The organism is Mesorhizobium sp. 1M-11, assembly GCF_001303895.1.
Lineage (GTDB): Bacteria > Pseudomonadota > Alphaproteobacteria > Rhizobiales > Rhizobiaceae > Mesorhizobium.
The window spans coordinates 1-56288 of sequence record NZ_LJSD01000054.1 but is presented as its reverse complement, the minus strand read 5'-3'; the positions used below and the strand labels follow the sequence as shown (position 1 = coordinate 56288).

Below are 56288 nucleotides of genomic sequence, written 5' to 3'. Positions count from 1 at the left end.
GGCACGATCGCATCGGGCTGCTTGGCCGGCGCAGTGGCACCGAATTCACCGGTGGCGAGCGCAACGATCGAACGGCCTTCCGGTGTCTCGTCGCCAAGGCTCGCCAGCATGGCGGCTTCGGCCAGTTCTTCCGCACTGATGCCAGGTACCGGCAGGAATTCGGTCGCCATGCGGTTGCCGAAGGTGATGGTGCCCGTCTTGTCGAGCAGCAGCGTGTCGACGTCGCCGGCTGCCTCCACGGCGCGGCCGGACGTGGCGATGACGTTGAAGCGCACCAGGCGATCCATGCCGGCGATGCCGATGGCCGAGAGCAGGCCACCGATGGTGGTGGGGATCAGCGTTACCAGAAGTGCCGCCAGCACCGTCACCGAAAGCACCGTGCCTGAATAGCTGGCGAGACCCCACAGCGTCGTCACCGCGATCAGGAACACCAGAGTGAGACCCGACAGCAGGATCGACAGCGCGATCTCGTTTGGCGTCTTCTGGCGTTCCGCACCTTCGATCAGGGCGATCATGCGGTCGACGAAGGACGAGCCGGGCGCGGCGGTGATGCGCACCTTGATCCAGTCGGACAGCACCTGGGTGCCGCCGGTGACAGCAGAGCGGTCGCCGCCGGATTCGCGGATGACAGGCGCGGACTCGCCGGTAATGGCGCTTTCGTTGACGGAGGCGATGCCTTCCATCACCTCGCCATCGCCGGGGATCAATTCCCCGGCCTCGACCAGCACCATGTCGCCGACCTTGAGGTCGGTAGCGGGGATGCTGGCGATGTCCAGCCCGTCTTCCGACAGAAGCTTGCGTGCGGTGAGCTGCGACTTGGTGCGGCGCAGGCTGTCGGCCTGCGCCTTGCCGCGGCCTTCGGCCACCGCCTCGGCGAAGTTGGCGAACAGCACGGTGAACCAGAGCCAGGCCGCGATCTGGCCGGAGAACAGCGGCTTGCCGCCGGCGATGACGAGATCGCGCAGGAACATCAGCGTCACCAGCGCCGCCACCACTTCGGTGACGAAGATGACGGGATTGCGCATCAGCTTCTGCGGCGCCAGCTTGGTGAAGGCCTGTCCGAGCGCCGGCCAGAGGATGGCCGGTTCGAAGAGCTTGTGTTGGATAGGAGTAGACATGAGGGCCTCTTAGAAGGTCTGGCCGGCCAGCATCGCGAAATGCTCGACGATGGGGCCGAGGGCGAGGGCCGGGAAATATTGCAGGCCGCCCAGGATGAGGATGATGCCGACGAGCAGGCCGACGAACAGCGGCGTGTGGGTCGGGAAGGTGCCGGCCGAGGCGGTCGTCTTGGTCTTGCCGACCAGCGAGCCGGCGATGGCCAGAACGGGCACGACATAGCCGAAGCGACCAAGCAGCATGGCGATGCCGAGCGTGGTGTTGTACCAGGGCGTGTTCGCCGTCAGGCCGCCGAAGGCCGAGCCGTTGTTGGCCGTCGTCGACGTGTAGGCGTAGAGGATCTCCGACAGACCGTGCGGGCCGCTCATGCTGATCGAGGCGACGGCGAAGGGCAGCATGGCCGAGAGCGCGCTGAAGCCGAGGATCGACAGCGGCAGGATGAGCACCGCCAGCATGGCGTATTTCATCTCGCGGCCTTCGATCTTCTTGCCGAGGAATTCCGGCGTGCGGCCAACCATCAGCCCGGCGACGAAGACGGCGAGGATGGCGAAGACGATCATGCCGTAGAGGCCTGATCCGACACCGCCTGGAAGCACCTCGCCGAGCTGCATCAGGAACATCGGGATGAGGCCGCCAATGCCGGTCAGCGAGCCGTGCATGCCGTTGACGCCGCCATCGGAAATGCCGGTCGTGACGGCGGCATAGGCTGCGGTCATGGCCTGGCCGAAGCGCACTTCCTTGCCTTCCATGTTGCCGAGCGCATTGTCGAGACCGAGCGCGGTCAGGATCGGGTTGCCCTGCGTCTCGGCCCAGTAGATGACGCCGACACCGGTGATCAGGAGGATCGCGATCGTCGCGACGAAAGCCCAGCCCTGACGGCGGTCGCCGACCATCTGGCCGAAGGTGTAGGCAAGCGCGGCCGTCACCATCAGCATGGCGAGGATGTTGAGATAGTTCGACAGCGCCGTCGGGTTCTCGAACGGATGCGCGGCGTTGACGTTGAAGAAGCCGCCGCCATTGGTGCCGAGCTGCTTGATCGCTTCCTGGCTGGCGACGGGTCCAAGCGCGATGGTCTGGTTGGCGCCTTCGAGCGTGGTCGCGGTCACCGAACCGTCGAGCGTCTGCGGCAGGCCCATCGCCACGAAGGCGATTGCTATGACGATGGCGATCGGCAACAGCACGTAGAGCGTGGAGCGGGTCAGGTCGACCCAGAAATTGCCGACGGTCTTGGCGTTGGAGCGGATGAAGGCACGGGTCAGCGCCAGCGCCATGGCGATGCCGCTGGCCGCGGAAACGAAGTTCTGCACGGTCAGCCCGGCCATCTGGGTGAAATGGCTCATCGTGGTTTCGCCACCGTAGGACTGCCAGTTCGTGTTGGTGACGAAGGAGGCGGCGGTGTTGAAGGCGAGGTCGGGCGCCACGCCTGCGAAGCCTTGCGGGTTGTAGGGCAGGTAGGCCTGCAGCCGCTGGATCGCGTAGAGCAGCACCAGGCCGGCGATGGAGAAGGCGATCATCGAGAACGCATAGGCCAGCCAGCCTTGCTCTTTCTTCGGATCGATGCCGGCCAGCGCATAGAAGCTGCGCTCGACAGGGCCAAGCACGGGCGACAGGAAGGTCCGTTCATTGGAAAAGACTTTTGCCATGAACAAGCCAAGCGGCTTGATCAGCAAAAATGTAACGAGAAACAACAGGCCGATCTGCAGCCATCCGATCAAAGACATGGCGGAACTCTTTTGTTCTTATGTTCTTAGAATTTTTCAGGTCGCAGCAGCGTCACCAGCAGGTAGACGCCGAGGGCTGCGGCAACGGCGAGGCCGAGTAAGGCTTCCATCAGGATCACCTCCCTCAAAGCCGCGTCAGCGCACGCGCGTAGAGCGCGAAAATCAGGAAGGATCCTATGCCAAGGGCAAGGTAGGCGAGGTCGAGCACGATGCTTCTCCGCAATTCAAGGAGTGCGGAAAATGCTCCCGATGCCGGTCAAATATCGATTGGGAATAGCTCTGCCGGGTATCAAGAAAAGATAAGGATCGCCTTAGGCTGCGGTTTGCCCGGCAACATGCAGCCGCGTGCCGGTTGCCTCCAGGGCCGCGACGATGTCGGCCGGCGGCGCACTGTCGGTCGCAAGTTCGGAGAAGCCGGCAAAACCGCAGACCCGGACGAGGCCCTGGCGGCCGAACTTGCTCTGGTCGGTGATGACGACGGAGCGCTGGCCGCGCGACAGCACGGTTGCAGCGAATTCCGCCTCTTCGAGATCGAAATCCATGACGCCGCCCGCTGCATCGATCGCGCCGGCGGAAATGATGGCGTGGTCGACGCTGAAACGGCCGACGAAGTCGATCGCCGAGACGCCGAAAGCCGCGCCTGAATCGCTGCGCAGCTCGCCGCCGGCCATGTAGACCCGGTTGCCGTTGGCGGTGGCCAGCGTGCGGGCGATGTCGGAAGAATTGGTCACCACGGTGAGCCGGCGATGGCCGAGCAGTTCCCGGGCGAGGAAGCTGGTGGTGGTGCCGCAGTCCAGCATGATCGACTCGCCGTCACGGATCGTTGCCGCCACCATGCGCGCGATTGCGCGCTTGGCGTCGGCATTGTCGCGCATGCGCCGCTCGAACGGCGCTTCGCCGATGATGCCGGGCAGGCTGATGGCGCCGTGCATCTTCAGCACCGAACCGTCTTCGGTCAGCGGCTTCACATCACGCCGCACGGTCTCCAGCGAGACATCGAGCCGCTCGGCGAGATCGGCGATGGTGACCGTGCCTTCCTCTTTCAGGAGGCGCAGGATTTCACCGTGCCGCTTGGAATGGTTCACTGGGAGTCGCTTGGTCTGGTATGTTAATGACCGATTTGTAGGACTTTGCTGGATTAAAAACAACAGAAGCGGTCAGAAAAACATAAAAAGCCACAGAATAACGTTGACATTACGGACCTGTCGTTCGACGTTGAGGGCGAGGAGATGCGGTGAACCTGGTGAATGAGCCTGCGAGAAGAAGGGCGCTCCAGTCGGAGGGGAGGAGCTGTGACGACGAGCGAAGATCGCATTCGCCGCCTGCCATGCTGGAAGGGAAGCGTTAATGTCGCTCCCTTGTCCGGCGGCCTGAGCAACGAGAACTTCCTGGTGACGGATGCCGCGGGCAAGCATGTTGTCCGGCTGGGGCGCGATTACCCCTTTCACCATGTGCTGCGCGAGCGCGAGTTGATGACGGCGCGGGCTGCTTCAGCAGCCGGTTTCGGGCCAGCGGTCGAATATGCCGAACCCGGCGCCATGGTCACGCAGTTCCTCGGCGCCAGGACCTTTGGCGCGGAAGATGTGCGCGCCAATGCGGAGCGCATCGCGGCGCTGATGCGTAACTTTCACCGGTACATGCCCGAGCATGTCTCCGGCCCCGGTTTCATGTTCTGGGTGTTTCATGTCATCCGCGACTACGCCCGCACGTTGAGTGCCGGAAAAAGCCGCATGATGCCGGTGCTGCCGCTTTACCTTGCGCTGGCAGATCGGCTGGAAAGCGTACAAACGCCGCTGCCGATCGTGTTCGGCCACAACGATCTGCTGCCGGCCAATTTTCTCGACGACGGTGACAAGCTCTGGCTGATCGATTTCGAATATGCCGGCTTCGGCACGGCCATGTTCGACCTCGCCGGTATAGCCTCCAACTCCGGCATGCCGGATGCGGAAGCGGAGCCATTGCTTGCCGCTTACCTTGGCCACAAGCCGGATGAGGCCATGCGCCGTTCCTTCGCGGCCATGCAATGCGCTTCGCTGCTGCGCGAGGCGATGTGGAGCATGGTCTCCGAACTGCATCTCGATGCACCGGGCGTCGACTATGTCGCCTACACCACCGAAAATCTCGCCCGCCTCGACGCGGTGCTCGAAAGCTACAGTTCGAAATACGGAAAAATCCTGTCATGACCCTGCCAAGTCACGCCGAAATAGTCGTCATCGGCGGCGGCATCATCGGCTGTTCCACGGCCTATCATCTGGCGCGCGACCACAAGGCCGATGTGATCCTGCTCGAACAGGGCGCCATCACCTCGGGCTCGACCTGGCATGCCGCCGGCCTGGTCGGGCAGTTGCGGTCGTCGGCCTCGATCACGCGCGTGCTCAAATATTCGGTCGAGCTCTACAAGGGGCTGGAGGCTGAAACCGGGCTCGCCACCGGCTGGAAGATGACCGGCTGCCTGCGCCTTGCCACCAATCAGGACCGCTGGACCGAATTCAAAAGGCTGGCGACGACGGCGCGCAGCTTTGCCATGGACATGCATCTGCTTTCGCCGGCCGAGGTGAAGGCGATGTGGCCGCTGATGGAGACCGGCGATCTCGTCGGCGCCAGCTGGTTGCCGACCGACGGTCAGGCAAGCCCTTCCGACATCACCCAGTCGCTCGCCAAGGGCGCGCGCATGCATGGCGCAAAACTGTTCGAGAAGGTCCGCGTGACCGGTTTCGACATGAAGGACGGCCGCATCGTCGCGGTGAAGACCGACCAGGGCGACATCGCCTGCGAGAAGGTGGTCAATTGCGCCGGCCAATGGGCGAGGCAGGTCGGCGCCATGGCCGGCATCAACGTGCCGCTGCAACCCGTCAAGCATCAATACATCATCACCGAGAAGATCCCGGGTCTCGCGACCGATGCCCCCACCATCCGCGACCCGGACCGCCGCACCTATTTCAAGGAAGAGGTCGGTGGCCTCGTCATGGGCGGCTACGAGCCGAACCCGCAGGCCTGGGAAACCGGCCTTCCCGGCGGCGACGTGCCGAACGAATGGGAGTTCCGCCTGTTCGACGACGACTACGATCATTTCGAACAGCACATGACACAAGCCATAGCGCGCGTGCCGGCGCTCGAAACCGTCGGCGTCAAGCAGATGATCAACGGCCCTGAAAGCTTCACGCCGGACGGCAATTTCATCCTTGGCGTGGCGCCGGAATGCTCGAACATGTTCGTCGGCGCCGGCTTCAACGCCTTCGGCATCGCGTCGGGGGGCGGCGCCGGCTGGGTGTTGGCGAAATGGGTGGTCGACGGCGAGGCGCCGCTCGACCTCTGGGTCGTCGACATCCGCCGCTTCTCCGACCTGCATCGCGACCGGCAATGGGTGTGCGACCGCACGCTCGAAGCCTATGGCAAGCACTACACGGTTGGCTTTCCGCATGAGGAATATGACAGCGGCCGGCCGCGCATCGTCTCGCCGCTCTACCAGCGCCTGCACAAATACGGTGCGGTCTTCGGTTCCAAGCTGGGATGGGAGCGGCCGAACTGGTTCGCGCCTGCCGGGGCCGAGGCGAAGGACGTCTATTCGATGGGCCGGCAGAACTGGTTCGAACCGGTCGGCGACGAACACCGCCATGTGCGCGAGAAGGTCGGCGTCTTCGACCAGTCGTCCTTCGCCAAATACGAGCTGAGCGGCAAGGATGCCGGCAAGGCGCTCGACTGGATCTGCGCCAACGATGTGGCCAAGCCGGTCGGCAGGCTCACCTACACGCAGCTCCTCAACACGCGCGGCGGCATCGAGGCCGATCTCACCGTGGCGCGGCTGGCCGACGACAAGTTCTACATCGTCACCGGCACCGGCTTCCGCACCCATGACCTCGCCTGGATCCGCGATCACATCGGTGCGGGCCTAAACGTCAAAGTCGCCGATGTGACCGAGGCTTTCGGCACGCTATCGTTGATGGGGCCGCAGGCGCGCGCGGTGCTGGAGAAGGTGACAAAGTCGGATGTCTCCAATGCCGCTTTCCCATTCGGTCATGTGCGCGAGATTTCGATCGCGGGGCATACGGTGCGGGCGCTGCGCGTCACCTATGTCGGCGAGCTCGGCTGGGAACTGCACGTCCCCATCGCCGCCACCGGCGACGTGTTCGATGCCCTGATGCAGGCAGGCAAGGCCCAGGACATCCGCCCGGTCGGCTATCGCGCGCTGGAGTCGCTGCGCCTCGAAAAAGGCTACCGCGCCTGGGGTTCCGACATCACGCCGAACGACACGCCATTCGAGGCCGGCCTCGGCTGGGCGGTGAAGCTGAAGAAGGAAACCGATTTCGTCGGCCGCGCGGCGCTTCAAAAACTGGACGGGCAGCCGCTCGCAAAGCGTTTTGCCGGCTTCTCCGTGGATGATCCCGAGATCGTCCTGCTTGGCCGCGAGACGATCCTGCGCAATGGCGAACCGGTCGGCTATCTCACCTCGGGCGGTTACGGCTACACCGTGGCCAGGAACATCGGCTACGGCTATGTGCGTTATGCGGCCGGTGTCGACGATGCGTTCCTGTGCGAAGGCGATTACCAACTGGTCGTCGCGACGCAGAGCGTTCCGGCGCGCCTGCATCTGGAACCGCTCATTGATCCCGGCATGAGCCGCATCAAAGTCTGAAGGACTGGGCGAAGCACCTGTTCTGATGGCCAGTTCAGGGCTTCGACGTGTCTCTGGCCTGGGTAAACGCTTGCACCCGCGATCCGGCTTGCTCTACGGTTCATGCAGGCAAGCTGAGGAGCTACCCAATGGTGCGGAAATTCGTCGAAGGCGAAAACATCGACATCGGTTTCGACGGAAAGCTCTGCATCCACTCGCGCAATTGCGTGCTCGGCCACCCGGAGGTCTTCGTGCCCAACGCGCCCGGCCAATGGATTCATCCGGAAGCCGGAGCGGTCGAAGCAATCGTCGGTGTCGCCCATTCCTGTCCTTCCGGTGCGATCACCTATCGCCGCAAGGATGGTGGGCCGGAGGAAGCAGCACCGGTGGTCAATCTGGTCAGGGTGCGCGAAAACGGGCCGCTCGCCTTCAACGCCGAAATGGACATCAACGGCGAGACGATGCTGCGCGCAACGCTCTGCCGTTGTGGCGCCTCCGAGAACAAGCCTTTCTGCGACGGCAGCCATACCAAGGCTGGTTTCGCCGCCACCGGGGAACCGGAGACAAAGGAGTCCATCGCGCTGGAGGCACGCAATGGCGCGGTCAAGGTAACACCCTTGCCCAACGGATCGCTCAAGGTGGAAGGCAATCTGGAGATCGTCTCGGGCACCGGCCGCACGGTCGACCGCGTCACCAAGGTGTTCCTATGCCGCTGCGGCCACTCGAAGAACAAACCGTTCTGCGACGGCAGCCACAAGGCGGCCGGCTTCGTCGGTTGACTGAACCCGATCTAGTTTAGTTCACGCCCTTCGGCACATTCTCAGGCGGCACGGTGTCGACCACATTCTGCCGGTGGAAGATGAACAGGCCGGCCAGCACGACGATGGCAGCACCCACGAGCACGCGCGGGCCAGGGACGTCGCCAAAGAACACCATGCCGAACACGATGGCCCACAGAAGGAGGCTGTAATGGAGCGGGGCGAGCGTCGAAGCCGGTGCCAGTTTCAGCGCGCGGGTGATCATCAGATGGGCGGCGCAGGAAACGACGCCCAGCAGGAGCATGGGGCCGATATCGACGAGACCTGGCGTTTGCCAGTCGGGAATCGCGAAGATGAGACCTGCCGCCAAAGCCGCGATGGTCTGCCAGGTCACCAGCGTGGTATCGGGCGTTCCCCGCAATTGGCGGCTGTAGACGATCGACAGGGCGAAGGCGACGGAGCCGACAAAGGCAAAGATCGCCGATTGCGAGAAGGCCGCTGCCGAAGGGTTGAGGATGACGAGCACGCCGCAGAAACCGACCAGGATGGCAGCCCAACGACGCCAGCGGATGCGTTCGCCAAGCATGAAATGCGAAAGTGCTGCCACATAGATCGGCCCGGCCATGTAGAAACTCATCACGTCGGCGAGCGGCAGGTGCACGACGGCGGCATAGAAAAGACCGGTATCGATCGTTGTCATGATGGCGCGCATGACCTGCGTGCCGGGTCGCTCGACATGGACGAGTTTCGCGACACCCTGTCGGGCGATCATCGGGCCCAGAATGATGAAGGCGCCGATCGAGCGCACCGCGACCACCAGCCCGACCGAAAAATTGGCGACCAGCCATTTGCCCATCGCGTCGTTGAGCGCGAACATGAAGTCGCCGGCGATCATCAGCAGGATGCCCGCTACGACGAGGTTCTTGGGTGCGAGTGCCCGAAGCGGCGCCATGGGTCGACAATCCTTCACGCCGATCGTTCAGCCGACGGCCCTCTAGCCGTTGGCTGAGATCTTGGCGAGAGGAAAGCAGAACTTTTGGTTACGCCAGCAAGATATTGGCGCTTTCGCTCAATAAAGGCTGAAAAACACCGGCAGGTAGCCTTCGTCCTGCAGGTACTCGACCAGAAACATCGCCGGCACGGCAGCAAGGAAAACAAGGCTGTCGATCAGGGTGCCATAGAGACGCCTGAGGGTGATCTCGATCGTATCGCGGTCGATAAACAGCCGGCAATCCAGGCAAAATGCCGGGACGCGATTGCAATAGTCGGCATACACCTGTCCGAAATGCGCCTGCAGCAGATACTCCTCACGTGTCGCTGTCCTGAGCAGGATCGCATGCACCACGAGGGCGCAGATGAGTGCGGGTCCTGCACTGCCTGTTTGTGCGCCCACGCCTGCCGCCCCTATGATCGAAAACAGGTAGAGCGGATTGCGGCACATCGAATAGGGGCCGTCCTCAACCAGCACCATCGACTTCTTTCCCCCGATATAGAGCGTGCACCAGAGCCGTCCCAGGATCGCCGTGCCGATGAGGCCGATACCGGCGACCCTGATTGTCAGCTGCAGGTCGACGCCGCCCGGCGGATAGAGTTTCCAGGCGGATTGGAACAGCAGCGCAAAGGCGATGAGGAACAAAGTGACGATCCACAAGGCCGCTATGCGAGGACGCTGAACATGTCCGAAGGTCTTTGGTGGCGTTTGCATGATGGTTCCGACGAGGTAACGCCGGCGCGCCATTGGGTTCCGCCCATACCATGACGACGCGCCGACGGACGGACCTTGTTCGAGTTTCATCAAGGTTTGGCGGAGAACCCACCAAGGCTTGCCAAGGAACCTAATAGTTACAGGTGTTTGCGATTGCCTGCCGGTTCATGTTGCGGAATATGGCCCTGCAAACCATTGAAGGGCGGGGCATGGACAAGGGGTTGATCCTTATCGTCGAGGACGAACCGCGCATTGCCGAGATTCTCGAGGCCTATCTGGCGCGGGAAGGCTTTCGTACCGTGACGGCAGCAAGTGGCGATCTGGCGCTTTCCCACCATGCCATGTTGTCGCCCGATCTTGTGCTTCTCGACGTGCACATTCCGCGTCTCGATGGTTTCGAGGTTCTGGCGCGCATTCGCCAGGAGGCGAACACGCCCGTCATTATGGTGACGGCGCTGGCCGAGGATATCGACCGTCTTTCCGGCCTGCGGCTGGGTGCTGACGATTATGTCGTCAAGCCGTTCAACCCGCAGGAGGTCGTTGCCCGCGTCAACGCGGTGTTACGTCGGTCGCGCGCCGCCGGCGCCTCCCGGACGTTGCGATTTGCTCCGGTCGAGGTCGACCTCGATGCGCATGTCGCCTTCGTCGATGCAGGGACAAGTCGCCAGCCCCTTGCGCTGACGCTCAGCGAGTTTCGCATCGTCGCCTATATGATCCGCCGGCCGACCCACGCCTTTGGACGGGCGGATATCCTCGATGCCTGCCTGCCGGAAAACGATGCATTGGCGAAGACTGTCGACACGCATGTCGCCAACCTGCGCCGCAAGTTCGAGACTGCCGGAGTTCCCGGTCTCTTCCAGGCCGTGCGCGGTGTCGGCTACCGCTTTGCGGTGCCGAAATGAAGCTGCGCCGTTTCTCCCTCTCCACCGTCACCGCAGTGACGATTGCGGCAATGCTCGTGCTCAGCATGATCATAGCTTATTCCACCTTCTTCGCGATCATGAAGCAGTTGACGGAGATCGCGCTGCGGACGCTGCCCGCCGATGTGGCTCAGGCCTATCGGGACATCCAGGACGGGGTGATGCCGTCCGTCGACAGCTTCCGGAAACTTATGCTCGTCGTTCCGGAATTCGAGAGAATTGTGGATGCCCAGATGAACTGGGCATTCATCGGTCACATTCTGCTGGCGGCATTCATCTGCGGTTCGATCGGCTATTGGCTTGCCCGACGTATCGCGCGGCCGCTGGAGAAGTTGGTGCTGGCGGCGGAAACGCTGCGAGAAGGCGATTTCGCAATTGGTCTCGGCGATTTTCGCGGCGGTACATCCGAGGTGCAGCGGCTCGGCAAGACCATCGATGCATTGGCCAGCGATCTCGACCATATGGAGAAGCGTCTGCGCTTCAACACCATGGCCGTGGCACATGAACTGCGCACGCCGCTCACTATCCTGCAGGGCAATCTGCAAGGCATGATCGACGGCGTTTTCCCCGTCCACCAGCAGGGGCTTCAGGATCTGCTGAAGCAGGTTCTGGGGCTGTCGCGGCTGGTCGAAGACCTGCGCACGCTGTCGCTCGCCGCAGGTCACAAGCTGATTGCCGCCCGATTACCCACCGACCTTGCGGTTGAGGCCAAGACCGTTCTTGCCGCGGCGCGCCCGATGCTCGAAGAGACAGGAATGCGTGTCGAGACGGATTTCGGTGCGGCCCCGGTCAATGTCGATTCCGAACGCATGCGACAGGCCATGCTGGCGCTGGTTCACAATGCCTGCCGCTATGCCGCAACAGGCGGTGTGCTTCGTTGTGAGACAGGTCTCGACAAGGATGGAAGCGCCTTCGTGCGTTTCCTGGATCGCGGCCCCGGCCTTCTCGAGGAAATCCGCTCGATTTCATTCGATGTCTTCTGGCGCGGCGAAACCTCGCGTTCGCGTACAACTGGAGGAACCGGCCTCGGTCTCTCCATCGTCGAAGCGATCGCCAAGGCGCACGGCGGCAGGCTGGAGGCCGGCAACAGACCAGGCGGAGGCGCTGCCATCACTCTTTTCGCGCCGTCACAGTCGATCTGATCGAGGGCCCGCCGAGGTCCTGCGCTTCAGGCTGGGGTGCACGCCTACTGTTTCACCACGACCGGGCGATAGATCACCACGGGAGGGCGGGCGGTGAAGCGGGCGAACTCCGCATCGCGGGCGCGCATATCGGCCGAACGGTCGAGGTCGATCCGCTGCAGGCATGCGGCGAAGGCGTCGGTATTCCTCTTGAAGCCGTAGGCGCTGCATTTCGCTTCGTCCGCCGCGCGCCGTTCTTCCGGCGTCATCGTCTGGCAACCGGCCAGAAGGGCCGCAACAACCACCGCCGCCAGGACTTTGAGCGACATCGCCGTCTCCTCGGTTCAAAAGGTGAGGGGCATTGTAGACTTCATCCGTGGCGAAAGAAATGGAGGGCCGGACGACGATTTTCCGCCCTGCTGCGTCTGTTTGATCAGGGATATCAATGACGTCCGGGCCATATCATGTGCTCTGATCAGCCATCTTGATCGTTGTGCAGTCTCACTGTACAGTCTGTTCAGTGGAGTTCACGACATGACGATTGTCGCATCTTCGTTGAAGCATGCCTCCGACGAGACCTCGCCTGAACAGGCCGGGCCCGAAACGACATTGCTTGGCCAGCGTCTCAAGGACCTGAGGCTGCGGCGACGGCTCTCGCTCCGCCAGCTCGCAGACAAGACCGGCACCAGCGCGAGCTTTATCAGCCAGCTCGAACGCGGGCTGACAGGTGCCAGCACCGCCTCGCTCAACCAGATCTCGGCAGCACTCGGTGTCACCGTCGCCGCGCTTTTCGAAGAACCGGCCATGCCTTCACCCGAGGGTGTACTGCGTCGCAGTCAGCGGCCTGCCATCCCGACCAGCTACGGCTGCCGCAAAACGCTTCTGTCCCGCCGCCCTGCCACCGAGATGGAAGTCTATGTCGGTGAATTCGAGATTGGCGGTTCCACCGGTCCCGACCTCTACACCCATGGCGATGCCCACGAGATGCTGGTGGTGACGCGTGGCGTTGTCGAGGTCAGCCTCGGCGACAGCCGCCACGTGCTCGAAGAGGGCGACAGCATCGAATACGCGACCTCCACGCCCCATCGAACCGAGAACATCGGCAATGGCCGGGCCGAAGTGATGTGGATCATCGCGCCCCCGACATCCGGAGGCGAGGAGCTCGATCAATACGTCAGCTGGTAACCGCTCGCGGCCAGCGACGCTTCACAGAACGTGAGCCAATGGGAGAATGACGATGACCATCTTACGCTCCAGACTGGAGCAATTCCAGGAAAAGTGTGCAGCGGTTTTCCGTCCGGAATTGCGTAAAAACAAAGAGTTAGAGTGTTCCCGCGTTTCCGTGAAAAACGGAAACGCTCTAGCAACGATCAGCGCTCTTGCAGTGCTGGGTCTTGCCACGACGACAGGTGCCTTTGCGCAGGAGAAACCGGTAGCCGGCGCGGTTGCCGAGGGCTCACTCAAGGACAAGACGCTGACCTTTGCCTCCTTTGGCGGCATCTTCCAGGACGGACAGATCGCGGCCCTTAAGGAATTCGTCGACAAATCAGGCGTGAAGCTGCTGAGCGACGGCCCGACCGAGATCGCCAAGGTGCAGGCGCAGGTCGAATCGAAGAATGTGACCTGGGATGTCGTCGATACCGCCGACTTCCCGCCCTACGTCCATTGCGGGACGCTGTTCCAGAAACTCGACTTCACCAAGATCGACACGTCGAAGATCCCGCAGGGCCAGGTCAGCGACTGCTCCGTGCCGGCGATGAACTACGGTGTCGTGCTGATGTACAACACCGAGAAATACAAGGATAACCCGCCCAAGAACTGGGTCGATTTCTTCGATACGGAAAAGTTCCCGGGTGTGCGCGGCATCGATGGTTCCGGCGACTTCACCGGCGGCCTTCTCGAACAGGCTTTCCGCGCCACAGGCGGCGATCCGAAGGCGATGACAAAGGACGATATCGCCACCGCGATCAAGAAGGTCCACGACCTGGGTGGCGACACCATCTACTGGAAGACCGGTGCCGAATCCCAGCAGCTCGCCGAATCCGGCGAAGCCGACATGCTCATGATGTGGACCGGCCGCGCCATGACAGCGGTGAAGAACGGCGCCAAATACACGCCGGCCTGGCAGGACTGGCTCGTCGTCATGGATCAGTTGACGATCCCCGTCGGCGCCAAGGATCCGGATGCGTCCCACGCGCTGATCAACGCCTATCTCGGCAAGAGCGCGCAGGAGATCCTGACAAAGGAGACTTCCTACACGCCGATCAACAGCGAGGCCAAGCCCGTCGTCGACGACTCGGTAGCCGCCTTCCTGACCAATACGCCGGAGCGCCAGGGCCAGGGCTACCAGCAGAACATCAAGTTCTGGGTCGAGAACTTCAAGGATGCCTCCGAGCAGTGGGCTGCCATGATGGCCGGCGGCTGATCCGATGAGCGCGAGCGACGCCCCGTCCGAAAGGGCAGCTTCATCCCGCCGCTCCTGGGGCCCGCTCGCGCTGGCTTTGCCGGCGCTCGTCCTGCTCGTCGCCGTCATCGGTTATCCGCTGGCGACGATTGTTCTGAGAAGCTTCGCCGAACCCCAATGGGGTTTGCAGAACTACAGCTGGTTCTTCAGCACGCCGGTCAATCTCATCGTGCTGCAGCGCACCTTCACCATCTCGGCCTGGGTCACGGTCGTCTGCATAGTCTGTGCCTACCCTTTCGCCTATGCCATGACCGCTGTCGGTCCCAAGGTCCGATTGCTGCTCACGCTCTGCGTGCTCATCCCGTTCTGGGTCAGTGGCGTGGTGCGCACGCTGTCCTGGGTCATCCTCCTGCAGGATTCCGGGGTCATCAATTCCCTGTTGCGCTCGGTCGGTCTTGATGGCGTCAGATTGATCCGTACCCAGACCGGCGTCATCATCGGCATGGCGCAGGTGCTGCTGCCCTTCATGGTGCTGCCGCTCTATTCGGTCATGAAAGGCATCGACCTGCGCCTCGTCCAGGCGGCACGCAGCCTCGGTGCCGGTCCGGTCCGCGCCTTCTTCACCGTCTACCTGCCGCTGTCGCTGCCCGGCGTCTATGCCGGTGCGATCATCGTCTTCATCCTGGCGCTGGGCTTCTACATCACACCCGCTTTGCTCGGAGGGCCGCGCTCGACCATGCTGTCGACGCTGGTCCAGAACCAGGTGCTCAGCCTGCTGCAATGGGGACGCGGCGGCGCCATGGGCGTGGTGCTGCTCGTTGCCACCTTCATCCTTCTGGCGCTGGCAGGTCCGCTGATGCGCCAGAAGCACAAGCAGGGCGCGCGCTGATGACGATGCATCCACTCACCCGCGTCCTGCTGGGGCTGGCCTGCATCCTCGTCGGCCTCTGGCTGGTCGCGCCGACACTGGTCGTGGTGCCCATGTCCTTCAACGAGAACAAGTCGCTGGCTTTCCCGCCGCAGGGCTTCTCCTGGCAATGGTACCAGAATTTCGCCACCAATCCGGAATGGTCGACGAGCTTCTTCAATTCGCTGAAGGTCGCCACGGTCGTGGCCATCCTCGCCACCGTCCTCGGCACGCTCGCAGCCTTCGGGCTCGACCGTATGCGGGCCCGGCCCGCGGGGCTGCTGCGCATGCTGTTGCTGACGCCCATGGTCGTGCCGGGTGTCGTGCTGGCGATCGGCATCTATGCCGTCTACCTCGATGCGCGGCTTGTCGGCACCATGACCGGCTTCGTGCTCGCTCATACGATCCTGGCTTTGCCTTTTGTGCTGATCGCCGTGCAGGCCAGCCTCGAAGTCTTCGACAAGCGCCTGGAAACCGCCGCCGCAAGCCTCGGCGCCGGCCGTATCGCCACCTTCCGCACGGTGACGCTTCCGCTGATCGCACCCGGTATCCTGTCCGGCCTGCTCTTCGCCTTCGTGACGTCCTTCGACGAGATCATCGTCTCGCTGTTCATCACCAGCCCCTATATGAAGACGCTGCCGGTGCAGATCTTCACTTCGATCACGCGCGATGCGGATCCGACGGTCGCCGCCGTCGGTACGATCCTGCTTTGCGCCACCACCATCCTGATCGGCGGCGGCCTGCTGCTGCTCGGACGCGACAGAAGGAGCAGCCTGTGAGCGAGACCGGCAAACAGCGCGGCGCAGCGATCGACCTGAGCGCGGTCAGCAAGGCCTATGGCAGCTTCCGGGCGCTGGACGACATCTCGCTCCATGTCGAGCCTGGCGAGTTCATGACGCTGCTCGGCCCTTCCGGCTCCGGCAAGACGACGACACTCAACGTGATCGCCGGCTTTACCGAGGTCACCTCAGGCAGCCTGCAGGTGGGTGGCCGCAGCGTGGTCGGCGTGCCGGCGCACAAGCGCAATATCGGCGTCGTCTTCCAGCACTACGCGCTCTTCCCGCACATGACGGTCGGCCGCAATGTCGCCTATCCGCTGAGCCTGCGCGGCATTGCGAAGACCGAGCGTGAAGCCCGCGTGAAGCGGGCGCTCGATATGGTGCGGATGGCGGATTTCGCTCACCGTTACCCCAGCGAACTGTCGGGCGGGCAGCAGCAGCGCGTCGCACTCGCCCGCGCCATCGTCTTCGACCCGCCGCTGCTTCTCATGGACGAGCCGCTCGGCGCGCTCGACAAGAAGCTGCGCGAATGGCTGCAGCTGGAGATCAAGCGTATCCACCGCGAGCTCGGCACCACCTTCGTCTATGTCACGCACGACCAGGAAGAGGCGCTCGTGCTGTCCGATCGCATAGCCGTCTTCAATCGCGGCAAGATCGAGCAGGTGGGCACCGGACGCGACCTCTACGATGCGCCAGCGACGCTTTTCGTCGGCCGTTTCATCGGGGATTCCACCGTGCTGCGCGGCCAGTCGCGCGGCGACGGCTCGAGCACCGCGCTGGATATCGCCGGCGAGACCGTGACGGCACCGCACAAGCATGCGGGCGGCAGTCCGCCGGTCATGCTCCTGCGCCCGGAGAAACTCGCCATCCGCCGGCCCGGCCTCGACCGGCGCGACGGCGACAACCGGCTTTCCGGCACGATATCGGAAGCGATCTATCTCGGTTCCGGCTCGAAATACGAGGTCAGGCTGCGCGACGGCTCGACGGCCATCGTGCGATCGACCTTGACCGACGAGAGCTTCGCGATCGGCGACGCGGTCGATCTCTGCTTCCGTGGCGAGGACGCCAAGCTCCTCGCCGACGACAGCACGGCCGACACCTCTCTCACCTGAACGAACCCTGGAAGACCTTCACCATGCATGCTGAACGCAACGGCGACATCTCGTTCTGGTATGCCGACATAGGCGGCCGGCCAGCGCCGCGGCCGCCCATGCCGGGCAATCTCGAGGTCGACGTCGCGATCGTCGGCGCCGGCTATACCGGGCTCTGGACGGCGTACTATCTCAAGCAGGCGAAGCCCGACCTTTCCATCGCCATCCTGGAACGCGAATTCGCCGGCTTTGGCGCCTCGGGGCGCAACGGCGGCTGGCTTTCCGGCGGCTTCGGCTGGTCGCGGGAGAAATATCTGAAGACATCCACCCGTGAAAGCGTGATCGCCATGCAGAAGGCGATGGCCGGCACCGTCGACGAGGTCATCCGCGTGACGGACAAGGAAGGCATCGACGCCGACATCCGACGCACCGGCAACCTGACCGTCGCAACCAACGGTCCGCAGCTGGAGCGAGCCAAATCCGAATTTGAAGAAACGCGGTCCTGGGACTTCAACCCTTCCAGGCTGGAATGGCTCGATGCGGCCCAGGCGAAAGCACGCATCAACATACACAATGTGCTCGGCGGCTATGTCATCAACGGTCAGGCGCGCGTGCAGCCGGCAAAACTGGTGCGCGGCCTGGCGGAGGCGGTCGAACGGCTGGGTGTCGCGATCTACGAGCAGACCACCGTCACGGACATCGAACCGGGTGTCGTTTCGACCAATCGCGGCACGGTGAAAGCCCGGACCATCATTCGCGCGACCGAAGGGTTCAGCGCCGGCCTGCCTGGGCAGGAGCGCACCTGGCTCGCGCTCAACAGCGCGCAGATCGTCACCGAGCCGGTGCCGGACGAGCTCTGGGAAAAGATCGGCTGGGCCGGCCACGAGCTCCTCGGCGACGCCGCCCACGCCTATTGTTATGCGCAACGCACCCGCGAAGGCCGCATCACTATGGGTGGGCGTGGCGTGCCGTATCGTTATGGTTCTGCAACGGATGTGAATGGACAGACCCAGCAGGCGACCATCGACAAGCTGCACGCCATCCTGAAGCGCCTGCTGCCGCAGGCCGCCCATCTGCGCATCGACCATGCCTGGTGCGGCGTATTGGGCGTCCCGCGCGACTGGTGCACCACGGTCGGCCTCGATCCGAAGACGCGGATCGGCTGGGCTGGCGGCTATGTGGGCCTGGGCGTGTCGAGTTCAAACCTGTCCGGCCGCACGCTGACCGACCTCATCCTCGGTCGCGATACCGAACTTGTGCGTCTGCCCTGGGTCAATCGTCAGGTGCGCAAGTGGGAGCCCGAGCCGTTGCGGTGGCTTGGGGTCCATTCCATGTACCAGCTCTACCGCATCGCCGACGAGCGCGAGGAGCGCGGTTTGCAGCATTCCTCCCGGCTGGCGGCGATCGCCGACCGCATCACGGGACACTGAGTTTTCACGAACGTTGGGAATGAGCATGATCGATCTGGAGACTTTCAAAAGCCTCGCCGGTGTCGAACTGGGTACGCCGGTGCCCAAGCTGACCTCCATCGAGGGCAACCAGATGGAGGCGGCGACGTCGCTGTGGAGTTCGCCGGACGGCAGGCTGGACGTCGGGGTCTGGGAATGCACGCCGGGCCGTTTCACCGCCGACCGCTCGGATTCGACGGAGATCTGTCACATCGTCTCGGGCAAGGCCGAGATGCGGGACCATCAAGGGCAGTCACGCATCCTCGGTCCGGGCGACCTGCTGGTGTTGCCGAAAGGCTGGAAGGGCGAGTGGCGGATCATCGAGACGACCCGCAAGCTTTATCTGATGCAGACATAGAGCCTTTCCGTTTTCACGGAGACGGGAAACGCTCTCTTTGTTTTTACGAAATTCCGGACGGAAAACCGTCCCGGGCGATCGGATCGCCCGGGAAATGCTGTTGGTAGCGCTTATTCCGGCACGTGGCGGACCGCGCCCTTGTCGGCGCTGAGCGCAAAGGCAGCGTAGGCGCGCAGCGCCGGCGTCACATTGCGCTTGCGCTTCTCGGCAGGCTGCCAGCCCTTGGCGTCCTGCTCCTTGCGGCGCGCCGCCAGTTCCTCGTCGCTGACCAGAAGATTGATGGTGCGGCCGGGGATGTCGATGGCGATCTGGTCGCCTTCGCGCACCAGGCCGATGGCGCCGCCGGTCGCCGCTTCCGGCGAGGCGTGCCCGATCGACAGGCCGGACGTGCCGCCGGAGAAGCGCCCGTCGGTTAACAGCGCGCAGGCCTTGCCGAGCCCCTTCGACTTCAGATAGCTGGTCGGATAGAGCATTTCCTGCATGCCGGGCCCGCCCTTCGGGCCTTCATAGCGGATCACCACCACGTCGCCGGCCTGCACCTCGTTGCCGAGGATGGCCTTCACCGCCGCGTCCTGGCTCTCATAGACCTTGGCCGGGCCGGTGAACTTCAGGATCGAATCGTCCACGCCGGCGGTCTTCACCACGCAGCCGTCGAGCGCGATGTTGCCTTTCAGCACGGCGAGGCCGCCATCCTTCGAGAAGGCGTGTTCAGCGGAGCGGATGACACCCTTTTCGCGGTCGAGGTCGAGCTCGTCCCAGCGGCGGTCCTGGCTGAAGGCGACCTGGGTCGGCACTCCCCCGGGCGCGGCCATGTAGAACTTGCGCACGTTTTCGGCGGTGGTGCGGGAGATGTCCCAGCGATCAAGCGCTTCGCCGATCGTTTCTGTATGCACGGTCGGCTGGTTGCGATTGATCAGTCCGGCTTTGTCGAGCTGGCCAAGGATGGCCATGATGCCGCCGGCACGGTGCACGTCTTCCATGTGCACGTCCGCCTTGGCGGGCGCGACCTTGGAAAGCACCGGAACCTTGCGCGACAGCTGGTCGATATCGTCCATGGTGAAGTCGATGCCGCCTTCCAATGCGGCGGCGAGGATGTGCAGCACGGTATTGGTCGAACCGCCCATGGCGATGTCCAGCGCCATCGCATTCTCGAAGGCCGGCTTGGCGGCGATGTTGCGCGGCAGCACGCTTTCGTCGTCCTGCTCGTAGTAGCGTTGGGCAAGATCGACGACGAGATGGCCGGCCTCGACGAACAGCCGCTTGCGGTCGGCATGCGTGGCGAGCGTCGAACCATTGCCCGGCAGCGAAAGGCCGAGCGCTTCGGTCAGGCAGTTCATCGAATTGGCGGTGAACATGCCCGAGCATGAGCCGCAGGTCGGGCAGGCGGAGCGCTCGATGACCTGGACTTCCTCATCGGAAACCTTGTCGTCGGCGGCGGCCACCATGGCGTCGATCAGGTCGACGGCGGTCACCTTGTCCTTCCACACCACCTTGCCGGCTTCCATCGGGCCGCCGGAGACGAACACGGCCGGGATGTTCAGCCGCATCGCCGCCATCAGCATGCCGGGCGTGATCTTGTCGCAATTGGAGATGCAGACCATGGCATCGGCACAGTGCGCATTGACCATGTATTCGACGCTGTCGGCGATGATTTCGCGGCTCGGCAGCGAATAGAGCATGCCGTCATGGCCCATCGCGATACCGTCGTCGACGGCGATCGTGTTGAATTCCTTGGCCACGCCGCCGGCTGCCTCGATTTCGCGGGCGACCAGTTGGCCGAGGTCCTTGAGATGCACATGGCCTGGCACGAACTGGGTGAAGGAGTTCACCACCGCGATAATCGGCTTGCCGAAATCCGAGTCCTTCATGCCGGTGGCGCGCCACAGGCCGCGGGCGCCGGCCATGTTGCGGCCATGAGTGGTGGTTCGGGAGCGATAGGCTGGCATGGGTACTGTCCTTGATGCCTGTACGGCACGTTCCTGTGCGATAAACGTAGATAGGAAGCTGGCGTTATATACGCCATGATCCAGTCTGGCCACGGTTTTGCGACAAAGCCGACTTCACGGAAATGCGACCCCAATAGGGCTGCCCTTTGCAGAAAAGTTCCAGGCGCCTGTCGGATCGCAGCGACCAAGCCCGTCCTTGATGTGACGGTGGCGTATTTCGGCCTTTGAGTCGCACCCAGAGCCGCCGCAAAATATTCGAAACGGGACCTCTCAGGAGAAGATCATGCAGAAGATCACCGCTTGCCTCTGGTTCGAAAACAACGATGCCGAGGACGCGATCAAATTCTATTCGTCCATTTTCAAGAATTCGAAGATCGTCAGCGAAACGCGCTGGGGCAAGGATGGCCATGGCCCCGAGGGCAGCTTGCTGGTCGCCGATTTCGAACTGGACGGCATGCGCTTCCAGGCGCTGAACGGCGGTCCGCACGCGACCTTCAACGATGCGATTTCGCTGAGTATCGACTGCAAGGACCAGGAAGAAGTCGATCACTACTGGAACAGACTGACCGCCGATGGCGGCAAGGAGGTCCAGTGCGGCTGGCTGAAGGACAAGTACGGCATTTCCTGGCAAGTGGTGCCCGACATGCTGCCCAAGCTGCTGAAGGACAAGGATCAGGCGAAGGCAGGCCGCGTGATGCAGGCGATGATGAAGATGGTGAAGATCGACATCGCCGCGCTGGAGGCGGCGGCCAGAGGCTGATGTGTTTTCCCTTCTCCCACAAGGGGAGAAGGGGCGTCGCGCCTGCAGCGATTTCCCCCCAAACAAAAAGGGGCGCCGGATTGCTCCGGCGCCCTGTCTTTTTGTGTTTGCCCGTCGCTTATTCCGCGGGCGCCGGCACTGCCGTCCCCGGCTGTTGCTCGGGAGCGTGGCCCCGATGCGCCAGGAATGTGTAGAACATCGGCACCACGAACAGCGTGAAGCAGGTGCCCACCAGGATACCGGTGAAGATCACCAGACCCATGGAGAAGCGGGCGGCGGCACCCGCACCCTGGGCGGTGATCAGCGGCACCACGCCCAGCGCCATGGCGGCGGTGGTCATCAGGATCGGGCGCAGGCGGACCTTTGCCGAGGCTACGATGGCCTCCCGGATCGACAGGCCGTGTTCTTCGCGCTGCTGATTGGCGAACTCCACCAGGAGAATACCGTGCTTGGTGATGAGGCCGATCAGCGTGATTAGTCCCACCTGTGTGTAGATGTTCAGCGTGGCCCCGGCGATACCGCCGTTGATCAGGTTCAGCGGCAGGATGGCGCCGAAGATCGACAGCGGCACCGACATCATGATGATGAGCGGGTCGCGGAAGCTCTCGAACTGCGCCGCCAGCACCAGGTAGATCACGATGATCGCGGCCACGAAGGCGATGATGATCGTGTTGCCCTGCTCCTTCTCCTGCCGCGACTGGCCGGTGTAGTCGATGAAGAAACCGTCGGGCATGCTCGCCTTGGCGATATCCTCGATCGTCTTCAGGCCGTCGCCGGTGGTCACGCCCGGCATCGGCAGCGCCGTGATCGTCGACGAGTTCAACTGGTTGAACTGCTCGATCGCTGCCGGCGATGCGTTGGTATCGATCTTCACCACCGAGGTCAGCGGCACCATCTCATCCGTCACGCTGCGTACGAAATAGTCGCCGAGCTTTGCCGGGTTGTCGCGATAGATGATCGGCACCTGCGGGATGATCTTGTAGGCGTTGGAGTCGCGGTCGAACTTGGCCACCTCGTTGCCACCGACCAGCAGCGTCAGCGTGCGGCCGATGTCGCTGATCGGGATGTTGAGCGCGGCGGCACGATCGCGATCGATGGTGATCGAGGTCTGTGGCGCGTTGTACGACATCGAGTTCTGCACGACGATGAAGCGGCCGGAAGCCTGCGCCTTCTGCTTGATCTCCTCAGCCACTTCGAACACCTTCGAGGACTCGCCCGTCGAACGGACGACGAGGCCGACCGGCAGGCCGCCACCGGAACCCGGCAATGTCGGCGGCGCGAACACGAAGGCTTCCACGCCGGCAACCTTCTTCAGGCGTTCCGTGATGTCGGCCTGGAGTTCCTTCGACGAGCGTACGCGATCGGCCCAGTCCTTGAAGGCGAAGCCGACGAAGGCGCTGTTGGTGGCGCTGCCGAAGGCAACTGCCGAGAACAGCGCGCGTGTTTCCGGAATGTCCTTAACCAGGTCGAGCATCTGGTTGACGTATTTCTCGGTATAGTCCGAGGTCGCGTATTGCGGACCGGTGACGATCGAGAGCAGGAAGCCCTGATCTTCTTCCGGCGCCAGTTCGCTCGAGGTCTTGGTGAACATGAAACCCGTCACCCCGACCAGGGCGATGACGATCAGCAGCGTCACCCAGCGTGCCTGGAGCGACCGGTGGACCAGCCGCTCATAGACGTTTTCGACACGCGTGAAGGTGCCGTCCACGATCCTCTGGAACCGGCTGTGCGAGCCGGCCGTGAGAAGCCGCGCCGACATCATCGGCGTGATCGTCACGGCGACGAGGCCGGAGATGACCACAGCGCCGGCCAGCGTCACCGCGAATTCGCGGAACAGCGAACCGGTCAGGCCGCCGGTGAAGGCGAGCGGCGCAAACACAGCCGCCAGCGTGATCGTCATGGCCACGACAGCCGAGAAGATTTCGCGCATGCCGGCAAACGCGGCCTGCATCGGCGTCATGCCTTCCTCGATGTGGCGGTGGATGTTCTCCACGACCACGATCGCGTCATCGACCACCAGGCCGATCGCCAGAACCATGGCGAGCAGCGAGAGCAGGTTGATCGAGTAGCCCATGAAATAGAGGATGAAGCAGACGCCGATCAGCGACAGCGGGATCGTGATGATCGGCATCAGCACCGAACGGAACGAACCGAGGAACAGCAGGATGACCACCACGACGATGGCAACGGCCTCGCCGATGGTCTTGAACACTTCCTCGATCGAGGCGCTGATCTGCTCCGTGGAGTCGTAGACGACCTCGATCGTCATGCCTTTCGGCAGCGTGTCCTGGATGACCGGCACCAGCTTCTGGATGGCTTCCGCCGTCGTCAGCGGATTGGCTGCCGGCGTCGGGAAGATGGCCAGGAAGGTGCCCGGCTTGCCGTTGAAGGTCACGCGTGTGTCGGTGTTTTCCGCACCCAGCTCGACGCGCGCCACGTCGCGCAGGCGAACGACATTGCCGTCGACCGACCGGATCGGCAGGGCCGAGAAGGCTTCCGGCGTCTGCAGGGTCGAACGCACGGTGATCGACGAGATCACATATTCGTTCTCGGTCTTGCCCGGAGCCGACAGGAAGTTCGAATTGTTGATCGCCGTCACCACCTCCGCTGCGGTGACGCCGCGCGAGGCCAGCCTGACCGGGTCGATCCACACGCGCATCGAATATTGCTGGGCGCCGAAGATCTTGACGTCGGCGACGCCTTCGACCGTGGTGATGCGCGGCCGCACGACACGCTCGATGTATTCGGTCAGCTGCTCCTTCGTCATGTTCGGATTCTGCATCGAGATGTACATCATCGCGAACGAGTCGCCGGTGCCCTTGACGATCACCGGGTCCTTGGCTTCCGAAGGCAGGTCGCCGCGCACGCCCTGCACCTTGGACAGGACTTCAGCCAGCGCGACGTCCGGATTGGAGCCGAGCTTCATGTTGACCGTCACGGTGCTGGCAGAAGGCGCACTGGAAGACGTGACGTAGTCGATGTTTTCCGTCGAGGCGACGGCGCGCGCGATCGGGGCCGAAATGAAGCCCTGGATCAGGTCGGCGCTGGCGCCGGGATAAGCGGTCGTGACCGTGATCGCGGTTTCCTCGACCTTCGGATACTGGCGGATCGCCAGATTGAAGATGCCTTGGATACCCACGAGCAGGATCATGGCGCCGAGCACCGTCGACAGGACGGGTCGTTTGATGAAGAGGTCAGAGAAACTCATTGGGCGGAAGCCTTCTGCTCTGCCGGCTTGCTGGGGTCGACCGTGTTGTCGATCTTCACCAGCGCGCCGTTGCTCAACCGATTCTGTCCGGCGGTGACAACCTGATCGTCGGCCTTGACGCCCTCGACGATCTCGGCGACGCCGCCAAAGCGACGGCCGACCTTGACGAAGACCTGGTTGGCGACAAGCTGTGGGCCTTCTGCCGGCTTCTGCTCGGCAGCACCGTCGGCTGGCTTGGCGCCCTCGGCGGGCTTTGCTTCACCTTCCTTCGGCTTGGCCGGAGTGACGGTGTAGACATAGTCGCCGTAGAGGCTGGTGGTCAGCGCGGTCTGCGGAACGGTGATGACATTGTCTTCCTTCGGCAGCTCGACGCGCACCTGCACGAACTGACCGGGGCTCAGGCGCCCTTCCGGATTGTCGATGCGGGCGCGTACCGAAACCAGGCGGCTGCTCGGGTCGATCTTGGGGTCGATGCCGGTGACCACGCCCTTGAACGACATGTCGTCGGAGGTCGGGCCGAAGGTGACGGGCTGGCCGACCTTCAATTTCTCGAGCTGCTGCTCAGGAATGGTGAAGTCGACGCGCATCGTCTCCAAGTCCTGCAGGGTGACGATGGCGTTGCCGGGCGCGACATACTGGCCGAGCTCGATCTTCGGAATACCGGCGACGCCACCGAACGGTGCCTTGAGCAGCTTGAGGTCCGCCTGGGCCTGCGCCTTGGCAACCTGGGCGACCGAAGTCTCGGCATTGGCATTGGCGGTATCCAGCGCAGCCTCGGTGCCGACACCGGTCTTGCGCAGCGCCTGGGCGCGCGCCAGCGCCTGCTGATCGAGCGTTGCCTTGGTCTTGGCCGCGATCAGGTCGGCCTGTTCCACCGCATCGTCCAGACGCACCAGCAACTGGCCGTTCTCGACCTTGTCGTTGGCCTTGAACAGGATCTCCTTGACCACGCCCGACGTTTCCATCGTCAGGTTGACACCCATCGAGGCGCCGACGGTGCCGATGGCCTCGATGCCCGGTGTCCAGGTGGTCGGCTCGATCTTCTTGGCCGAGACCGTCAGCACGTTCGCCGGCATGTTGGCGAAGAACCCGGCGATCATCTTGTCGCGGAAGAAGTTGAACCAGATGATGCCGCCGGCCACCGCGGCCACGAGGACAAGCAAAATGAAACGAATGATAAAGCGCTTGATCATGGGATCCCTCAGACGGCGCGTGGCAATGACAATTGAATCAAAATAGCCGGGTGTGTTTTGTACGAAACCCCGGCTGTGATTTTTTCGACGCCTTACTGTACCGTCTGGACGGTCTTGTCAATTGGGTCTAGTGTGTCTTATAGGCGACAGAGATGAAGAAACCACGAGCAAACTCACGCGACAAAATCCTGGCAGCCGCTGCCGATGTGGCGCGTGAGTCGGGACCGGGCAATTTGTCGCTGGATGCCGTGGCACAACGCGCCGGCGTCTCCAAGGGCGGCCTTCTCTACAATTTTCCAACCAAGGCAAAGCTGATGCAGGCACTGGTCGAGCATCACCTGCAGGAGTTCCAGGAAGCGCTGGAAACGGCCAGGCGGGACTGTGCCCAGGGCAATCTCCTGGCGGCCTATGTGAAACTCTCCGCGAAGAAGTTCGAGGAAGACCAGCCGCCTTCCGCCTGGATTTTCTCGGCGATCGCCGAGAATCCGGATTTCCTCGCGCCCATCCGCATCTTCCAGCGTGAGCTGTTCGACCGGTTGAAAGCGGAAACCCCCGATTTCAAGGCTCTGCTTCTCACCTATTTCGCGGTCGAAGGCATGCGCAGCGCCAGCCTGTTCGATTTCCAGGTCCTTTCGGAACAGGAGCGCCAGTCGCTGGTTTCCTCGCTCCTGTCGGTGGCCAGGGGCAACCTGACGCCGGTTCCTGCCCCCGCCCTCAACTAGGCGTATCGGCACCTCCACTTCAACATGCTCCCCGCGACGTCGCGGCTCCCTTCTGCCGTTCTGGAAACGTCATCCTGAACAGCGCGCCCGGAAAGCCGTCCAGCACCTCGATGCGGCCGCCATGCAGTTGCATGATCTCCTGCACCAGGTTGAGGCCGAGCCCGGCGCCATGGTCATGCGGACGCAGGCGATAGAATGGCTGGAAGATCTTCTTGCGTTCGTCCTCGGGCACGCCTTCGCCTTCGTCCAGGATTTCGATGGCCGCCGGCCTGAAGACGCTGATGGTGATCCTGCCGCGATTGCCGCCATGTTCGATGGCGTTCTGAACGAGGCTGGTCACTGCACGTTCTATCGAGGCGCGATCGCCGGTAGCTGCCAGCTTCTCGACGGCAGGCTCGAAAGCCATTTCATAGCCGGATGAAAAGGCGATCGGCGCCATGTCGACGACGACGCTGCGGGCGATTTCAACGAGATCGACCTTCGTGAAGCGATCGACCTGGCGCCCAAGCCGCTGCAGGTCGAGCAACTGGTCGGTCAGTGTGGAAAGCCTGGCGGCGTCGCGCAGCACGCGCGCGCGTTCCGGCGTTGGCGGCAGGGAAGCGACGCGGGTGTTGAGGATGGCAACCGGGGTGCGCAGCTCATGCGCGGCATCGGTAAGGAAGCGGCGGTGGCGCTCATAGCCATTGTCCAGCCGCACCAGTGCCTCGTTCACGGCATTGACCAGCGGCGTCACCTCCATCGGCACGCCCTTGAGGGGCAACTGCACGCCGCGCTTGTCGATGTCGATCTGTCCGGCTTCGCTGGCCGCCGCCCCGAGGCCACGCAGGGCGCCACGCACGACCCAGGGCGTCACGAACAGTGTCGCCAGCGCCATGACGCCGGCCACCGGCAGGATGACGACCAGGAAGAAGTCCCAGGCGGCAAATGCCAGGCGGCTCCATGAAAGCCGGCCTTCGGTGCCGGCCAGGATCTGCACCGCTCCCGCCCCGGTGTTGTCTTCCCACACCACGATGCCCGCGGGCCGGTCGACCTTCCCCATCTTCCATGAGAAGCGGGCCTCGCTGATGTTGTCGAGCTGGCTTGCGAATGGGGCGAGTGCCGGCGGGATCGTACCTTCCTTCAGCACATTGCCCTGCTTGTCGCGCACGACATACCAGAGGCCTTTTTCCGTTCGGCGCAACTCTTCGAGTTCACGCGTCGGCTTGAGCGCCAGCTTGCCGCCGGCATCGCGGGTCAGCGCGTCCTTGATCACGTCGGCGGTGCCGCCTTCATAGTCGTTCATGCTGGCCACGCCGAACCAGATGAGGGCGACGATCAGCAGGGGGACGAGCAGCGTGATCAGGATACCCTGAAGCAGCGCTATGCGCAGCACCAGGCTCCATTTCAGCGAGCGGGGGCGGCGGGGCTTACGGAAGATCATGAGGTTTCGCGCAGGAGGTAGCCGACACCGCGCACCCCGTTGATCGTCACCCCGACGCCGGCCTCGGCCAGTTTGCGGCGCAGGCGCGAGACGTGCGTGTCGAGGGCGTTGGACTGGATTTCGTCGTCGAGGCCGAACACCGCCTCCATCAGGGATTCGCGCTGCACCATGCGGCCCATGCGCCGCATCAGCGCCTCCAGCACCAGCAATTCGCGTCTCGGCAAGGCCATCGGCTCGCCGCGGATGCTGGCCTCGCGGTGGCCGACGTCGAAGGCGAGGTCGCCGGCGCGGATCACCTGGGAATGCACCGTCGCCGGCCTGCGCAGCAACGCGCGCAGCCTGGCCATCAGTTCCTCGAAGGCAAAGGGCTTGGCCAGATAATCGTCGGCGCCGACATTCAGCCCGTCGACCTTGTCGGCGGTGTCGCCGCGCGCCGTCAGGACGAGCACGGGCGTAGCACTGCCTCCGGCCCGCAGCTTGGTCACCAGGGAAAGCCCGTCGCCGTCGGGCAGCTGGCGGTCCAGCAGGATCGCGTCGTAGCTGTCGGTCGCCACGAAGTCTTCAGCCTCGAGAAGCGAGGCGGCATGGTCGGTGACCATGTCGTGGCGCTTGAGCGCCACGCGCAGCGCCGAAGCCATTTCCTGTTCATCCTCGACCAGAAGGATACGCATTGTCGTCTCTTGTCATGGAGCTCGTCACGGCGGGCTACGATCTCAACATTGCGTAAACATGGCAAAACGATGTGAGTGTCCAGAACGCGTTTTTCATACCGGAGCGCCAATTTCCGCAATGTTTATGCAATCCAGCGGCAGCAAACAGCGCTGCATCGGCTGGCGTTCGATTCGCCGGCAGTTCGATTTCGGATCGAGGATTGATATGCACACCAACGACGCTTTCTCCTTTCTGATGGCCTGGGCGGCGGCGCCATTCAGGATCGGATCGGTCGCGCCTTCGGGCTCTACCCTGGCTGGGCTCATGACCCGCGAGATCGGTCCGGATACCGGTCCCGTGCTGGAACTTGGACCCGGTACCGGCCCCTTCACGCGGGCCCTGATCGAGCGCGGCGTGCGCGAACAGGATCTGACTTTGGTCGAGGCCGACAGCGATTTCGCCGCCATGCTCACCAAGCGCTTCCCTGCGGCGCGCATCTTCGAAATGGACGCTACCGGCTTGCGCCACCTGGCGCTCTACAACGGGCCTGTGGTGGGTGCCGCTGTCAGCGGCCTGCCGTTCCGGCTGATCTCGCCGCGCCGCACGCGATTGATCCTGGAAGGCGTTTTCGCCAATTTGCGGCCAGGTGCCTCTCTTTATCAGTTCACGCTTGGCCTGCGCTGCCCGATCGACCAGAGCATGCTCGACCAGCTCGATCTGAAGGCCAGCCGTGTCGGCCATACGCTGCGCAATTTCCCGCCGGCCACGGTCTACCGCATCAGCCGCATTCCGATCGTCAAGTCATACGACTGGCGTTACGCGTGACCGGATCACTGCAAGTCGTCCTGGGTTCCGGACTTCTCGGCGTGTTTTGTGTCGCGTCGGTCGAGAAGATCTTTCCGGCGCCGCCGTCACACATCGTGCTGCTGTTTCTCGGCATGACGGCGGCGCCGGGTCTCGATCGGCTGGAGTTGCTGCTGGCGATCACCGTCGCCGGGTCCACCCTGGGCTCGCTGTTCTGGTACATGATGGGCCGCCGCCTCGGCGAGGAGCGTGCCGAGGCGCTGGTCGGCCGGTTCGGCAGATATGTCTTTCTGCCGCTTGCAACCTATCGCAGGCTGGCCGAAGCCTATCGCCGCAGGGCTTTTGCTGCTTCGCTGGTGGCGCAGCTCATTCCAACGGTGCGCAATTATCTCGGCATCGGTGCCGGTGCGCTGCGGCTGGCCATCCTGCCTTTCGCCTCGGCTACGCTGCTCGGCGCGATGATCTGGAATTCGTCGTTCCTGCTCATCGGCTATCTGCTGCGCGGTGGCGACCACAACCTGGTTTCCATTGGCTTCCGCATCATCGCCATCGTCGTGCTGGTGGAAGTGACGTTCTTCCTGCTCCTGCGCTATCGGTCTGTGCGCCGCCGGCGAGCGGAACTGGCCGGCGGCTGACGGCTTTTCTTCCCGCCTGCGCCGGTGTTTATTCAGCACATGGCATTCACGCTCAGGCAGCTCCAGTTCTTCGTCGCCGTCGCGGACCAGGGCTCCGTCTCGCGGGCCGCGCAGAAACTGTCCATTTCGCAATCTTCCGTCACCGAAGCGGTCAAGGAGCTGGAGAGCGACCTTGGCGTCGAGCTGTTCGAGCGCCATTCACGCGGCCTCAACATCACGCACAAGGGACACCAGTTCCTGCGCCACGCAACCAAGATCCTGTCCGACGTGTCGGATGCGCGCCGCACCTTCCTGGGCGAGCAGGAACAGACCAAGGGCCGTCTGCAGCTCGGCGTCACTTCGCTGGTTGCGGGTTATGTCCTGTCCGACATCCTGGCGCGTTATCGCCGCGCCTATCCCAGCGTCGATATTTCGGCGATCGAGGACAATGGCGATTATCTCGAACACCTTTTGGTCGGCGGCAAGCTCGACGTCGCGGTGATGGTGATTTCGAACCTGCGCGACCGCACCGCGCTGCAATCGGAAATCCTCGAGGTCTCGGCCTATCGCCTGTGGATGCCGCTCGGGCATCGCCTGACCGGTGCCGATATCATCGGCGTCGGCGACATCGTCAGCGAACCGCTGATCATGCTGACCATCGACGAGATCGAGGAGAACACCGGCAAGCTTCTGGCCGCGATCGGCGCCAGACCGCATGTCGCTTTCCGCACCCGTTCTGTGGAGGCCGTGCGCAGTCTCGTCGCCACCGGCGCGGGCGTGGCCCTGCTGCCGGACCTGATCTATCGCCCATGGTCGCTGGAAGGCGATCGTATTGAATCGCGTGATGTTTCCGGCTCGCTGCCCGTGGTCCAGGTCGGCATGGTCTGGCGCCGCGGCTCGGCCTTGGCACAGCCGGCGCGCGACTTCATCGGCATCGCGCAATCGCAGCGCACAATCCGGCAGCGGCAATAGTCGGGGGAAGGTCATAAGCTATCGGAAAAACCGATATCGCCTTTCTGATAAATGAATTTGCGAAAGCGGCTTTTTCAAGACACCTTCCATTGCAGGGAGCGAAGCCGCCGTCAGAGCGCGGCCCCTGAGATGGGAGACGACGATGAATTCTTTCCTCAAATCATGCACTGCCCTGACGATCGCGCTGACCTTTGCCGGTCAGGCCGTGGCGCAGGAAGCCTTGAAGGAAGTCGGCAAGGGCGAAGGCCAGCTCAACATCATCGCCTGGCCGGGCTACATCGAACGCGGCGAAACCGACAAGGCCTATGACTGGGTCTCGGACTTCGAGAAGAAGTCGGGCTGCAAGGTCAACGTCAAGACCGCCAACACCTCCGACGAAATGGTTTCGCTGATGAACGAGGGCGGTTTCGACCTCGTCACCGCCTCCGGCGACGCTTCGCTGCGCCTCGTTGCCGGCAAGCGCGTGCAGCCCATCAACACCGACCTTATCCCGAGCTGGAAGACGGTCGACGACCGCATCAAGGATGCACCCTGGTTCACGGTTGATGGCAAGCACTATGGCGTGCCCTACCAATGGGGCCCGAACGTGTTGATGTACAATACCAACGTCTTCAAGGAAGCGCCGAAGAGCTGGAATGTCGTCTTCGAGGAGCAGACGCTTTCCGACGGCAAGTCCAACAAAGGCCGCGTCCAGGCTTATGACGGCCCCATCCATATCGCCGACGCCGCCAACTACCTGATGGCGCACAAGCCCGACCTTGGCATCAAGAGCCCGTACGAGCTGACCGAGGATCAGTACAAGGCTGCGCTCGACCTGCTGCGCGTGCAGCGCACTCTGGTCGGCCGTTACTGGCATGACGCCGCCATCCAGGTCGATGACTTCCGCAACGAAGGCGTCGTCGCCTCGGGTTCGTGGCCGTTCCAGGTGAATACGCTGGTTGCCGCCAAGCAGCCGGTCGCCTCGACCATCCCGGAAGAGGGCGCCACCGGCTGGGCCGACACCACCATGATGGAGGCCGACGCCGCCAATCCGAACTGCGCCTATATGTGGCTCGAACACTCGCTTTCGCCGAAGGTGCAGGGTGATGTCTCGGCCTGGTTCGGTTCTCTCCCCGTCGTGCCGGCCGCCTGCAAGGGCAATGAATTGCTGACTGACGAAGGCTGCAAGACCAACGGCTACGACCAGTTCGAGAAGATCAAGTTCTGGCGCACCCCGACTTCGAAATGCGCCAGCCAGAATGACCAGTGCGTGCCTTACTATCGCTGGGTCTCGGACTACATCGGCGTCATCGGCGGGCGTTGATCTCCCTCCCTCCCCGTAATCGGGGAGGATCGCCCCTGAGGGGCGGGTTGGGAGCCGCGCGGACCTGAGCTTTCACCCGCCCTTTGGCGCTGCCTCCCCGTGATGGGAGGTGACCGCGTCTGCCCAACGGCTGTCGAGCCGCCAGGTCAGGCATGATCGTTCGAAACAATGATCGCAGATGAGATGACCCCAGCTGTTTCCTTCCAGAAAGTGGCCCGTCACTTCGGCGCGGTAAAAGCCGTCGACGCGCTCGACCTCGACATCGCCGCCGGCGAGTTCTTCGCCATGCTTGGCCCTTCCGGTTCGGGCAAGACGACCTGCCTGCGCCTGATCGCCGGTTTCGAGCAGCCCACCGCCGGCACAATCTCGATCTTCGGCGAACGCGCCGAGGGCGTGCCGCCCTACCGGCGCAACGTGAACACCGTTTTCCAGGACTATGCGCTGTTTCCGCACCTCAACGTGCTCGACAATGTCGCCTACGGCTTGATGGTCAAGGGCATCGGCAAGGCCGAGCGCCTGAAGGCCGCCGAAGAGGCGCTGGCGCTCGTGCAATTGCCGGGCTATGGCGCCCGCCGTCCGGGCCAGCTTTCCGGCGGTCAGCGTCAGCGCGTCGCTTTGGCGCGTGCGCTGGTCAACCAGCCCAAGGTGCTGCTGCTCGACGAGCCGCTCGGCGCGCTCGATCTCAAGCTGCGCGAGAACATGCAGGAAGAACTGAAGTCGCTGCAGAAGGCGCTCGGCATCACCTTCGTCTTCGTCACCCACGATCAGGGCGAGGCCTTGTCGATGGCCGACCGTGTTGCCGTCTTCAACGAAGGCAGGATCATGCAGGTGGGCTCGCCGCAGGAAATCTACCAGCGCCCGAAGACACGCTTCGTCGCCGATTTCGTCGGCTCCTCCAACGTGCTGCCGCCGGATTTCGTGCAGCGTTACGCAGGCCAGCGCCGCTGGGGAAGCCTGCGTCCGGAGGCGATCCGCATCACGCGCGAGACGGGCAGTGACGCCATTCAGGCGCGGGTTTCCGGTGTCAGCTATCTCGGCGCCGCCACGCGGCTGGCGCTCGACACGGAAGGGTTGCGCCTGCATGCCAGCGTGCCATCGGGCACGGCGGTGCCGGAGCAGGGCGATGCCGTTGCCTTCACCTTCAACCGCGACGCCATCCACCTGATGGACGAAGCGCCATGAGCATCGCTTCCGTCACCGCAACGCGCGACGCGCCTGTCTCGGCGATCCTGCCCGCCCGCGGCGGCATGCTGGGAGCGCTGTCCGACCTGTTCTGGCGCCGGCCCCGCTTCCTGCTCGTGCTGATGCTGATGCCGCCGCTGCTCTGGCTCGGCGTCGTCTATATCGGCTCGCTGCTTGCCTTGCTGTTGCAGAGCTTCTTCTCGATCGACGAATTCTCGGGCCTCATCAACCGGCAGTTCACTCTGAAGACCTATGCCGACCTGTTGCAGCCGGCGAATTTCGACATCATCGTGCGTACGGTAACGATGGCGGCCCTGGTGACGCTGGCCTCCATCGCGGTCGCATTTCCCATTGCCTATTACGCCGCCCGCTACGCGCAGGGCCGCTGGAAGGCGCTGTTCTACCTGGCGGTGATGCTGCCGCTCTGGTCGAGCTATCTCGTCAAGGTCTATGCCTGGAAGCTGATCCTTGCCAAGGAAGGCATCCTCACCTGGCTGCTCGCCAAACTGCACCTGCTCTGGCTTCTCGACGGTTGGCTGGCGCTGCCTTATGTCGGCGGCAACTCGCTGTCGGTGTCGGCAACCGGTACCTTCATCGCCTTCGTCTATGTCTGGCTGCCGTTCATGATCCTGCCGATGCAGGCAGCGCTGGAACGCGTGCCCGGCAATCTGGTCGAGGCCTCGTCGGATCTCGGCGCCTCGCCGGGACAAACCTTTCGCAATGTTCTGTTTCCGCTGGCGCTGCCCGGCATCGTCGCCGGCTCGATCTTCACCTTCTCGCTGACGCTGGGCGACTACATCGTGCCGCAGATCATCGGCACGTCGCGCCTGTTCATCGGCCAGGCCGTCTATTCGCAGCAAGGCACCGCCGGCAACATCCCGCTGGCCGCCGCCTTCGCGGTGGTGCCCATCGTCATCATGGGTTTCTACCTGTGGGGCGCCAAGCGCATGGGAGCCTTCGATGCGCTCTGACCGTAGCCAGTCGGCCCCGCTCGGCCTGAAGATCGCCGCCACCTGTGGCCTGCTTTTCCTGCACCTGCCGATCCTGCTGATCTTCATCTATGCCTTCACCACCGAAGAGAAGAGCTACCAGTGGCCGCCGCCCGGCCTCACCACCCAATGGCTCGCCGTCACCTGGAACCGGCCGGATGTGTGGGAAGCGCTGTCGCTTTCGGTCCGCGTCGCGGCGATCTCGACGCTGGTTGCCCTGATCCTCGGCACCCTGTGTGCGGCGGCTGTCTCGCGTTCACGCTTCTTCGGCCGCGAAACGGTGTCGCTGCTGGTCATATTGCCGATCGCGCTGCCCGGCATCATCACCGGCATCGCGCTGCGCTCGGCCTTTGCACTGACCGAGATACCTTTCTCGTTCTGGACGATCGTGCTTGGCCACGCCACCTTCTGCGTGGTGGTGGTCTACAACAACGCCGTCGCCCGCTTCCGCCGCACCTCGGGTTCGCTGATCGAGGCGTCCTACGATCTCGGCGCCGATGGTTTCCAGACCTTCCGGCATGTCGTGCTGCCCAACATCGCGACAGCTCTGCTTGCCGGCGGCATGCTTGCCTTTGCGCTGAGCTTCGACGAGGTCATCGTCACCACCTTCACCGCCGGCCAGCAGCAGACGCTGCCGATCTGGATGCTGGAGGAACTGATCAGGCCACGCCAGCGCCCGGTCACCAATGTGGTGGCCATGGTCGTCGTGCTGGTGACGCTGCTGCCCATCCTGCTTGCCTATTACCTCACCCGCGACGGCGACCAGGTCGCGGGGGCGGGGAAATGAAAATCAGCGAGTAGGGAGTAGTGAGATAGTGAGTGGTTGATAGGGAGGCTGCTTTCGCAGCGACGAAAAGAGCGCTCCTATTCCCTACTCACTATTTCACTACTCCCTGCCCGCTCCCACGAAAGAAACGGGAGTACGACAATGAACACTGAAATGCTGATCGGTGCCGCGTTCGAAAAGGGCGCCGAGGCCGAGGAAGCCGTGCTGAACCCGCGCACCGGCGCCACCATCCTTAGCCTGCCGGAAGCGAGCGAGGCGCAGATCGAGCGCGCCGTCGCTGCAGCCGAGAAGGCTTTCGCCACGTGGTCGCGCACCACGCCGGCGCAGCGCTCCGCCTACCTGCTCAAGATCGCCGACCGCATCGAGGCCGAGGCGCAGGAGTTCGCCGCGCTCGAGGCGCTGAACTGCGGCAAGCCGATCAATGCCGTGCTGAACGATGAGATACCGGCCATCGTCGACTGCTATCGTTTCTTCGCCGGTGCGGTGCGTTCGATGCCCGGCCAGGTGGCGGGCGAATATCTGCCCGGCCACACTTCGATGATCCGCCGCGATCCGATCGGCATCGTCGCCTCGATCGCGCCCTGGAACTATCCGCTGATGATGATGGCGTGGAAGCTGGCGCCAGCCATTGCCGGCGGCAACACCGTGGTGTTCAAGCCGTCGGAGCAGACGCCGCTCACCGCGCTGAAACTATCCCGCATCCTGGCCGACCTCCTGCCGGAGGGCGTCGTCAACGTCGTGCTCGGCCGTGGCGAAAGCGTCGGCAGCCCGCTCATCAATCATCCCAAGATCAACATGATCTCGATCACCGGCGACATCGCCACCGGCAAGAAGGTGCTGCAGGCAGCCGCCAAGTCGGTCAAGCGCACGCATCTGGAACTCGGCGGCAAGGCGCCGGTCATCGTTTTCGACGATGCCGATCTCGACGCCGTCGTCACCGGCCTGCGCGCCTTCGGCTACTACAATGCCGGCCAGGACTGCACCGCCGCCTGCCGCATCTATGCCGGCAAGAAGATCTACGACAAGCTGGTCTCCCAGCTTTCTTCGGCGGTATCGACCATCAAATTCGATCAGGCAGACGACACCGAAAACGAGATCGGACCATTGATCTCGCGGCGCCAGCGCGACCGCGTCGCTTCCTTCGTCGAGCGTGCCTCGGAGCTGAAGCACATCGAGATCACCACGGGCGGCAAGCCGGGCGATGGTTCGGGTTTCTATTTCCAGCCGACGGTCGTTGCCGGCGCCCTGCAGGATGACGAGATCGTACGCCGCGAGGTGTTCGGGCCGGTTGTGTCGATCACCCGCTTCTCGGATGTCGACGAAGCGGTCGGCTGGGCCAATGACAGCGACTACGGTCTTGCCTCGTCGGTGTGGACCAAGGACATCTCGCGCGCCATGGCCACCGCCGCCCGCCTGCAATATGGCTGCACCTGGATCAACACCCACTTCATGCTGACCAACGAGATGCCGCATGGCGGCCTCAAGCAGTCCGGCTACGGCAAGGACATGTCGGTCTACGCGCTGGAAGACTACACCGCCGTGCGCCACGTGATGGTGGCGCATGGGTAGGGCAATTCCAGGAAAAGTGTGTAACGGTTTTCCGTCCGGAATTGCGTAAAACAAAAAGTTGGAGCGTTTCCGCGTTTCCGTGAAAAACGGAAACGCTCCAGGCAGATGAGGGGCTGCACGAACTCGCCGGGATCTGCCCCTTATCCGGCCTTTCGGGCTTCCTTCTCCCCGTGAACGGGGAGAAGGAAGAGTGGGTGCTACTCCACCACCCGGAAGATCTGCCAGAGGCTGGAGCCCGAGACGACATAGGGCTCTATCTCCTTGCCCCATTTGGCGTGGGCGTCGATCTTGGCGATCTTGGCGAAGAACTCCTCCAGTCGGGCGAGGCTCTCGACCTGGTGATGCGTCTCGATCGTCGCCTCGCGCGCGCCGATCGATCCGGTCATGATCTGGAATTTGAGCTCGGCGATGTCGACCTGGGAGCCGATCTCGCGTTCCCATTGCCGCATCATCTCAAGCACGGTTTGCTTGTGACCGAATTTGGCGTCGATCTGCCATCTGGCGCTGAACATGCTGGTTCTCCTCCCATGGTTTGCGGCCTGAGCACGAAGGTCGTGGTCAACCGCTGAAACAGAGCCCCATCCCGACGGGATCGGGATGGGCAGGCTCCACTGCCGGTCTATTCGTCCCAGGCCTGCACGACCGTTTGCCGCGCGATGAGGCCGTTTTTCAGCTCAAGTGTCGCCGCGCAGAACACCTTGGTGCCGTCCGGATAGGCGCAGGCCTGGGTGAAGGCGAGGCTGTCGCCCTCGGCAATGGTGGTGTCGACCTTGTGGGTCATGGCCCGGCTGCAGATGTCGTCCCAGAAGGTGCTGATCGCCGCGCGGCCGCGGATCTCGCGCGGCTTGCTCGGCGGATTGTTGCGGTCCATCACCCGCACCAGCGCATCGTCGGCGTAGAAGCTCGACAGCAATTTGCCGTCACGGCTCTCGATCGCCTTCTTGATCGCCGCGCCATCCACTGCTTTTGTCTTGGTCAGCATTTTCATCTCCATACCCGTTTGACTGGGGTGTTCGAGTTGATCGGATGCTGCCCGGCGCCCATCGCCGGGCGGCTGTAATCACTGCGACTTCGCCTTGGCGGCAGCGAGCAGTTCGTCGGTCTGCTTCTTGAAGGTCGCGAGGTCTACCTGGCTGCCGTTGAGCATCGTCGACCAGTGGCGCACGATCGCCGCCATCGCCACGGCCTCCTTGATCTCTTCGTCGCTCGCGCCATTGGCCTTGGCTGCCAGCGTGTGGAAGTAGATGCAGTACTGGCAGGGGATCTGTGCGGCCACCGCGAGCCCCATCAGTTCCTTGGTCTTGCCGTCGAGCGCGGTGTTGGGATTGAGCTGGACCCCTTTGATCTCGGCCCAGGCGCCGGCCACGGCCACGTCCGGCAATGTCTTGAACATGTCGGGCACCGAGCCGAGCGTGGCCTGGATGTCCTTGTAGGCGGCGGTTGCCGAAGCATCTTCGGCCTGCGCCGGTGTGACGGCCAGCAACGCAGCTGCCGCCAATGTCAGCAATCCGGTCTTGCCAATCAGTCTCAGCATTTCATCCTCCATTCGCAGTGCCGTAACGGCGACATCGCCTGGCCTGCATGGGGACAAATCGTAATCCTCAAGGCGTGCCGAGCGCTTCGCTCGAAAGCGCCATGGCTCTCATGGCCCGTCCGGGCCAGCATGCCGGGCCGAAAAGGCCGCCGCTGCCGCCCGCGACGGCAGGTCGAGCTTGAGCAATATGTTGGCGACGTGCCGCTTCACCGTATGCTCGCTGAGCTTCAGTTCTGCGGCGATCGCCGCGTTGCTCTTGCCGTCGGCGATCAGGCTCACCACCTCGCTTTCCCGCGCCGTCAGCATCGCCGGCTCCACGGGCTTGGCCTTGGAACGGCAGGCCGGTTCCAGATGCTGTTCCGAGGTTGCCTGGACCACCGGCAGTGGTTCGCCCAGCTCTTCCAAGCTGACGCGGCCTGCGTCGACGAAGTGGAGGCCGGAGCCCACCGCAAGTTCGGCGACGAGCCGCGAGGCGATGATGTCGCCGCGCCCGGCATGGGTGGCGAGTTGCATTGTGACCCGTGCTGTCAGGCCGGCTGGCAGGCCGCGCAATTCGATCTCTCCGACGTGCACGCCCTGCGCGCTGGCCACCCCGATCTGCTGCGCCGCTTCGCGCAACGCCGCCGCGCAGCGTATGGCGCGTGCAGGCCCGTCGAAGCGCGCAATCATCAGCTCGCCATGCGTGCCGGCGACGCGTCCTCCGTGGCGGCCGACCAGCAGCCGCCATGTCTCATGGAAGCGCTGGCTCCGCTCGCTCCACATGCGGTCGCCGAGCTTGGCCGTGTCGTAGATGCGCGTTGCCAGCAGCGCAGCGAGCACACGCTCGGTGTCCGCCACTGCCGGTTGACCGGTCAGGAATTCCTCGATCAGGTCGGACACCCGGTCGACGTCCCCGGTCCAGACCGGATGGTCGCGCCCGGCTATCTCGATGAGGTGGGCGTCCTGGATCTTCCTGGCGAGGAAGCGACTGGCCTGCGGGTCGACGCGCACGTCGTTGCGGCGGTGGATGAGCAGCGTCGGTGCGCCGATCGACGAAAGGATGCTGCGCACGTCGATCCCCGCATCCATGCAGGCAAGAGCCGCAGCCGCGGTTGGACTGGCCGACAGCCTCTCGAACCGAGCCCACCATTGGATGAAATGCGTGTCGTCCAGCCGCCCCGGCGCGAAATTGGGCAAGGTGGCACCAGTGCCCCACGAGGTCTCGGCCGTTTCGAGGAAGGTTTCGAGACGCTCCGGCGACATCACCCATTTGTGGAAATGTGCATAGCCGCCATAGAGAACCAGCGCCCGTATCCGCTCCGGATAGGTGGCGGCGAACAGCATCGCCATCGGCGAGCCTTCCGAGGCGCCGAGCAGTGCCGCGCGGCCACTGCCGGCGGCATCCATCACCGCGCGCACGTCGTCCATGCGGGTTTCGAGGCTGGGCAGGCGATGGCTGTCGACGCGGTCGGATAGGCCGGTGCCGCGCTTGTCGAACAGGATCAGTCGCGAGAAGGCGGAGAGCCGTTTGAGCAGGCGGCTGTAACCCTCGTCTTCCCATTGCAGGTCGAGATTGGATATGAAGCCCGGCACGAAGACGAGGTCGAGCGCGCCTTGACCGACCACCTGATAGGCGATCCGCACATCCCCGCTACGCGCGTATCTGGTCTCGATTGGCCTCACGCAATTGTCCCGCCGGCCAGACGATAGGGTCGTCAACCATAGCAGAGAACGCTATCTCGCGCGCAAACAAATTTTAGAAACTGAAATAATACCGGCGGCCTCGGTTAGGGATGGTCGGGGTCCGGACAGGCGCCGGTTGAACACGACGAAGCAATCCTCACTCGCAGCGGAGTGTCACCGTCCCCTGATAGTTGCCGGAAGCGTAGATGCCGGAGCTTTTGGTCGCGATCAGGTCGATCTGAACGCTGTGCGGGCCGTTCAGCACCTTGACCGGCGTATTCTGAGGCTGGTCGGTTGCGCTGCCGTCGATGCGGAACACCGTGTTGAAGCTGACATTGGTGCCGCCGCCGGAGGGAGCGCTTGAAAAGCTTGCTGGCGGCACCACGGTCAAGGCGAAGCAGTTGAGCAACTGGACAAGGCTGCACAAGACTCCAAGAACACCGGGCTGAATGGTGATCGAGGCCGCGGCGTAAGCGCCGCCAGCCGGCTTGGAACTCAAGACGGAAGCGTTGGCATTGGTCACCATCGTCCCGGTCCGCGTCACCATGATTGTGCAGGTGCCATCCAGGGCGGCGTAGGCCGGACTGCTGACCAGCGCCGCCATCACAAGTAGCGCACTCAGGCGCGGCACAGCGATACGCAAGGGTTCGCAAGCCATCATGGGCGCTCCGCTATTTGCCGTCACCTCGCGCGCTCCAGCCCTCCGACACCCAGTTCTTGCTCCTGCGCTGCGCCTTGACCTGGCGTTTCACAGTGGTGGAGGCGGGTGCAGTCTGCGCGGTCGAGGCGGTGGACATGCCGGCATCGGGACCGACGCCCATTTTCATGAGATCAAGTTCTATCTGCAGGCGTTCAACTTCGAGGTTATAGAGCTTGGAGCAATCCAGTCGTTTCGGCCTGCTGCCCAGTGGGATCACCACCCTGCCGTAAGCAGCCATGTCCTGCGTGCTGACCGCGGCGCTGTTCCTGATGACACCCATGTCGAGATAAGCACCGGAGCCGGAAATCGAGGAACTGCAGGTTGTGCCGTCTGCGGCGCGCACCTCATCCTGTCCTTGCGGGAGAGCCACCCCAGGCAGGTCGAAGCCGTTCTGATTCTGGACGAGCTTGTAAACGTCCTCAGCATGGGCCTGCCATCCACAGATCCCGGTCAGTGGAAGCGTGGTCAGGAGCGCCTTTGTCCAAGAAATTTTCCGCATATCTGTGCCCTTATCTGGGTTTGATCATTTGGAAACGGGATGCTTTCAGTGCAGATTCGAACTTTGCGTTCGGTCGTGCCGTTGAATGGAACGACGACGAGAACCGGGCGCGAGGCATCGCCTCCGAGCATGAACTCGGAAGGGCTGACACGGGCGTCTTCGACCGGATAAAAGTCCTGGTCATAGACACGGACCGAGATCTTGATGCGTTGCTTGTAGGGATTGGCCGGATAGACACGCACGGCGAAGACATTGGAGAAGCTCATGATTTCGCCGCGCATAGGCGACATCGACTGGGCTGAAACCGCTCCCGGAAGCACGCACAACAGGGCCAAGGGCCCATACAGGCACTTGCTGGTCATCGTTGTCCCTTTCGAACTGGACTCGAGCAATTCCAGGAAAAGTGTGTAACGGTTTTCGTCCGGAATTGCGTAAAAACAAAGAGTTAGGGCGTTTCCGTGAAAACGGAAACGCTCTAGGGTTCGCAGCGAACCGTAACCGTCGCCTGGTAGTTGCCTGCCACGAATGTATCCGAGCCCGTCTTGGCCCCGGCCAGATTGACCGTCACCACGGACGTACCCGGTCCCGCTAACGCATGAGAAGCGCCGCCCTCGGGGAAATTATGCGCGCCGGAAACCGCGTAGGTTGGTGTCCAGGCGATAGTGCCGCTGTCGGCAGCCGGCGTGGTCACGCCGGTCACGGCGGAATCGACGCTGAGCGTGACACCGCCTGTGGTTGCAAGATTTGCCGTGCCTGCCGTGCCGCCGCTGTTGTGCGAGCTGAGCGATTGAAGATTTGGGCTGACGGTCATCGTACCGTTGGAGCCGACGGTCAGCACGCAGACAGAAGCCACCGATCCGTTGAAGATCACGCCTTGCGTAGCGGCAAGTGAAATAGAAGAAGATGCCGCAAGCCCAAGAAGCGCAAGTCCAGGTAAAAGACCTTTCATGCGGAGAGCCCTCTCCTTACTGGATAAATGAAACGCTTAAACACAAGTAAGCTTAAGTCAAGGCGCAAATATTCATGTCCAGTGCGCCGTACATTGTACACATCATTTATGCTTTAATTTTATAGGATATCTCGCCGCAATCCGATCACGGAGAAAATATATCTCTAATGTTTATTTTGATAGATTAGAATATTCGAAATAGAAGACAGGAAGCCCGTCTCTTCCTCACGCATGCTGCTACTGTACGGGTCCTGTAATCCGTGTCCGGAAATTTGGACAGTTGGATTGTTTTCTGGCCTCTGGATAAAAGACAGGGCGCGGCGACTCGCAAAAGACTCCGGTCTTTATACTGTGTAAGACGAAGCAAAACTGGCCGTCTGACAGCAATTCGCCGTCAAAATCAGGCTGCGGGCTTTTGTTCCGGCGCAGGGCGGCGAATCAGTGGTGCCGCGACAAGAACCAGTTCATCGAAACCGTTACCGCCAGCGTCGATCATCTCGAACATCTGCCGGCGCATGCGCGGCTCCCAGAACTTGTTGATGTGTTCGGCCACGCCGGCAATGCCTTCCTCGCGCGGCTTGGAATGGAAGAAGGTCGCGATCTGGTTGGCCATGCGCACCAGCTTCTCGCTGGTGGAGGCGACATGATCCTCGTCATGCGACATGTTGGGAAACTCCGCTGCTGACCCGCTCCGGGCGGGTGAAGATGTCGAATTCGTCGCCGCGCACCAGCGCCACCAGCGTCATGCCGGCTGCCTCGGCGGTGCGGATGGCAAGCGCTGTCGGCGCCGAGACGGCAATGATGAAGGGCGCACCGATCGCCGCTGTCTTCTGCACCATCTCGACCGAGACGCGCGAGGTGACGACGACCGCGCCGGTGGTGCCGTCGATGCCGGCCTTGGCCAGGGCACCTGCCAGTTTGTCCAGCGCGTTGTGGCGGCCGACGTCCTCGCGCGCTGCCACGATGCCTTTGCCCGGCAGATAGAATCCGGCGGCATGCACGGCGCCGGTCTCGGCATGCAGCGGCTGCTGCTTCGAAAGCGCCCTAACCGCACCGGTGATGTCGTCGGCGCTCAGCGTGAGCCTGGAAGTGTCGACGGCGTCGACCGAGCGCATCGCTTCCTCGATCGACTCGATGCCGCACAATCCGCAGCCGACCGGACCTGCCAGCCGTCGGCGCCGTGCTTCGAACCGTGTGTTCGCCTTGTCCTTCAGCCGGATCTGGATGTCGATGCCGGCCTCGACGTCTTGCACCTCGACGGATTCGATCTCGTCGGGCGAGCCGATGATGCCTTCCGTCAGCGAAAAGCCGACCGCGAAATCCTCGAAGTCCGCCGGCGAAGCCATCATCACCGCATGGGTGGTGCCGGCATAGGAAAGCGCGACCGGTGTTTCCTCCGGCACCATGCGCGCAGCCGCCTTGGTTCCGCCGGCACGGCGGGCAATGCGGGTGGTCGACGTGGTGGCGGGGCGGATCATCGCGCGATCTCTAGGGGGACGTTGAGGCAGTTCTCACTCCGCCGCCTCGAGATGGCCTTTGATGCGCCGGCTCTGGCGGGCCTGCTCGTTATAGTCCTTCTGCCATTCGGTCGGCCCGTTGGACGGCGCCACCTGCACGGCCGTGACCTTGTATTCCGGACAGTTGGTAGCCCAGTCCGAGAAGTCGGTGGTGATCACGTTGGCCTGCGTGTCCGGGTGATGGAACGTCGTGTAGACAACACCCGGCGAGACGCGGTCGGTGATCAGCGCGCGCAGCGTCGTTTCACCCGAACGGCTCGCAAGCCGCACCCAGTCGCCGTCGCGGACGCCACGGTTCTCGGCATCGTGCGGATGGATTTCCAGACGGTCCTCCGAATGCCACATGGAATTCTCGGTACGCCGGGTCTGCGCGCCGACATTGTATTGCGAGAGGATGCGGCCGGTGGTCAGAAGCAGCGGATAGCGCGGTCCGGTGCGCTCGTCCGTCGCCACATATTCGGTGCGGATGAATTTGCCCTTGCCGCGCACGAAACCGTCGACATGCATGATCGGCGTGCCGAGCGGTGCCTTTTCGTTGCAGGGCCACTGCACCGAGCCGACACGGTCGAGCAGTTCGAAGGAAACCCCTGCAAAGCTCGGTGTCGTCTTGGCGATCTCGTCCATGATCTCAGACGGATGCGTGTAGTTCCAGTCCAGCCCGATGGCGCGGGCAAGCTCCTGCGTCGCTTCCCAGTCGGCATAACGCGCCTTCGGCTCCAGCACCTTGCGCACCATGTTGATGCGGCGCTCGGCGTTGGTGAAGGTGCCGTCCTTTTCCAGGAAGGTCGAGCCCGGCAGGAAGACATGCGCGTAGTTGGCGGTCTCGTTGAGGAAGAGATCGTGCACCACCACGCATTCCATGGCGGCAAGGCCGCCGGCGACATGCTTGGTGTCGGGGTCGGACTGCAGGATGTCCTCACCCTGGATGTAGATGCCCTTGAACGAGCCGTCGACGGCGGCGTCCAGCATGTTGGGGATGCGCAGGCCGGGCTCGTTGTCCAGCTTCACGCCCCACAGGCTCTCATAGATGTCGCGCACCGCCTCGCCGGAGATGTGGCGATAGCCAGGCAGTTCATGCGGGAAGGAGCCCATGTCGCAGGAGCCCTGCACATTGTTCTGGCCGCGCAGCGGGTTCACGCCGACGCCGGGGCGGCCGATATTGCCGGTGGCCATGGCGAGGTTGGCGATCGCCATCACCGTGGTCGAGCCCTGGCTGTGTTCGGTGACGCCGAGACCGTAATAGATCGCGCCATTGCCGCCCTTCGCATAGAGACGGGCGGCCCCGCGAACCAGTTCCGGATCGACGCCGGTCAGCTTGCTGATGGCTTCCGGGCTGTTTTCCGGCAGGGCGACGAACGAAGCCCAGTCCTGGAACTCCGCCCAGTCGCAGCGCTCGCGGATGAAGGCTTCGTCGAACAGGCCTTCGGTGACTATGACATGGGCGAGCGAAGTCAGCACGGCGACGTTGGTGCCGGGCTTCAGCGGCAGGTGATAGGCGGCCTCGATATGCGCGGACTTCACCATCTCGGTGCGGCGCGGATCGATGACGATCAGCTTGGCGCCCTGGCGCAGCCGCTTCTTCAGCCGCGAGGCGAAGACCGGGTGGGCGGAAGCGGGATTGGCGCCGATGATGAGGGCGACGTCGGTGAATTCGACCGAATCGAAATCCTGCGTGCCGGCAGAGGTGCCGTAGGTCTGGCCGAGCCCGTAGCCGGTCGGCGAATGGCAGACGCGGGCGCAGGTGTCGACATTGTTGTTGAGGAAGCCCTGGCGCACCAGCTTCTGCACGAGATAGGTTTCTTCATTCGTGCAGCGCGACGAGGTGATGCCGCCGACGGCGCCGCGTCCATATTGATACTGGATGCGGCGGAATTCGCTGGCCGTGTGGGCGATCGCCTCTTCCCAGCTCACTTCCCGCCACGGATCGGTGATCTTTTCGCGGATCATCGGCGACAGGATGCGGTCCTTGTGCGTGGCATAGCCATAGGCGAAGCGGCCCTTAACGCAGGAGTGGCCGTGGTTTGCCTTGCCGTCCTTGTAGGGCATCATGCGGACGACTTCGTCATCCTTCACTTCGGCCTTGAACGAGCAGCCGACGCCGCAATAGGCGCAGGTGGTGACGGCCGAACGCTCCGGCAGGCCCTTTTCCAGCACCGTCTTTTCGCGCAGCGCGTCCGTCGGGCAGGCTTGAACACAGGCGCCGCAGGACACGCATTCGGAGGCGATGAAGTCCTCGTGCATGCCGGCGACCATGCGCGATTCGAAGCCGCGGCCCTCGATGGTCAGCGCGAAGGTGCCTTGCACTTCTTCGCAGGCCCGCACGCAGCGCGAGCAGACGATGCACTGTGCCGGATCATAGCTGAAATAGGGGTTGGTTTCGTCGCGGGCGATGTAGTCGACCGCCAGCGAACCGTGGCCAGGAGCAACGCCGTTCTCATGAACGTGGTTGCGGCCTTCGACACCGTAGCGGTTCTCAGCAAGGCCGACCGATTTGGCCACCGCGTCGAATTCGCTGGCGCCGGTTCCGGCCTTTTCGTTCCAGCCGGTCGGGTGGTCGGAGACGTAGAGCTCCATGACACCGCGGCGGATGGCGTCGAGCCGGTCGGTCTGCGTGTGCACGACCATGCCTTCGCCGACCGGTGTCGTGCAGGAGGCCGGCGTGCCGCCACGGCCTTCGATCTCGACCAGGCAGACGCGGCAGGAACCAAACGAGTCCAGCATGTCGGTGGCGCAGAGCTTCGGGATCTCGACGCCGCCTTCCATCGCTGCGCGCATGATCGACGTGCCTTCCGGCACGGTGATGCTGCGGCCGTCGACGGTCAGCGTGACCTGCTTTTCAGCCCTGGACTCCGGCGTGCCGTAGTCGGTTTCTTCGATAAGTGTCGGGAAGTCGGCCTTGATGTTCATCTGCCAGCTCCTATTCCGCAGCCACGCGCGCAGGCGCCGGCTTGAAATCCTCGGGGAAATGGGTGATCGCGCTCATGACCGGATAGGGCGTGAAGCCGCCCAGCGCGCACAGCGATCCGAATTTCATCGTGTTGCAGAGGTCGGTCACCAGCGCGAGGCTCTTTTCCGGTTCGATGCCGGCGGCAAGCCTGTCGATCACTTCCATGCCGCGTGTCGAGCCGATGCGGCAGGGCGTACACTTGCCACAGCTTTCGATGGCGCAGAATTCCATGGCGAAGCGCGCCATCTTCAGCATGTCGGCGGTGTCGTCGAACACGGTGATGCCGGCATGGCCGATCAGACCGTCACGCTTGGCGAATTCTTCATAGTCGAACGGCGTGTCGAACAGCTCGCGCGGGAAATAGGCGCCGAGCGGCCCACCCACCTGCACGGCCTTCACCGGCCGGCCCGAACGGGTGCCGCCGCCGATCTCGTCGACGATCTCGCCGAGCGACAGGCCGAAGGCGATCTCAAACAGGCCGCCATGCTTGACGTTGCCGGCGATCTGGATCGGGATGGTGCCGCGCGAGCGGCCCATGCCGAAGTCTTTGTAGAACGCCGCGCCCTTGTCCATGATGATCGGCACGGAGGCGAGCGAGATCACGTTGTTGATCACCGTTGGCTTGCCGAACAGGCCCTGGATCGCCGGCAGCGGCGGCTTGGCACGTACCACGCCGCGCTTGCCTTCGAGCGAGTTCAGCAGCGAGGTCTCCTCGCCGCAGACATAGGCGCCGGCGCCGACGCGGATCTCGATGTCGAAGGCGTTCGGCGAGCCGAGCACCGTGGCCCCCAGCACGCCGGCCTTGCGGGCGACTTCGACGGCCTTGTTCATCGCCGCCACCGCATGCGGATATTCCGAGCGGATGTAGACGAAACCCTTGGTGGCGCCCGTGGCGATGCCGGCGATCGTCATGCCTTCGATCAGTACGAACGGGTCGCCTTCCATGATCATGCGGTCGGCGAAGGTGGCGCTGTCGCCTTCGTCGGCATTGCAGACGATGTATTTGCGGTCTGCCGCCGTATCCAGCACCGTCTTCCACTTGATGCCGGTCGGGAAGCCGGCGCCGCCGCGTCCGCGCAGGCCGGATTCGGTCACCTGCTTGACGATGTCGAGCGGCGCCATGGCCACGGCCTTGCGCAACCCGTCGAGACCGCCATGCGCTTCATAGTCTTCCAGCGACACGGGGTCGGTGATGCCGCAGCGGGCGAAGGTCAGCCGTGTCTGCTTGGCAAAGAACGGGATGTCTTCCGGATCGCCGAGCGCCAGCCTGTGCTGGCCACCGGTGAGGAAGCCAGCGTCGAACAGGCCTTTCACGTCGGCGGCCTTCACCGGCCCGTAGGCGCGGCGGCCATCAGCCGTCTCCACCTCGATCATCGGTTCCAGGAAATAAGCGCCGCGCGAGCCGTTGCGCACGATCTTCGCGGCGATGCCGCGCTCCGCCAGTTCCTTGGCAGCCGCCTTGGCAACTTTTTCGGCGCCGAGCGCCAGCGCGCCCGAATCGCCCGGGATGTAGATGGTCGCGCTCATCGGCGTACCTCCGCGACGATCTCGTCGATCGCCTCGTCGTCCAGCCTGCCGATAACCTGGCCGTCCAGCATCGCCGACGGCGCACAGGCGCACAGTCCGAGGCAATAGACCGGCTCCAGTGTAACAGAATTGTCCTTGGCCGTCTCGTGGAAGCCTACGCCGAGCGCCTGCTTGACCTTGGCCGCGATAGCGTCCGAGCCCATCGACTGGCAGGCCTCGGCCTGGCAGAGCTTGAGCACATGACGGCCTGCGGGCTGCTTGCGGTAGTCGTGGTAGAAGGTGGCGACGCCATGAACCTCGGCGCGGGAAAGGTTGAGCGCGTCGGCGATCACCAGCAGCGCTTCCTGCGGCACGTAGCCGAACTCTTCCTGGACACCGTGCAGGATCGGCAACAGCGGACCTTCGAGGCCCTTCATCTCGCTGATCACCGCGGCAGTTCGCGCCGCTATCTCGGTACTTGCAGGCTGCAACGACATGCAGCGCCCTCCCTGACACCGCGCCCTATTGGGCGCCTTCTCCCTATTAAATGCGATGCAAACCCTTGGAATCAATAAAGCTGTTTCGTCGTATGATAAAAATTTTCTATCGATTAAGGTTCGATCGGAGCTTAGCCTCGGCCTCGCGGCGCAGATTGCCTGCCAGCGTCGTCGCCTCGTCCAGCAGCGCCTGCACCAGCGGCGTCTGCGGATCGCGCGGCGCCGTCACCAGTCCGACGGCGTGGCGCGCGTCCGGGTCGACGATGGGGATCGCCCGGATCGGTTCGGAAAAGCCGAATGTTTCCGCGAGGTTGAGCGGCATGATCGACGACCATTTTCCGGTGCGGATGTGCGAGAACAGCACGATCATGGAATTGCTTTCCAGCGTCGGGCGCACCTGCACGCCGGCGTCCGCCAGATGCTGGTCGATGATGCGGCGGTTCTGCATGTCGGGCGTGAGCAGGCAGAGCGGCAGGCTCGACACCTCCTCCCAGGTCACTTCTCCGCGATCGGAATATTCGGTGCCTGCCGCCGTGATCAGCTGATAGCGCTCGTCATAAAGCGGCACGCTGGTCACCCGGCCGAGCGGCTCGTTGTCGAGATAGGTTATGCCGGCATCGATATCGAGATTGCCAAGCAGCGACAGCACCTCGATCGAGGTGCGCGACAGCACCGAGAAGGTGACGCCGGGATGTTTTTCGCGGAACGGCGTGGTGAGCCTCGCCACCATGGCAAGCGCGGTCGGAATGGCGGCGATGCGGATACGGCCGGAAAGGCCGTGCTTGGCCGCCCGCATCTCCTCCTTCATCGAGCGCGTGTCGCTGACGATGCGTCGCGCCCAGGTCAGCACCTGTTCGCCTTCCGGCGTCAGCCCCTGGAAACGCGATCCGCGCTTCACCAGCATCACGCCAAGCTGATCCTCCAACTGCTTGATGCCGGCCGATAAGGTCGGCTGCGTCACCCCGCACATTTCGGCCGCGCGCCCGAAATGCTCTTCGCGGGCCAGGGCTATGAAAAATTCGAGCTTGTCGATCATGCGCCGAAAACTAGAGCATTTCCCGCCCGGATTGAACCATACGGGCGGGTAGGAAATACCCTATCGGCAATGCGGTGGAACGCCGTCAGGAATTGCGTCAGACCAAAGAGCAATTCCAGGAAAAGTGTGCAGCGGTTTTCCGTCAGGAATTGCATCAGACCAAAGAGCTGGCGACGTCCGCCGTTTCCGTGAAACGGCGGACCGCGCCAGGCCTCGGCTTTAGTAGTAGAAGCGCTCTTCGACGATCTTGCCGTCCTTGACGGTGTAAACGCCGACCTCGTCCATCTTGACGCGCTCGCCGGTTGACTTCGGTGTGACATCCATCGTGAAACGGAGGGCGAACTGGTCGCCATTGACGAAGGGGCCTTCGACAGAACCGCTATGGACGTCATGGTTTTCCGTCCACCACGCGCTCTTCTGTTTGACGGCATCACTGCCCTCGCAGACCGCCATCGGACCTTCCATGGCTTCGTAACTGACAATGTTGTCGGCGTTGTATTTCTCGGCGGCTCCCTTGTGATCGTTTTGCTTGAGCAGATGCGTGAAATCGTTGGCAAGCTCGGTGATGGTCATGATCAGCTCCTGGCGATCTGAAAACTACAGCCCCGTCCAAGCCTGAATAATGCATCCCGCGTCGTTTGATGTCGACGCGAGAGCCGCATGTCAGCTGACAGATATCGCCAATGCGACTGCGCTATTGGTCGATCACATTCAGGATGTTGCCGTCCGGGTCCCTGAACCAGGCGACCTTCATGCCGTGGCCGACGTGGAGATCGCCGTCCAGTGTGGTGCCGGGCATATCGTAGTGTTCGAACGGCACGCCCTTCGACCTCAGGTCCTTGACGATGGTGTCGATCTCGGAGCCCACGGCCCATGTCACCGAGGTCGCCTTGTTGGTACCCGCGAACTCGGAACGGTAGACGACAAGCACGGTCTCGCCGCTCCTCAGGACAACGAGGTCGTCGTCCATGTGCGAGACCTCTTCCAGCCCCAGTATGCCCTGGTAGAAGGCACGCGCGGCTTTGACATCGCGGACGGCGATGTTGGCGGCTGCATTGTTGTTGGAAAGCATTTCAAATCTCCCTTGCTCTTGGTTCGTTCGCCGACTGCGCTGAGCTCGGATCGTCGGCGCGAAGGATGATTGGCGAACAGACGATGTGCTTCCCAAGGACGGATGAACTGGCCCTATTCCGACAAGGGCGGCGGGTTTTATCGTTTGGCATATGAGGATGGCTTGGTCTTATGCTTGAAGTGCACTATTTCAGGCTCAACAAAAGGCAGCACAGGCAGAAGAAACAGCAGCATGTCCGTCAGCAAGGAAGCCGTCATCGATCGCCTGAAGACGATCAGCGGGCCGGATTTCTCCGGCAATATCGTCGATCTCGGCATGGTGTCGGAAATCTTCATAGCCGACGCCAAGGTGTTCTTCTCCATCACCGTACCGGCGGCGCGCGCCCAGGAGATGGAGCCGCTGCGCGCGGCCGCCGAGCGCGTGGTGAAAGCCATCCCCGGCATTGCCGGCGCGGTCGTGGCGCTTACCGCTGAAAAGCGGAGCGGCGGCATGGAAGCGCCGGTGCCGCAGCGTCCGGCAGCGCCCCGTCCGGCTCCGCCGCCTGCCGCCCCACGCCCTGCGCCCGCACCCCGGCAGGCGCCGCCATCGCAGAGTTCCGGCAAGCGCGGCGTCCCCGGCATCGAGGCGATCATCGCCGTTGCTTCCGGCAAGGGCGGTGTCGGCAAATCCACCACCGCCGTCAACATCGCCCTCGGTCTCGCAGCCAATGGCCTGAAGGTCGGCGTTCTCGACGCCGATATCTATGGGCCCTCCATGCCGAAGCTGCTCGGCATCCATGGCAAGCCGGAGACGGTAGACGGCAAGGTGCTGAAGCCGAAGGAGAATTACGGCCTCAAGGTGATGTCGATGGGTTTCCTCGTCGATGAGGAAACGCCGATGATCTGGCGCGGGCCGATGGTGATGTCTGCGCTCACCCAGATGCTGCGCGAGGTCGAATGGGGACCGCTCGACGTGCTGGTGGTCGATATGCCGCCCGGCACCGGCGACGCCCAGCTGACCATGGCCCAGCAGGTGCCGCTGGCCGGCGCGGTGATCGTCTCGACGCCGCAGGACCTTGCCCTGATCGATGCACGCAAGGGTCTGAACATGTTCAGGAAGGTCGACGTGCCGCTGCTCGGCATCGTCGAGAACATGAGCTATTTCATCGCCCCCGACACCGGCAAGCGCTACGACATCTTCGGCCATGGCGGCGCGCAGAAGGAAGCCGAGCGCCTGGGCGTGCCGTTTCTTGGCGCGGTGCCGCTGGAAATGGGCATTCGCGAGAGCTCGGACGCCGGCTCGCCGGTGGTCGCTGCCAAGCCGGATGGCGCAGAAGCGAAGATCTACAAGGACATCGCGGCCAAGACCTGGGCACAGCTGCAGGCCGGGAAGGGCGCTGCCCAGACCGGGCCGAGCATCGTTTTCGAATAGCCGAGCTTGCTGCCGGCGCGCGGCCATCGGAGGCCGTGGCCGGATCGAGGTACTCTGCTTCAATGCAGTGGCCGGCAGGCAGGGTTCGCAGTGTCCTGTCGCAATGCCTGGAGCTCGGCTCGAAGGCATCGCGCGTGCGTTCGCTATGCCAGAACCTCACCACCACTCTTCACCGACAGGCTTCAGGGATGAACCCTCACCTTGGGGGAGCACACCTAGCACTTAGTCGTATGTCGTAAGTCGTATGTCATAAGAAGTTGCTTTCATTAGGATGGACGAATGGGCGTTTCAACGGGGGAAATTCATAGACTGTTGAGGGAAGAAAGTGATGAGATCGGTTCAGTCCATTTTGAGAACTGGCGTGGCGGTGTTCGGCGTTGCTGCCTTGATGGGAACAACGGTGCCTGTTGCTGCGCAGGAAACCGATGGAGCCGTTAAGCTTCTTCAACAGCTTTTGCGTTTCGACACGTCGAATCCACCGGGGAAGACGCTGGAAGAAGCGACCTTCCTGAAGAAGGTCTTCGACGAAGCGGGCATAGAGAACGAGATCATAAAAACCCCGAAAGAAGGCGTGGCTCATTTCATCGCCCGGCTCAAAGGGGACGGCAGCAAGGGTCCGATCCTGCTGGCCGCACATTCCGATGTCGTGCCGGTGGAGAGGCAGACATGGAGTGTCGATCCTTTCGCCGGCGAAATAAAAGGCGACTATGTGCTTGGTCGCGGCGCGATGGATTTCAAGGGCGGCCAGGCTGTCTTCGTTCAAGCTCTTCTGGATCTCAAGAAGAGTGGTGTCGCCCTGTCGAGGGACGTGATCTTTCTCGCCGAGGCCGACGAGGAGGCTGGCGACTATGGCACCGACTGGCTGGCAAAGAATCACTGGGAGAAAATCAAGGCTGAATTCGTCTTGAACGAAGGCGGGTGGATTTTCCAGGATAAGAACGGGGTCGCCCGGCAGGTCAACATCACAACGCGTGACAAAATCTACGCCGGTCTGCGGCTGCGGGTGGTTGGCACGCCCACGCATTCCTCGCGTCCACAGCCAGACAGCGCCATTGGCAAATTGACCAGAGCCCTGGCGAAAATATCCACCTGGGACACCGAGCCGACCCTTACGGATCAAACCAAAGCCTATTTCAAGGCCCTTGCGTCGAGCGCGAGCGGGCAGATGAAAGCGGATCTCGAAACCTTGGCATCGAGCAGCGATGCTTCAGCGTTGAAGGAAGCAGGAGAGCGCGTCTCCGCAACGGGCGACTATCCGTTGCTCTGGCATGCTCTGATGCGCAACACGGTGGCGCCGACGATTGTCAAAGCCGGGGTGAAGGAGAACGTCATCCCTGGCGCTGCCGAGGCCTATGTGAATATCCGCCTCGTCCCCGGCTCCACGCCATGGGATGTGCAGCAACAGGTCGAGAAAGTCGTGTCCGATCCGGATGTCAGCGTCGATACGACGATGGACGAGGCCGATGCGAGGGCTTACTACAAAGAACGCACCGAAGCTCAGGCGTCGCCCACGGACACTCCCTTGTTCAAGGTGTGTTTCGGCGTGGAATAAGGACCCCGTTTCAGGGGTGACCGGCGTCCAAAAAGGACCCCTGTAACGCAGGGTTGTCACACTGCCTTCGGTTTCATCGGGGGCATTTGTTTTGGATGTTGGTTGTGGAGACGATTGCGAAGATACGTCGGCTTTCGCTGGTCCAGGGGAAGTCGATCAAGGAGATCTGCCGCGAGTTGAGGATATCGCGGAAGGTTGTCCGGAAGGTGCTGCGGTCGAACGCGACGGAGTTCCGTTACGAGCGTGAGCATCAGCCGATGCCAAAGATCGGCCCCTGGCAGGATCAGCTCGACGGGCTTTTAGGTGGCAATCACGGCAAGGCGGGGCGCGAGCGGCTAACGCTGATCCGAATCTTTGAGGAGCTCCGCGGTCTCGGATACGACGGCAGCTACGACGCGGTTCGCCGATACGCCAAGAGCTGGGCGAAGGCGCAGGGATCAGCGACGGCGGAAGCCTATGTGCCGTTGTTCTTCGCGCCGGGTGAAGCCTACCAGTTCGACTGGAGCCACGAGATCGTCCTCATCAATGGCGTGACTGTGACCGTGAAGGTTGCCCATGTCCGGCTTTGCCACAGCCGCATGATGTTCGTCAGAGCCTATCCGCGCGAGACGCAGGAGATGGTGTTCGACGCGCACGACCGGGCCTTCGCCTTCTTTGGCGGCACCTGCACGCGCGGCATCTACGACAACATGAAGACGGCGGTTGAGACGGTATTCGTCGGCAAGGACCGGCAATACAATCGCCGCTTCCTGCAGATGTGCAGCCATTATCTGGTGCAGCCGGTCGCCTGCACGCCGGCGTCGGGCTGGGAGAAGGGTCAAGTCGAGAACCAGGTCGGGCTGGTGCGCGAGCGCTTCTTCACGCCGCGGCTGCGCTTCAAATCCTATGAGGAACTCAACGCCTGGCTGCTCGACAAATGCATCGCCTACACCAAGACGCACCGTCATATCGATCAGCCGGAGCGCACGATCTGGGAGGTGTTCGAGGAGGAGCGCGGCAAACTTGTCGAGTATCGCGGCCCCTTCGACGGCTTCCACACGGTCCCCGCCTCGGTATCGAAGACCTGCACGGTGCGCTTCGACAACAACAAATACTCGGTGCTGTCGACTGCCGTGGGCCGACCGGTCGAGATCCAGGCCTATGCCAGCAGGATCGTCATCCGGCAGGATGGCGTTGTCGTCGCCGAACACGCCCGTTCGTTCGGGCGCGGTGAGACCATTTACGATCCCTGGCACTATGTCCCCGTGCTCGCCCGCAAGCCCGGCGCATTGCGCAATGGCGCGCCGTTCCAGGACTGGGTTCTGCCCTCGGCGATGGAGCGGACCCGGCGCCGACTGAAGTCCTCGGATGACGGTGATCGCCAGATGGTGGCGATCCTGGCTGCGGTGTTGACCGACGGGATCGATGCCGTGGAGGCCGCCTGCCAAGAGGCGCTCGACCAGAACGTCTGCTCGTCAGCTGTCATCATCAACATTCTGGCGCGGCGGCGCGATCCGGCGCCAGCCATCACCATTCTCACCCCGGACGCTCTTCGCCTGCGCCATGAGCCGCAGGCCGACTGTGCCCGCTACGACAGCCTCAGGAGGGCAAGCTGATGGAACGCACGCAGGTTCTGGATCTGATGGGAACGTTGAAGCTCTACGGCATGCGCAGTGCCTATGACGAGGTTATGGCGACCGGCATCAAGCGCCAGCACGAGCCGCCGAGGATCGTCGGCGATCTGCTGTCGGCCGAGATCGCCGAGAAGCAGGCGCGCTCCATCAAATACCAGCTCACCGTCGCAAAGCTGCCGATCGCCAAGGACATCGAGGAGTTCGACTTCGACGGCACGCCGGTCAACGAGGTGCTGGTCAGGGACCTTGCCAACGGCACCTTCGTCGCCGACCAGCGTAACGCCGTTCTCATCGGCGGCACCGGAACCGGCAAGTCACATCTGGCGATTGCCCTTGCCCGATCCCTCATCCGCAACGGGACGCGCGGTCGCTTCTTCAATGTCGTTGATCTCGTCAACCGGCTCGAGACCGAGCACCGCGGTGGCAAGCAGGGCCGTATCGCTGACTACCTGACCCGATTGGACTTCGTCGTCCTCGACGAACTCGGCTATCTGCCCTTCGCGCAAGCCGGCGGGCAGTTGCTCTTCCACCTGATCAGCAGGCTCTACGAGCGCACCTCGATCATCGTCACCACCAATCTGGCGTTCGGCGAATGGCCCGCTGTCTTCGGCGACGCCAAGATGACGACGGCGCTGCTCGACCGGCTCACCCATCACTGCGAGATCATCGAGACCGGAAACGAATCCTGGCGATTCAAGAACCGCGCCTGATCACCCCATAACGCCGATCCGCGC

General features: G+C 63.0%; 53 protein-coding genes and 1 pseudogene (1 of these 54 running past the window's edge). 26 read left to right on the top strand and 28 right to left on the bottom strand.

Features of this window, described 5'->3' with window-relative positions:
- The 4 genes from kdpB to AO692_RS23705 all read right to left on the bottom strand — a co-directional run.
- Window positions 1-1118, bottom strand: the 5' portion of a protein-coding gene (gene kdpB / locus AO692_RS23715; protein ID WP_054312530.1) for a potassium-transporting ATPase subunit KdpB. It extends 922 nt beyond the left edge of the window; only the first 1118 of its 2040 coding nucleotides appear in the window; the start codon lies at window positions 1116-1118; its stop codon lies off the left edge, out of view.
- Between the two features lie 9 nt (window positions 1119-1127).
- The gene (kdpA, locus tag AO692_RS23710; protein ID WP_054312529.1) at window positions 1128-2837 is read right to left on the bottom strand and encodes a potassium-transporting ATPase subunit KdpA; all 1710 of its coding nucleotides are present in this window, start codon (window positions 2835-2837) and stop codon (window positions 1128-1130) included.
- Window positions 2838-2863: 26 nt separating this feature from the next.
- Window positions 2864-2956, bottom strand: coding sequence for a K(+)-transporting ATPase subunit F (kdpF, locus tag AO692_RS32425; protein ID WP_244483472.1), 93 nt, complete (start codon window positions 2954-2956; stop codon window positions 2864-2866).
- A 192-nt stretch (window positions 2957-3148) separates the two neighbouring features.
- Entirely contained in the window at window positions 3149-3922 is a 774-nt protein-coding gene (locus AO692_RS23705) for a DeoR/GlpR family DNA-binding transcription regulator (protein ID WP_054312528.1), read from the bottom strand.
- 207 nt (window positions 3923-4129) lie between these two features.
- On the opposite strand from AO692_RS23705, the gene AO692_RS23700 reads away from it, so the two are divergent.
- The 3 genes from AO692_RS23700 (at window position 4130) to AO692_RS23690 (ending at window position 8228) form a co-directional block, all read left to right on the top strand.
- The gene (locus AO692_RS23700) at window positions 4130-5020 is read left to right on the top strand and encodes a choline/ethanolamine kinase family protein (protein ID WP_244483466.1); all 891 of its coding nucleotides are present in this window, start codon (window positions 4130-4132) and stop codon (window positions 5018-5020) included.
- On the top strand, window positions 5017-7470 hold the full coding sequence (locus AO692_RS23695; RefSeq protein WP_054312526.1) for an FAD-dependent oxidoreductase: 2454 nt from the start codon (window positions 5017-5019) through the stop codon (window positions 7468-7470). The genes AO692_RS23700 and AO692_RS23695 overlap by 4 nt, the downstream gene beginning before the upstream one ends.
- Window positions 7471-7598: 128 nt before the next feature.
- Window positions 7599-8228, top strand: coding sequence for a CDGSH iron-sulfur domain-containing protein (locus AO692_RS23690; RefSeq protein ID WP_054312525.1), 630 nt, complete (start codon window positions 7599-7601; stop codon window positions 8226-8228).
- A 16-nt stretch (window positions 8229-8244) separates the two neighbouring features.
- On the opposite strand, the gene AO692_RS23685 is transcribed toward AO692_RS23690, so the two are convergent.
- The gene (locus tag AO692_RS23685; RefSeq protein ID WP_054312524.1) at window positions 8245-9159 is read right to left on the bottom strand and encodes a DMT family transporter; all 915 of its coding nucleotides are present in this window, start codon (window positions 9157-9159) and stop codon (window positions 8245-8247) included.
- Between the two features lie 117 nt (window positions 9160-9276).
- Window positions 9277-9912, bottom strand: coding sequence for an isoprenylcysteine carboxylmethyltransferase family protein (locus AO692_RS23680; protein ID WP_054312661.1), 636 nt, complete (start codon window positions 9910-9912; stop codon window positions 9277-9279).
- Window positions 9913-10121: 209 nt separating this feature from the next.
- Between AO692_RS23680 and AO692_RS23675 the strand changes: the two genes are divergently transcribed.
- A complete protein-coding gene (locus AO692_RS23675; protein ID WP_054312523.1) occupies window positions 10122-10814 on the top strand; it encodes a response regulator in 693 nt (230 codons plus the stop codon).
- Window positions 10811-11974: an ATP-binding protein gene (locus tag AO692_RS23670; RefSeq protein WP_054312522.1), complete on the top strand. Its 1164-nt coding sequence runs from the start codon at window positions 10811-10813 to the stop codon at window positions 11972-11974. The genes AO692_RS23675 and AO692_RS23670 overlap by 4 nt, the downstream gene beginning before the upstream one ends.
- A 44-nt stretch (window positions 11975-12018) precedes the next feature.
- Here the strand turns inward: AO692_RS23670 and AO692_RS23665 are convergent, their stop codons facing one another.
- Window positions 12019-12282 carry a hypothetical protein gene (locus AO692_RS23665; protein ID WP_054312521.1) on the bottom strand — a complete coding sequence of 88 codons (264 nt, stop codon included), beginning with the start codon at window positions 12280-12282 and terminating at the stop codon, window positions 12019-12021.
- A gap of 205 nt (window positions 12283-12487) precedes the next feature.
- Between AO692_RS23665 and AO692_RS23660 the strand changes: the two genes are divergently transcribed.
- The 7 genes from AO692_RS23660 to AO692_RS23630 all read left to right on the top strand — a co-directional run bounded on the left by AO692_RS23660 (window position 12488) and on the right by AO692_RS23630 (window position 18940).
- On the top strand, window positions 12488-13138 hold the full coding sequence (locus AO692_RS23660) for an XRE family transcriptional regulator (RefSeq protein ID WP_152979948.1): 651 nt from the start codon (window positions 12488-12490) through the stop codon (window positions 13136-13138).
- Between the two features lie 157 nt (window positions 13139-13295).
- A complete protein-coding gene (locus AO692_RS23655) occupies window positions 13296-14378 on the top strand; it encodes an extracellular solute-binding protein (protein WP_244483465.1) in 1083 nt (360 codons plus the stop codon).
- Window positions 14379-14382: 4 nt separating this feature from the next.
- Window positions 14383-15246, top strand: a complete 864-nt coding sequence (locus tag AO692_RS23650; RefSeq protein ID WP_054312520.1) for an ABC transporter permease — start codon at window positions 14383-14385, stop codon at window positions 15244-15246.
- Window positions 15246-16043 (top strand): ABC transporter permease, encoded by a 798-nt coding sequence (locus AO692_RS23645; protein WP_054312519.1) that lies wholly within the window; start codon window positions 15246-15248, stop codon window positions 16041-16043. The genes AO692_RS23650 and AO692_RS23645 overlap by 1 nt, the downstream gene beginning before the upstream one ends.
- Window positions 16040-17155, top strand: a complete 1116-nt coding sequence (locus AO692_RS23640) for an ABC transporter ATP-binding protein (protein ID WP_054312518.1) — start codon at window positions 16040-16042, stop codon at window positions 17153-17155. Before AO692_RS23645 ends, AO692_RS23640 begins: the two co-directional genes overlap by 4 nt.
- A gap of 23 nt (window positions 17156-17178) precedes the next feature.
- Window positions 17179-18564, top strand: coding sequence for an FAD-binding oxidoreductase (locus AO692_RS23635; protein ID WP_054312517.1), 1386 nt, complete (start codon window positions 17179-17181; stop codon window positions 18562-18564).
- 19 nt (window positions 18565-18583) lie between these two features.
- Window positions 18584-18940, top strand: coding sequence for a cupin domain-containing protein (locus tag AO692_RS23630; protein WP_348271476.1), 357 nt, complete (start codon window positions 18584-18586; stop codon window positions 18938-18940).
- 110 nt (window positions 18941-19050) lie between these two features.
- Here the strand turns inward: AO692_RS23630 and ilvD are convergent, their stop codons facing one another.
- Window positions 19051-20886, bottom strand: coding sequence for a dihydroxy-acid dehydratase (gene ilvD / locus AO692_RS23625; RefSeq protein ID WP_054312516.1), 1836 nt, complete (start codon window positions 20884-20886; stop codon window positions 19051-19053).
- 283 nt (window positions 20887-21169) lie between these two features.
- On the opposite strand from ilvD, the gene AO692_RS23620 reads away from it, so the two are divergent.
- Entirely contained in the window at window positions 21170-21646 is a 477-nt protein-coding gene (locus AO692_RS23620; protein WP_054312515.1) for a VOC family protein, read from the top strand.
- Between the two features lie 118 nt (window positions 21647-21764).
- On the opposite strand, the gene AO692_RS23615 is transcribed toward AO692_RS23620, so the two are convergent.
- Together AO692_RS23615 and AO692_RS23610 are read right to left on the bottom strand one after the other, a co-directional pair.
- Entirely contained in the window at window positions 21765-24854 is a 3090-nt protein-coding gene (locus AO692_RS23615) for an efflux RND transporter permease subunit (RefSeq protein WP_054312514.1), read from the bottom strand.
- Window positions 24851-26047: an efflux RND transporter periplasmic adaptor subunit gene (locus AO692_RS23610; RefSeq protein WP_054312513.1), complete on the bottom strand. Its 1197-nt coding sequence runs from the start codon at window positions 26045-26047 to the stop codon at window positions 24851-24853. The genes AO692_RS23615 and AO692_RS23610 overlap by 4 nt, the downstream gene beginning before the upstream one ends.
- Before the next feature lie 152 nt (window positions 26048-26199).
- On the opposite strand from AO692_RS23610, the gene AO692_RS23605 reads away from it, so the two are divergent.
- On the top strand, window positions 26200-26769 hold the full coding sequence (locus AO692_RS23605; RefSeq protein ID WP_054312512.1) for a TetR/AcrR family transcriptional regulator: 570 nt from the start codon (window positions 26200-26202) through the stop codon (window positions 26767-26769).
- Between the two features lie 19 nt (window positions 26770-26788).
- Here AO692_RS23605 and AO692_RS23600 read toward each other — a convergent pair whose 3' ends face one another.
- On the bottom strand, window positions 26789-28189 hold the full coding sequence (locus AO692_RS23600) for a HAMP domain-containing sensor histidine kinase (protein ID WP_054312511.1): 1401 nt from the start codon (window positions 28187-28189) through the stop codon (window positions 26789-26791).
- Window positions 28186-28860, bottom strand: coding sequence for a response regulator transcription factor (locus tag AO692_RS23595; protein WP_054312510.1), 675 nt, complete (start codon window positions 28858-28860; stop codon window positions 28186-28188). The genes AO692_RS23600 and AO692_RS23595 overlap by 4 nt, the downstream gene beginning before the upstream one ends.
- Window positions 28861-29065: 205 nt before the next feature.
- Here AO692_RS23595 and AO692_RS23590 point away from each other — a divergent pair, with 205 nt between their 5' ends.
- The 8 genes from AO692_RS23590 to AO692_RS23555 all read left to right on the top strand — a co-directional run bounded on the left by AO692_RS23590 (window position 29066) and on the right by AO692_RS23555 (window position 37060).
- On the top strand, window positions 29066-29665 hold the full coding sequence (locus AO692_RS23590; RefSeq protein WP_054312657.1) for an rRNA adenine N-6-methyltransferase family protein: 600 nt from the start codon (window positions 29066-29068) through the stop codon (window positions 29663-29665).
- Window positions 29662-30279, top strand: coding sequence for a DedA family protein (locus AO692_RS23585; protein ID WP_054312509.1), 618 nt, complete (start codon window positions 29662-29664; stop codon window positions 30277-30279). Before AO692_RS23590 ends, AO692_RS23585 begins: the two co-directional genes overlap by 4 nt.
- Before the next feature lie 39 nt (window positions 30280-30318).
- Window positions 30319-31230, top strand: coding sequence for a LysR substrate-binding domain-containing protein (locus AO692_RS23580; protein WP_054312508.1), 912 nt, complete (start codon window positions 30319-30321; stop codon window positions 31228-31230).
- 142 nt (window positions 31231-31372) lie between these two features.
- Window positions 31373-32533 (top strand): ABC transporter substrate-binding protein, encoded by a 1161-nt coding sequence (locus tag AO692_RS23575; RefSeq protein WP_054312507.1) that lies wholly within the window; start codon window positions 31373-31375, stop codon window positions 32531-32533.
- 183 nt (window positions 32534-32716) lie between these two features.
- Window positions 32717-33715 (top strand): ABC transporter ATP-binding protein, encoded by a 999-nt coding sequence (locus tag AO692_RS23570; protein ID WP_054312656.1) that lies wholly within the window; start codon window positions 32717-32719, stop codon window positions 33713-33715.
- The gene (locus AO692_RS23565) at window positions 33712-34686 is read left to right on the top strand and encodes an ABC transporter permease (RefSeq protein ID WP_054312506.1); all 975 of its coding nucleotides are present in this window, start codon (window positions 33712-33714) and stop codon (window positions 34684-34686) included. The genes AO692_RS23570 and AO692_RS23565 overlap by 4 nt, the downstream gene beginning before the upstream one ends.
- Window positions 34676-35491, top strand: a complete 816-nt coding sequence (locus AO692_RS23560) for an ABC transporter permease (RefSeq protein ID WP_054312505.1) — start codon at window positions 34676-34678, stop codon at window positions 35489-35491. The genes AO692_RS23565 and AO692_RS23560 overlap by 11 nt, the downstream gene beginning before the upstream one ends.
- A gap of 141 nt (window positions 35492-35632) precedes the next feature.
- Window positions 35633-37060 carry a gamma-aminobutyraldehyde dehydrogenase gene (locus AO692_RS23555; RefSeq protein ID WP_054312504.1) on the top strand — a complete coding sequence of 476 codons (1428 nt, stop codon included), beginning with the start codon at window positions 35633-35635 and terminating at the stop codon, window positions 37058-37060.
- 197 nt (window positions 37061-37257) lie between these two features.
- On the opposite strand, the gene AO692_RS23550 is transcribed toward AO692_RS23555, so the two are convergent.
- The 16 genes from AO692_RS23550 to AO692_RS23475 all read right to left on the bottom strand — a co-directional run bounded on the left by AO692_RS23550 (window position 37258) and on the right by AO692_RS23475 (window position 50979).
- The gene (locus tag AO692_RS23550; RefSeq protein ID WP_054312503.1) at window positions 37258-37572 is read right to left on the bottom strand and encodes a hypothetical protein; all 315 of its coding nucleotides are present in this window, start codon (window positions 37570-37572) and stop codon (window positions 37258-37260) included.
- 107 nt (window positions 37573-37679) lie between these two features.
- A complete protein-coding gene (locus AO692_RS23545) occupies window positions 37680-38042 on the bottom strand; it encodes a nuclear transport factor 2 family protein (protein WP_054312502.1) in 363 nt (120 codons plus the stop codon).
- Window positions 38043-38120: 78 nt separating this feature from the next.
- The gene (locus tag AO692_RS23540; protein ID WP_054312501.1) at window positions 38121-38594 is read right to left on the bottom strand and encodes a carboxymuconolactone decarboxylase family protein; all 474 of its coding nucleotides are present in this window, start codon (window positions 38592-38594) and stop codon (window positions 38121-38123) included.
- A 108-nt stretch (window positions 38595-38702) separates the two neighbouring features.
- A complete protein-coding gene (locus AO692_RS23535; protein WP_054312500.1) occupies window positions 38703-40256 on the bottom strand; it encodes an alpha/beta fold hydrolase in 1554 nt (517 codons plus the stop codon).
- 157 nt (window positions 40257-40413) lie between these two features.
- Window positions 40414-40914: a hypothetical protein gene (locus AO692_RS23530; protein ID WP_054312655.1), complete on the bottom strand. Its 501-nt coding sequence runs from the start codon at window positions 40912-40914 to the stop codon at window positions 40414-40416.
- Between the two features lie 13 nt (window positions 40915-40927).
- The gene (locus tag AO692_RS23525) at window positions 40928-41299 is read right to left on the bottom strand and encodes a hypothetical protein (protein WP_348271475.1); all 372 of its coding nucleotides are present in this window, start codon (window positions 41297-41299) and stop codon (window positions 40928-40930) included.
- Between the two features lie 122 nt (window positions 41300-41421).
- The gene (locus AO692_RS23520; RefSeq protein ID WP_054312498.1) at window positions 41422-41817 is read right to left on the bottom strand and encodes a hypothetical protein; all 396 of its coding nucleotides are present in this window, start codon (window positions 41815-41817) and stop codon (window positions 41422-41424) included.
- Window positions 41818-41930: 113 nt separating this feature from the next.
- Window positions 41931-42404, bottom strand: a complete 474-nt coding sequence (locus AO692_RS23515; protein WP_054312497.1) for a hypothetical protein — start codon at window positions 42402-42404, stop codon at window positions 41931-41933.
- 400 nt (window positions 42405-42804) lie between these two features.
- Window positions 42805-43068 carry a formate dehydrogenase subunit delta gene (locus AO692_RS23510; protein WP_054312496.1) on the bottom strand — a complete coding sequence of 88 codons (264 nt, stop codon included), beginning with the start codon at window positions 43066-43068 and terminating at the stop codon, window positions 42805-42807.
- Window positions 43058-43882: a formate dehydrogenase accessory sulfurtransferase FdhD gene (gene fdhD / locus AO692_RS23505; RefSeq protein WP_054312495.1), complete on the bottom strand. Its 825-nt coding sequence runs from the start codon at window positions 43880-43882 to the stop codon at window positions 43058-43060. The genes AO692_RS23510 and fdhD overlap by 11 nt, the downstream gene beginning before the upstream one ends.
- A gap of 33 nt (window positions 43883-43915) precedes the next feature.
- Complete coding sequence (fdhF, locus tag AO692_RS23500; protein WP_054312494.1) at window positions 43916-46828, bottom strand: formate dehydrogenase subunit alpha; 2913 nt, start codon at window positions 46826-46828, stop codon at window positions 43916-43918.
- A gap of 10 nt (window positions 46829-46838) precedes the next feature.
- Window positions 46839-48395: an NADH-quinone oxidoreductase subunit NuoF gene (locus AO692_RS23495; RefSeq protein WP_054312493.1), complete on the bottom strand. Its 1557-nt coding sequence runs from the start codon at window positions 48393-48395 to the stop codon at window positions 46839-46841.
- A complete protein-coding gene (locus AO692_RS23490; RefSeq protein ID WP_054312492.1) occupies window positions 48392-48871 on the bottom strand; it encodes a formate dehydrogenase subunit gamma in 480 nt (159 codons plus the stop codon). The genes AO692_RS23495 and AO692_RS23490 overlap by 4 nt, the downstream gene beginning before the upstream one ends.
- A 106-nt stretch (window positions 48872-48977) precedes the next feature.
- On the bottom strand, window positions 48978-49907 hold the full coding sequence (locus tag AO692_RS23485) for a LysR family transcriptional regulator (protein ID WP_054312491.1): 930 nt from the start codon (window positions 49905-49907) through the stop codon (window positions 48978-48980).
- A gap of 219 nt (window positions 49908-50126) precedes the next feature.
- Window positions 50127-50480, bottom strand: coding sequence for a nuclear transport factor 2 family protein (locus tag AO692_RS23480; RefSeq protein WP_054312490.1), 354 nt, complete (start codon window positions 50478-50480; stop codon window positions 50127-50129).
- Between the two features lie 121 nt (window positions 50481-50601).
- Window positions 50602-50979, bottom strand: coding sequence for a VOC family protein (locus AO692_RS23475; protein WP_054312489.1), 378 nt, complete (start codon window positions 50977-50979; stop codon window positions 50602-50604).
- A gap of 231 nt (window positions 50980-51210) precedes the next feature.
- On the opposite strand from AO692_RS23475, the gene AO692_RS23470 reads away from it, so the two are divergent.
- The 4 genes and pseudogenes from AO692_RS23470 (at window position 51211) to istB (ending at window position 56264) form a co-directional block, all read left to right on the top strand.
- Window positions 51211-52389: an Mrp/NBP35 family ATP-binding protein gene (locus AO692_RS23470; RefSeq protein WP_054312488.1), complete on the top strand. Its 1179-nt coding sequence runs from the start codon at window positions 51211-51213 to the stop codon at window positions 52387-52389.
- A 328-nt stretch (window positions 52390-52717) separates the two neighbouring features.
- On the top strand, window positions 52718-53941 hold the full coding sequence (locus AO692_RS23465) for a M20/M25/M40 family metallo-hydrolase (protein ID WP_082407520.1): 1224 nt from the start codon (window positions 52718-52720) through the stop codon (window positions 53939-53941).
- Between the two features lie 95 nt (window positions 53942-54036).
- A pseudogene (gene istA / locus AO692_RS23460) lies at window positions 54037-55603 on the top strand (IS21 family transposase).
- The gene (gene istB / locus AO692_RS23455) at window positions 55536-56264 is read left to right on the top strand and encodes an IS21-like element helper ATPase IstB (protein WP_054308547.1); all 729 of its coding nucleotides are present in this window, start codon (window positions 55536-55538) and stop codon (window positions 56262-56264) included. The pseudogene istA and the gene istB overlap by 68 nt, the downstream one beginning before the upstream one ends.
- The last annotated feature ends 24 nt before the right edge of the window (window positions 56265-56288 follow it).

What these genes read in the sequence shown, in the direction of transcription:
- kdpA (WP_054312529.1), bottom strand. Translation starts at nt 2,837, where the DNA reads ATGTCTTTGATCGGATGGCTGCAGATCGGCCTGTTGTTTCTCGTTACA.
- AO692_RS23695 (WP_054312526.1), top strand. Translation starts at nt 5,017, where the DNA reads ATGACCCTGCCAAGTCACGCCGAAATAGTCGTCATCGGCGGCGGCATC.
- AO692_RS23690 (WP_054312525.1), top strand. Translation starts at nt 7,599, where the DNA reads ATGGTGCGGAAATTCGTCGAAGGCGAAAACATCGACATCGGTTTCGAC.
- AO692_RS23685 (WP_054312524.1), bottom strand. Translation starts at nt 9,159, where the DNA reads ATGGCGCCGCTTCGGGCACTCGCACCCAAGAACCTCGTCGTAGCGGGC.
- AO692_RS23680 (WP_054312661.1), bottom strand. Translation starts at nt 9,912, where the DNA reads ATGCAAACGCCACCAAAGACCTTCGGACATGTTCAGCGTCCTCGCATA.
- AO692_RS23675 (WP_054312523.1), top strand. Translation starts at nt 10,122, where the DNA reads ATGGACAAGGGGTTGATCCTTATCGTCGAGGACGAACCGCGCATTGCC.
- AO692_RS23670 (WP_054312522.1), top strand. Translation starts at nt 10,811, where the DNA reads ATGAAGCTGCGCCGTTTCTCCCTCTCCACCGTCACCGCAGTGACGATT.
- AO692_RS23665 (WP_054312521.1), bottom strand. Translation starts at nt 12,282, where the DNA reads ATGTCGCTCAAAGTCCTGGCGGCGGTGGTTGTTGCGGCCCTTCTGGCC.
- AO692_RS23660 (WP_152979948.1), top strand. Translation starts at nt 12,488, where the DNA reads ATGACGATTGTCGCATCTTCGTTGAAGCATGCCTCCGACGAGACCTCG.
- AO692_RS23650 (WP_054312520.1), top strand. Translation starts at nt 14,383, where the DNA reads ATGAGCGCGAGCGACGCCCCGTCCGAAAGGGCAGCTTCATCCCGCCGC.
- AO692_RS23645 (WP_054312519.1), top strand. Translation starts at nt 15,246, where the DNA reads ATGACGATGCATCCACTCACCCGCGTCCTGCTGGGGCTGGCCTGCATC.
- AO692_RS23635 (WP_054312517.1), top strand. Translation starts at nt 17,179, where the DNA reads ATGCATGCTGAACGCAACGGCGACATCTCGTTCTGGTATGCCGACATA.
- AO692_RS23630 (WP_348271476.1), top strand. Translation starts at nt 18,584, where the DNA reads ATGAGCATGATCGATCTGGAGACTTTCAAAAGCCTCGCCGGTGTCGAA.
- ilvD (WP_054312516.1), bottom strand. Translation starts at nt 20,886, where the DNA reads ATGCCAGCCTATCGCTCCCGAACCACCACTCATGGCCGCAACATGGCC.
- AO692_RS23620 (WP_054312515.1), top strand. Translation starts at nt 21,170, where the DNA reads ATGCAGAAGATCACCGCTTGCCTCTGGTTCGAAAACAACGATGCCGAG.
- AO692_RS23615 (WP_054312514.1), bottom strand. Translation starts at nt 24,854, where the DNA reads ATGAGTTTCTCTGACCTCTTCATCAAACGACCCGTCCTGTCGACGGTG.
- AO692_RS23610 (WP_054312513.1), bottom strand. Translation starts at nt 26,047, where the DNA reads ATGATCAAGCGCTTTATCATTCGTTTCATTTTGCTTGTCCTCGTGGCC.
- AO692_RS23605 (WP_054312512.1), top strand. Translation starts at nt 26,200, where the DNA reads ATGAAGAAACCACGAGCAAACTCACGCGACAAAATCCTGGCAGCCGCT.
- AO692_RS23600 (WP_054312511.1), bottom strand. Translation starts at nt 28,189, where the DNA reads ATGATCTTCCGTAAGCCCCGCCGCCCCCGCTCGCTGAAATGGAGCCTG.
- AO692_RS23595 (WP_054312510.1), bottom strand. Translation starts at nt 28,860, where the DNA reads ATGCGTATCCTTCTGGTCGAGGATGAACAGGAAATGGCTTCGGCGCTG.
- AO692_RS23590 (WP_054312657.1), top strand. Translation starts at nt 29,066, where the DNA reads ATGCACACCAACGACGCTTTCTCCTTTCTGATGGCCTGGGCGGCGGCG.
- AO692_RS23580 (WP_054312508.1), top strand. Translation starts at nt 30,319, where the DNA reads ATGGCATTCACGCTCAGGCAGCTCCAGTTCTTCGTCGCCGTCGCGGAC.
- AO692_RS23575 (WP_054312507.1), top strand. Translation starts at nt 31,373, where the DNA reads ATGAATTCTTTCCTCAAATCATGCACTGCCCTGACGATCGCGCTGACC.
- AO692_RS23570 (WP_054312656.1), top strand. Translation starts at nt 32,717, where the DNA reads ATGACCCCAGCTGTTTCCTTCCAGAAAGTGGCCCGTCACTTCGGCGCG.
- AO692_RS23565 (WP_054312506.1), top strand. Translation starts at nt 33,712, where the DNA reads ATGAGCATCGCTTCCGTCACCGCAACGCGCGACGCGCCTGTCTCGGCG.
- AO692_RS23560 (WP_054312505.1), top strand. Translation starts at nt 34,676, where the DNA reads ATGCGCTCTGACCGTAGCCAGTCGGCCCCGCTCGGCCTGAAGATCGCC.
- AO692_RS23555 (WP_054312504.1), top strand. Translation starts at nt 35,633, where the DNA reads ATGAACACTGAAATGCTGATCGGTGCCGCGTTCGAAAAGGGCGCCGAG.
- AO692_RS23550 (WP_054312503.1), bottom strand. Translation starts at nt 37,572, where the DNA reads ATGTTCAGCGCCAGATGGCAGATCGACGCCAAATTCGGTCACAAGCAA.
- AO692_RS23545 (WP_054312502.1), bottom strand. Translation starts at nt 38,042, where the DNA reads ATGCTGACCAAGACAAAAGCAGTGGATGGCGCGGCGATCAAGAAGGCG.
- AO692_RS23540 (WP_054312501.1), bottom strand. Translation starts at nt 38,594, where the DNA reads ATGCTGAGACTGATTGGCAAGACCGGATTGCTGACATTGGCGGCAGCT.
- AO692_RS23530 (WP_054312655.1), bottom strand. Translation starts at nt 40,914, where the DNA reads ATGGCTTGCGAACCCTTGCGTATCGCTGTGCCGCGCCTGAGTGCGCTA.
- AO692_RS23520 (WP_054312498.1), bottom strand. Translation starts at nt 41,817, where the DNA reads ATGACCAGCAAGTGCCTGTATGGGCCCTTGGCCCTGTTGTGCGTGCTT.
- AO692_RS23515 (WP_054312497.1), bottom strand. Translation starts at nt 42,404, where the DNA reads ATGAAAGGTCTTTTACCTGGACTTGCGCTTCTTGGGCTTGCGGCATCT.
- AO692_RS23510 (WP_054312496.1), bottom strand. Translation starts at nt 43,068, where the DNA reads ATGTCGCATGACGAGGATCATGTCGCCTCCACCAGCGAGAAGCTGGTG.
- fdhD (WP_054312495.1), bottom strand. Translation starts at nt 43,882, where the DNA reads ATGATCCGCCCCGCCACCACGTCGACCACCCGCATTGCCCGCCGTGCC.
- fdhF (WP_054312494.1), bottom strand. Translation starts at nt 46,828, where the DNA reads ATGAACATCAAGGCCGACTTCCCGACACTTATCGAAGAAACCGACTAC.
- AO692_RS23495 (WP_054312493.1), bottom strand. Translation starts at nt 48,395, where the DNA reads ATGAGCGCGACCATCTACATCCCGGGCGATTCGGGCGCGCTGGCGCTC.
- AO692_RS23490 (WP_054312492.1), bottom strand. Translation starts at nt 48,871, where the DNA reads ATGTCGTTGCAGCCTGCAAGTACCGAGATAGCGGCGCGAACTGCCGCG.
- AO692_RS23485 (WP_054312491.1), bottom strand. Translation starts at nt 49,907, where the DNA reads ATGATCGACAAGCTCGAATTTTTCATAGCCCTGGCCCGCGAAGAGCAT.
- AO692_RS23480 (WP_054312490.1), bottom strand. Translation starts at nt 50,480, where the DNA reads ATGACCATCACCGAGCTTGCCAACGATTTCACGCATCTGCTCAAGCAA.
- AO692_RS23475 (WP_054312489.1), bottom strand. Translation starts at nt 50,979, where the DNA reads ATGCTTTCCAACAACAATGCAGCCGCCAACATCGCCGTCCGCGATGTC.
- AO692_RS23470 (WP_054312488.1), top strand. Translation starts at nt 51,211, where the DNA reads ATGTCCGTCAGCAAGGAAGCCGTCATCGATCGCCTGAAGACGATCAGC.
- AO692_RS23465 (WP_082407520.1), top strand. Translation starts at nt 52,718, where the DNA reads ATGAGATCGGTTCAGTCCATTTTGAGAACTGGCGTGGCGGTGTTCGGC.
- istB (WP_054308547.1), top strand. Translation starts at nt 55,536, where the DNA reads ATGGAACGCACGCAGGTTCTGGATCTGATGGGAACGTTGAAGCTCTAC.